The sequence below is a fragment of the Phenylobacterium sp. genome, from assembly GCF_036502675.1.
In the GTDB taxonomy this organism is placed as follows: Bacteria; Pseudomonadota; Alphaproteobacteria; order Caulobacterales; family Caulobacteraceae; genus Phenylobacterium.
In genome coordinates, this window is the sequence record NZ_DASXYF010000051.1 from 1 (window position 1) to 51,991 (window position 51,991).

At 71.4% G+C, this 51,991-nt stretch carries 61 protein-coding genes, 1 tRNA gene and 2 pseudogenes; 13 read left to right on the forward strand and 51 right to left on the reverse strand.

Annotated elements, in window-relative coordinates; genetic code table 11:
• From VGL30_RS05490 to VGL30_RS05505, 4 genes are all read left to right on the forward strand, one after another.
• Positions 1 to 2,192 (forward strand): efflux RND transporter permease subunit (locus VGL30_RS05490; protein WP_331537612.1); only part of this gene is annotated, 2,192 nt, incomplete at its 5' end.
• The gene (locus tag VGL30_RS05495; protein WP_331537615.1) at positions 2,189 to 5,479 is read left to right on the forward strand and encodes an efflux RND transporter permease subunit; all 3,291 of its coding nucleotides are present in this window, start codon (positions 2,189 to 2,191) and stop codon (positions 5,477 to 5,479) included. The genes VGL30_RS05490 and VGL30_RS05495, both read left to right, overlap by 4 nt.
• A gap of 199 nt (positions 5,480 to 5,678) precedes the next feature.
• The gene (locus VGL30_RS05500; protein WP_331537617.1) at positions 5,679 to 7,019 is read left to right on the forward strand and encodes an efflux transporter outer membrane subunit; all 1,341 of its coding nucleotides are present in this window, start codon (positions 5,679 to 5,681) and stop codon (positions 7,017 to 7,019) included.
• On the forward strand, positions 7,016 to 8,449 hold the full coding sequence (locus VGL30_RS05505; protein WP_331537619.1) for an MFS transporter: 1,434 nt from the start codon (positions 7,016 to 7,018) through the stop codon (positions 8,447 to 8,449). Before VGL30_RS05500 ends, VGL30_RS05505 begins: the two co-directional genes overlap by 4 nt.
• Before the next feature lie 69 nt (positions 8,450 to 8,518).
• On the opposite strand, the gene VGL30_RS05510 is transcribed toward VGL30_RS05505, so the two are convergent.
• Positions 8,519 to 8,956 carry a J domain-containing protein gene (locus VGL30_RS05510; protein WP_331537621.1) on the reverse strand — a complete coding sequence of 146 codons (438 nt, stop codon included), beginning with the start codon at positions 8,954 to 8,956 and terminating at the stop codon, positions 8,519 to 8,521.
• Positions 8,957 to 8,959: 3 nt separating this feature from the next.
• Positions 8,960 to 9,793: a division plane positioning ATPase MipZ gene (locus VGL30_RS05515; RefSeq protein WP_331537623.1), complete on the reverse strand. Its 834-nt coding sequence runs from the start codon at positions 9,791 to 9,793 to the stop codon at positions 8,960 to 8,962.
• 149 nt (positions 9,794 to 9,942) lie between these two features.
• Between VGL30_RS05515 and panC the strand changes: the two genes are divergently transcribed.
• Positions 9,943 to 10,788 (forward strand): pantoate--beta-alanine ligase, encoded by an 846-nt coding sequence (gene panC, locus VGL30_RS05520; RefSeq protein ID WP_331537626.1) that lies wholly within the window; start codon positions 9,943 to 9,945, stop codon positions 10,786 to 10,788.
• Between the two features lie 552 nt (positions 10,789 to 11,340).
• Here the strand turns inward: panC and VGL30_RS05525 are convergent.
• Together VGL30_RS05525 and VGL30_RS05530 are read right to left on the reverse strand one after the other, a co-directional pair.
• Positions 11,341 to 11,739, reverse strand: coding sequence for a DUF1489 domain-containing protein (locus tag VGL30_RS05525; RefSeq protein WP_331537628.1), 399 nt, complete (start codon positions 11,737 to 11,739; stop codon positions 11,341 to 11,343).
• Between the two features lie 155 nt (positions 11,740 to 11,894).
• A complete protein-coding gene (locus VGL30_RS05530) occupies positions 11,895 to 12,416 on the reverse strand; it encodes a hypothetical protein (RefSeq protein WP_331537630.1) in 522 nt (173 codons plus the stop codon).
• A gap of 248 nt (positions 12,417 to 12,664) precedes the next feature.
• Here VGL30_RS05530 and VGL30_RS05535 point away from each other — a divergent pair.
• Positions 12,665 to 12,775: pseudogene (locus VGL30_RS05535) on the forward strand (leucine zipper domain-containing protein); the annotation flags it as partial.
• Positions 12,776 to 12,835: 60 nt separating this feature from the next.
• On the opposite strand, the gene VGL30_RS05540 reads toward VGL30_RS05535, so the two are convergent.
• Entirely contained in the window at positions 12,836 to 13,678 is an 843-nt protein-coding gene (locus tag VGL30_RS05540; protein WP_331537632.1) for an enoyl-CoA hydratase-related protein, read from the reverse strand.
• An 18-nt stretch (positions 13,679 to 13,696) separates the two neighbouring features.
• Positions 13,697 to 13,813: pseudogene (locus VGL30_RS18780) on the reverse strand (hypothetical protein); the annotation flags it as partial.
• A gap of 125 nt (positions 13,814 to 13,938) precedes the next feature.
• Between VGL30_RS18780 and VGL30_RS05550 the strand changes: the two are divergent.
• Positions 13,939 to 15,702, forward strand: a complete 1,764-nt coding sequence (locus VGL30_RS05550) for a patatin-like phospholipase family protein (protein ID WP_331537634.1) — start codon at positions 13,939 to 13,941, stop codon at positions 15,700 to 15,702.
• A 256-nt stretch (positions 15,703 to 15,958) separates the two neighbouring features.
• Here VGL30_RS05550 and VGL30_RS05555 read toward each other — a convergent pair whose 3' ends face one another.
• Both VGL30_RS05555 and VGL30_RS05560 read right to left on the reverse strand, forming a co-directional pair.
• Positions 15,959 to 16,648, reverse strand: a complete 690-nt coding sequence (locus VGL30_RS05555) for a hypothetical protein (RefSeq protein WP_331537636.1) — start codon at positions 16,646 to 16,648, stop codon at positions 15,959 to 15,961.
• Entirely contained in the window at positions 16,645 to 17,175 is a 531-nt protein-coding gene (locus VGL30_RS05560) for an RNA polymerase sigma factor (protein WP_331537638.1), read from the reverse strand. The genes VGL30_RS05555 and VGL30_RS05560 overlap by 4 nt, the downstream gene beginning before the upstream one ends.
• Before the next feature lie 66 nt (positions 17,176 to 17,241).
• Here VGL30_RS05560 and VGL30_RS05565 point away from each other — a divergent pair, with 66 nt between their 5' ends.
• Together VGL30_RS05565 and VGL30_RS05570 are read left to right on the forward strand one after the other, a co-directional pair.
• Positions 17,242 to 18,627, forward strand: a complete 1,386-nt coding sequence (locus VGL30_RS05565; RefSeq protein ID WP_331537640.1) for a S8 family serine peptidase — start codon at positions 17,242 to 17,244, stop codon at positions 18,625 to 18,627.
• Between the two features lie 94 nt (positions 18,628 to 18,721).
• Positions 18,722 to 19,216, forward strand: a complete 495-nt coding sequence (locus VGL30_RS05570) for a hypothetical protein (RefSeq protein WP_331537642.1) — start codon at positions 18,722 to 18,724, stop codon at positions 19,214 to 19,216.
• A 115-nt stretch (positions 19,217 to 19,331) separates the two neighbouring features.
• Here the strand turns inward: VGL30_RS05570 and VGL30_RS05575 are convergent, their stop codons facing one another.
• The 5 genes from VGL30_RS05575 to VGL30_RS05595 all read right to left on the reverse strand — a co-directional run bounded on the left by VGL30_RS05575 (position 19,332) and on the right by VGL30_RS05595 (position 23,110).
• Positions 19,332 to 19,766, reverse strand: a complete 435-nt coding sequence (locus VGL30_RS05575) for a DUF3574 domain-containing protein (protein WP_331537644.1) — start codon at positions 19,764 to 19,766, stop codon at positions 19,332 to 19,334.
• Between the two features lie 183 nt (positions 19,767 to 19,949).
• On the reverse strand, positions 19,950 to 21,086 hold the full coding sequence (locus VGL30_RS05580; protein ID WP_331537646.1) for a lysozyme: 1,137 nt from the start codon (positions 21,084 to 21,086) through the stop codon (positions 19,950 to 19,952).
• 65 nt (positions 21,087 to 21,151) lie between these two features.
• Complete coding sequence (gene mgtE, locus VGL30_RS05585; protein ID WP_331537648.1) at positions 21,152 to 22,582, reverse strand: magnesium transporter; 1,431 nt, start codon at positions 22,580 to 22,582, stop codon at positions 21,152 to 21,154.
• 55 nt (positions 22,583 to 22,637) lie between these two features.
• Positions 22,638 to 22,722, reverse strand: a tRNA-Leu gene (locus VGL30_RS05590).
• A gap of 133 nt (positions 22,723 to 22,855) precedes the next feature.
• Positions 22,856 to 23,110, reverse strand: coding sequence for a FliM/FliN family flagellar motor switch protein (locus VGL30_RS05595; RefSeq protein WP_331537650.1), 255 nt, complete (start codon positions 23,108 to 23,110; stop codon positions 22,856 to 22,858).
• Positions 23,111 to 23,185: 75 nt separating this feature from the next.
• Between VGL30_RS05595 and lipB the strand changes: the two genes are divergently transcribed.
• Positions 23,186 to 23,896, forward strand: a complete 711-nt coding sequence (gene lipB, locus VGL30_RS05600) for a lipoyl(octanoyl) transferase LipB (protein WP_331537653.1) — start codon at positions 23,186 to 23,188, stop codon at positions 23,894 to 23,896.
• Here lipB and VGL30_RS05605 read toward each other — a convergent pair.
• Complete coding sequence (locus VGL30_RS05605; protein ID WP_331537655.1) at positions 23,893 to 24,297, reverse strand: DUF805 domain-containing protein; 405 nt, start codon at positions 24,295 to 24,297, stop codon at positions 23,893 to 23,895. The two genes, lipB and VGL30_RS05605, sit on opposite strands and share 4 nt — an antisense overlap.
• A gap of 72 nt (positions 24,298 to 24,369) precedes the next feature.
• On the opposite strand from VGL30_RS05605, the gene msrB reads away from it, so the two are divergent.
• On the forward strand, positions 24,370 to 24,861 hold the full coding sequence (gene msrB, locus VGL30_RS05610) for a peptide-methionine (R)-S-oxide reductase MsrB (RefSeq protein WP_331537657.1): 492 nt from the start codon (positions 24,370 to 24,372) through the stop codon (positions 24,859 to 24,861).
• Positions 24,862 to 24,930: 69 nt separating this feature from the next.
• Here the strand turns inward: msrB and VGL30_RS05615 are convergent, their stop codons facing one another.
• Together VGL30_RS05615 and VGL30_RS05620 are read right to left on the reverse strand one after the other, a co-directional pair.
• Entirely contained in the window at positions 24,931 to 25,917 is a 987-nt protein-coding gene (locus VGL30_RS05615; RefSeq protein ID WP_331537659.1) for a BON domain-containing protein, read from the reverse strand.
• Between the two features lie 72 nt (positions 25,918 to 25,989).
• Positions 25,990 to 26,715 (reverse strand): ATP12 family chaperone protein, encoded by a 726-nt coding sequence (locus tag VGL30_RS05620; RefSeq protein ID WP_331537661.1) that lies wholly within the window; start codon positions 26,713 to 26,715, stop codon positions 25,990 to 25,992.
• A gap of 87 nt (positions 26,716 to 26,802) precedes the next feature.
• Between VGL30_RS05620 and VGL30_RS05625 the strand changes: the two genes are divergently transcribed.
• Positions 26,803 to 28,224 (forward strand): DUF1800 domain-containing protein, encoded by a 1,422-nt coding sequence (locus tag VGL30_RS05625; protein ID WP_331537663.1) that lies wholly within the window; start codon positions 26,803 to 26,805, stop codon positions 28,222 to 28,224.
• Positions 28,221 to 29,498, forward strand: coding sequence for a DUF1501 domain-containing protein (locus tag VGL30_RS05630; RefSeq protein WP_331537665.1), 1,278 nt, complete (start codon positions 28,221 to 28,223; stop codon positions 29,496 to 29,498). The genes VGL30_RS05625 and VGL30_RS05630 overlap by 4 nt, the downstream gene beginning before the upstream one ends.
• 8 nt (positions 29,499 to 29,506) lie before the next feature.
• Here the strand turns inward: VGL30_RS05630 and VGL30_RS05635 are convergent, their stop codons facing one another.
• From VGL30_RS05635 to VGL30_RS05805, 35 genes are all read right to left on the reverse strand, one after another.
• A complete protein-coding gene (locus VGL30_RS05635; protein ID WP_331537667.1) occupies positions 29,507 to 30,490 on the reverse strand; it encodes an RluA family pseudouridine synthase in 984 nt (327 codons plus the stop codon).
• Positions 30,487 to 30,870, reverse strand: coding sequence for a fluoride efflux transporter CrcB (gene crcB, locus VGL30_RS05640; protein ID WP_331537669.1), 384 nt, complete (start codon positions 30,868 to 30,870; stop codon positions 30,487 to 30,489). The genes VGL30_RS05635 and crcB overlap by 4 nt, the downstream gene beginning before the upstream one ends.
• A 36-nt stretch (positions 30,871 to 30,906) precedes the next feature.
• Entirely contained in the window at positions 30,907 to 31,398 is a 492-nt protein-coding gene (locus tag VGL30_RS05645; protein WP_331537671.1) for a CC0125/CC1285 family lipoprotein, read from the reverse strand.
• Positions 31,399 to 31,477: 79 nt separating this feature from the next.
• Positions 31,478 to 32,209: an RluA family pseudouridine synthase gene (locus tag VGL30_RS05650; protein WP_331537673.1), complete on the reverse strand. Its 732-nt coding sequence runs from the start codon at positions 32,207 to 32,209 to the stop codon at positions 31,478 to 31,480.
• 160 nt (positions 32,210 to 32,369) lie between these two features.
• Positions 32,370 to 33,677, reverse strand: a complete 1,308-nt coding sequence (locus tag VGL30_RS05655) for a replication-associated recombination protein A (protein WP_331537675.1) — start codon at positions 33,675 to 33,677, stop codon at positions 32,370 to 32,372.
• 28 nt (positions 33,678 to 33,705) lie between these two features.
• On the reverse strand, positions 33,706 to 35,121 hold the full coding sequence (locus tag VGL30_RS05660) for a Do family serine endopeptidase (RefSeq protein ID WP_331537677.1): 1,416 nt from the start codon (positions 35,119 to 35,121) through the stop codon (positions 33,706 to 33,708).
• Between the two features lie 96 nt (positions 35,122 to 35,217).
• A complete protein-coding gene (locus tag VGL30_RS05665; protein ID WP_331537679.1) occupies positions 35,218 to 36,486 on the reverse strand; it encodes a TCR/Tet family MFS transporter in 1,269 nt (422 codons plus the stop codon).
• A gap of 170 nt (positions 36,487 to 36,656) precedes the next feature.
• On the reverse strand, positions 36,657 to 37,073 hold the full coding sequence (gene rplQ, locus VGL30_RS05670; protein ID WP_331537681.1) for a 50S ribosomal protein L17: 417 nt from the start codon (positions 37,071 to 37,073) through the stop codon (positions 36,657 to 36,659).
• A gap of 52 nt (positions 37,074 to 37,125) precedes the next feature.
• A complete protein-coding gene (locus VGL30_RS05675) occupies positions 37,126 to 38,142 on the reverse strand; it encodes a DNA-directed RNA polymerase subunit alpha (protein WP_331537683.1) in 1,017 nt (338 codons plus the stop codon).
• A gap of 73 nt (positions 38,143 to 38,215) precedes the next feature.
• On the reverse strand, positions 38,216 to 38,605 hold the full coding sequence (gene rpsK, locus VGL30_RS05680; RefSeq protein ID WP_331537685.1) for a 30S ribosomal protein S11: 390 nt from the start codon (positions 38,603 to 38,605) through the stop codon (positions 38,216 to 38,218).
• 15 nt (positions 38,606 to 38,620) lie between these two features.
• Entirely contained in the window at positions 38,621 to 38,989 is a 369-nt protein-coding gene (rpsM, locus tag VGL30_RS05685; RefSeq protein ID WP_331537687.1) for a 30S ribosomal protein S13, read from the reverse strand.
• A 180-nt stretch (positions 38,990 to 39,169) separates the two neighbouring features.
• Complete coding sequence (locus VGL30_RS05690; protein ID WP_331537689.1) at positions 39,170 to 39,742, reverse strand: adenylate kinase; 573 nt, start codon at positions 39,740 to 39,742, stop codon at positions 39,170 to 39,172.
• A gap of 46 nt (positions 39,743 to 39,788) precedes the next feature.
• Positions 39,789 to 41,138, reverse strand: a complete 1,350-nt coding sequence (secY, locus tag VGL30_RS05695) for a preprotein translocase subunit SecY (protein ID WP_331537691.1) — start codon at positions 41,136 to 41,138, stop codon at positions 39,789 to 39,791.
• Positions 41,139 to 41,211: 73 nt separating this feature from the next.
• Positions 41,212 to 41,700 carry a 50S ribosomal protein L15 gene (rplO, locus tag VGL30_RS05700; RefSeq protein WP_331537693.1) on the reverse strand — a complete coding sequence of 163 codons (489 nt, stop codon included), beginning with the start codon at positions 41,698 to 41,700 and terminating at the stop codon, positions 41,212 to 41,214.
• A gap of 93 nt (positions 41,701 to 41,793) precedes the next feature.
• Entirely contained in the window at positions 41,794 to 41,973 is a 180-nt protein-coding gene (gene rpmD, locus VGL30_RS05705) for a 50S ribosomal protein L30 (RefSeq protein ID WP_414694959.1), read from the reverse strand.
• A 5-nt stretch (positions 41,974 to 41,978) separates the two neighbouring features.
• Positions 41,979 to 42,557, reverse strand: coding sequence for a 30S ribosomal protein S5 (gene rpsE / locus VGL30_RS05710; RefSeq protein ID WP_331537695.1), 579 nt, complete (start codon positions 42,555 to 42,557; stop codon positions 41,979 to 41,981).
• Positions 42,558 to 42,567: 10 nt separating this feature from the next.
• Positions 42,568 to 42,924 carry a 50S ribosomal protein L18 gene (rplR, locus tag VGL30_RS05715; RefSeq protein WP_331537697.1) on the reverse strand — a complete coding sequence of 119 codons (357 nt, stop codon included), beginning with the start codon at positions 42,922 to 42,924 and terminating at the stop codon, positions 42,568 to 42,570.
• 3 nt (positions 42,925 to 42,927) lie between these two features.
• The gene (gene rplF / locus VGL30_RS05720) at positions 42,928 to 43,461 is read right to left on the reverse strand and encodes a 50S ribosomal protein L6 (protein WP_331537699.1); all 534 of its coding nucleotides are present in this window, start codon (positions 43,459 to 43,461) and stop codon (positions 42,928 to 42,930) included.
• Between the two features lies 1 nt (position 43,462).
• The gene (gene rpsH / locus VGL30_RS05725; RefSeq protein ID WP_331537701.1) at positions 43,463 to 43,858 is read right to left on the reverse strand and encodes a 30S ribosomal protein S8; all 396 of its coding nucleotides are present in this window, start codon (positions 43,856 to 43,858) and stop codon (positions 43,463 to 43,465) included.
• 12 nt (positions 43,859 to 43,870) lie between these two features.
• Positions 43,871 to 44,176 carry a 30S ribosomal protein S14 gene (gene rpsN / locus VGL30_RS05730; RefSeq protein WP_331537703.1) on the reverse strand — a complete coding sequence of 102 codons (306 nt, stop codon included), beginning with the start codon at positions 44,174 to 44,176 and terminating at the stop codon, positions 43,871 to 43,873.
• 21 nt (positions 44,177 to 44,197) lie between these two features.
• Positions 44,198 to 44,755: a 50S ribosomal protein L5 gene (rplE, locus tag VGL30_RS05735; protein WP_331537705.1), complete on the reverse strand. Its 558-nt coding sequence runs from the start codon at positions 44,753 to 44,755 to the stop codon at positions 44,198 to 44,200.
• A complete protein-coding gene (gene rplX, locus VGL30_RS05740; protein ID WP_331537707.1) occupies positions 44,748 to 45,062 on the reverse strand; it encodes a 50S ribosomal protein L24 in 315 nt (104 codons plus the stop codon). Before rplX ends, rplE begins: the two co-directional genes overlap by 8 nt.
• On the reverse strand, positions 45,062 to 45,430 hold the full coding sequence (gene rplN, locus VGL30_RS05745) for a 50S ribosomal protein L14 (RefSeq protein WP_331537709.1): 369 nt from the start codon (positions 45,428 to 45,430) through the stop codon (positions 45,062 to 45,064). The genes rplX and rplN overlap by 1 nt, the downstream gene beginning before the upstream one ends.
• Positions 45,431 to 45,442: 12 nt before the next feature.
• Positions 45,443 to 45,691 carry a 30S ribosomal protein S17 gene (gene rpsQ / locus VGL30_RS05750; RefSeq protein WP_331537711.1) on the reverse strand — a complete coding sequence of 83 codons (249 nt, stop codon included), beginning with the start codon at positions 45,689 to 45,691 and terminating at the stop codon, positions 45,443 to 45,445.
• An 11-nt stretch (positions 45,692 to 45,702) separates the two neighbouring features.
• Positions 45,703 to 45,897 (reverse strand): 50S ribosomal protein L29, encoded by a 195-nt coding sequence (rpmC, locus tag VGL30_RS05755; protein ID WP_331537713.1) that lies wholly within the window; start codon positions 45,895 to 45,897, stop codon positions 45,703 to 45,705.
• On the reverse strand, positions 45,897 to 46,331 hold the full coding sequence (gene rplP / locus VGL30_RS05760) for a 50S ribosomal protein L16 (protein WP_331537715.1): 435 nt from the start codon (positions 46,329 to 46,331) through the stop codon (positions 45,897 to 45,899). The genes rpmC and rplP overlap by 1 nt, the downstream gene beginning before the upstream one ends.
• 11 nt (positions 46,332 to 46,342) lie before the next feature.
• The gene (rpsC, locus tag VGL30_RS05765; protein ID WP_331537717.1) at positions 46,343 to 47,098 is read right to left on the reverse strand and encodes a 30S ribosomal protein S3; all 756 of its coding nucleotides are present in this window, start codon (positions 47,096 to 47,098) and stop codon (positions 46,343 to 46,345) included.
• Entirely contained in the window at positions 47,098 to 47,478 is a 381-nt protein-coding gene (rplV, locus tag VGL30_RS05770) for a 50S ribosomal protein L22 (protein WP_331537719.1), read from the reverse strand. The genes rpsC and rplV overlap by 1 nt, the downstream gene beginning before the upstream one ends.
• Position 47,479: 1 nt before the next feature.
• Positions 47,480 to 47,758, reverse strand: coding sequence for a 30S ribosomal protein S19 (gene rpsS, locus VGL30_RS05775; RefSeq protein ID WP_331537720.1), 279 nt, complete (start codon positions 47,756 to 47,758; stop codon positions 47,480 to 47,482).
• 3 nt (positions 47,759 to 47,761) lie between these two features.
• The gene (gene rplB, locus VGL30_RS05780) at positions 47,762 to 48,598 is read right to left on the reverse strand and encodes a 50S ribosomal protein L2 (RefSeq protein ID WP_331537722.1); all 837 of its coding nucleotides are present in this window, start codon (positions 48,596 to 48,598) and stop codon (positions 47,762 to 47,764) included.
• Positions 48,599 to 48,602: 4 nt separating this feature from the next.
• Positions 48,603 to 48,902 (reverse strand): 50S ribosomal protein L23, encoded by a 300-nt coding sequence (locus VGL30_RS05785; RefSeq protein ID WP_331537724.1) that lies wholly within the window; start codon positions 48,900 to 48,902, stop codon positions 48,603 to 48,605.
• Entirely contained in the window at positions 48,902 to 49,540 is a 639-nt protein-coding gene (rplD, locus tag VGL30_RS05790; RefSeq protein ID WP_331537726.1) for a 50S ribosomal protein L4, read from the reverse strand. Before rplD ends, VGL30_RS05785 begins: the two co-directional genes overlap by 1 nt.
• Positions 49,537 to 50,298, reverse strand: a complete 762-nt coding sequence (gene rplC, locus VGL30_RS05795; protein WP_331537728.1) for a 50S ribosomal protein L3 — start codon at positions 50,296 to 50,298, stop codon at positions 49,537 to 49,539. Before rplC ends, rplD begins: the two co-directional genes overlap by 4 nt.
• 12 nt (positions 50,299 to 50,310) lie before the next feature.
• Complete coding sequence (rpsJ, locus tag VGL30_RS05800; protein WP_012521787.1) at positions 50,311 to 50,619, reverse strand: 30S ribosomal protein S10; 309 nt, start codon at positions 50,617 to 50,619, stop codon at positions 50,311 to 50,313.
• 323 nt (positions 50,620 to 50,942) lie between these two features.
• Complete coding sequence (locus tag VGL30_RS05805; RefSeq protein ID WP_331537733.1) at positions 50,943 to 51,770, reverse strand: GIN domain-containing protein; 828 nt, start codon at positions 51,768 to 51,770, stop codon at positions 50,943 to 50,945.
• Positions 51,771 to 51,991 lie beyond the last annotated feature (221 nt).

Here is a 51,991-nt window from a genome sequence, read left to right on the forward strand (position 1 = left end):
AGGCCGGGTTGCCCTCCGGGCTGGACGTCAGCATCCTCAGCGACCGCACCGCGGGCATCCGCGCCTCGGTGGAACACGTCGAGTTCGAGCTGGTGCTGGCCGTGGTGCTGGTGACGCTCGTGATCTTCGCCTTCCTCCACAGCTGGCGCGCGACGGTCATCGCCAGCCTGTCGGTGCCGATCTCGCTGATCGGCACCTGCGGCGCGATGTACCTGCTGGGGTACAGCCTCAACAACCTGAGCCTGATGTCGCTGACCATCGCCACCGGCTTCGTCGTCGACGACGCCATCGTGATGATCGAGAACATCTCGCGCTATCTCGAGCACGGCGACAAGCCGATGCAGGCCGCGATCAAGGGCGCGTCGCAGATCGGCTTCACGATCGTGTCGCTGACCGTCTCGCTGATCGCGGTGCTGATCCCGCTGCTGTTCATGGGCGACGTGGTCGGCCGCCTGTTCCGCGAGTTCGCGGTGACGCTGGCCATCACCATCATGATCTCTGCGGTGGTGGCGCTGACCCTGGTGCCGATGATGTCCGCCCGCTGGCTGGGCCGCGGCCCGGACGCCCTGGCCGCCTCGGTCGGCCGCCGCAGCCAGGCCGTCTTCGAAAAAGTGCTGGCCCGCTACGAGCGCGGCCTCGACTGGGTGCTCGACCGCCAGCGCGGCACGCTGCTGGTGGCCATCGCCACACTGGCGCTCACCGCCCTCCTCTACGTCATCATCCCCAAGGGCCTGTTCCCCGTCCAGGACACCGGCCAGCTCCAGGCGCGCACCGAGGCCTCCGCCTCCGTTTCCTACGCCCGCATGGCCGAGCTGCAGCAGGCCGCCGCCAGGGCCCTGCTGGCCGACCCCGCCGTCCAGAGCATCTCCTCCTACGTGGGCGTCGACGCCTCCACCAACACCATGCTCCACACCGGCCAGATGCTGATCAACCTGAAGCCCCGTCACGGCGCGCAGGAGAAGCTAATCCGCCGGCTGCTGCAGCGCGTGGCGCCCCTGGAAGGCTTCACCGTCTACCTGCAGCCCACCCAGGACCTGACCATCGACGCCGAGTCCGGCCCCACCCAGTACCGCCTGTCGCTGGAGGGCGCCGACACCGCCGTGGTCGCCGACTGGGCCGGGAAGCTCGCCGAGCGCATGGGCCGCGCGTCGAAGCTGCGCAACGTGGTCTCCGACGCCCGCTCGGGCGGGCTCGCCGCCTACGTCGACGTGGACCGCGATTCGGCCGCCCGCCTCTCCATCACCGCCTCGGCCATCGACGACGCGCTCTACTCGGCCTTCGGCCAGCGGATCATTTCCACCATCTTCACCGAGACCAACCAGTACCGGGTGATCCTGGAGGCCGACCCCGCCCTGGTCCGCACGCCCGGGGAGCTCGGCCAGCTGCACATCCAGGGCGGGGGCGGCGCCGCCACCCCGCTCTCGGCCATCTCCACCATCCGCGAGCGCCCGGCCGCCCTGCAGGTCAGCCACGTGGCCCAGTTCCCCGCCGCCACCATCGGCTTCGACACCGCCCCTGGCGCCTCCCTGGGCGCGGCGGTGGCCCAGATCCGCCAGGCCGAGAAGGCCATCGGCATGCCGGCCTCGGTCTCCACCACCTTCCTGGGCGCCGCTGGCGCCTTCCAGAATTCGCTCTCCAACCAGCTCTGGCTGATCCTGGCCGCCGTGGTCTGCGTCTACATCGTGCTGGGCGTGCTCTACGAGAGCTACGTCCACCCGCTGACCATCCTCTCCACCCTGCCCTCGGCCGGCGTCGGCGCGCTGTTCGCCTTGTGGATCACCGGCAACGACCTGGGCGTAGTGGGGATCATCGGCATCATCCTGCTGATCGGCATCGTCAAGAAGAACGCCATCATGATGATCGACTTCGCCATCGACGCCGAGCGCGGCGAGGGCAAGCCGCCGCGCGAGGCGATTCGCCAGGCGGCCCTGTTGCGTTTCCGCCCCATCCTGATGACAACCCTGGCCGCCCTGTTCGCCGCCGTGCCGCTGATGCTGGGCATGGGGGAAGGCGCGGAGCTGCGCCGGCCGCTGGGCGTCGCCATCTTCGGCGGCCTGCTGGTCAGCCAGCTCCTGACCATGTTCACCACCCCGGTGATCTACCTGGCCTTCGACCGGCTGGCGACGCGACGCAAGCCTCGCGCCGATGACGAAACCCCGCGGGGCGAGCCCTCCGAGGGCCAGCCCGCATGAACCTCTCGGCCCCCTTCATCCGCCGGCCCATCGCCACTGTCCTGCTGACGGCCGGCCTGGCGATGGCGGGGATCGCGGCCTACTTCGTCCTGCCCGTGGCCCCCCTGCCGCAGGTGGACTACCCCGCCATCTCGGTCTCCGCGAACCTGGCCGGCGCCAGCCCGCAGACCATGGCCTCCAGCGTCGCCACGCCGCTGGAGCGCCGCCTGGGCACGATCGCCGGCCTGAACGAGATCACCTCCTCCAGCTCCACCGGCTCCACCCGCATCAGCCTGCAGTTCGACCTCAACCGCAACATCGACGGCGCCGCGCGCGAGGTGCAGGCCGCCCTCAACGCCGCCCGCGCCGACCTGCCTTCGACGCTCAGGTCCAACCCCACCTACCGCAAGCGCAACCCCGCCGACGCGCCGGTGATCATCCTGGCGCTGACCTCCGACACCAAGACGCCCGGCCAGATCTACGACGCCGTCTCCAACACCGTCTCCCAGCGCCTGGCGCAGGTGTCCGGGGTCGGCGAGGTGGAGATCGGCGGCGGCTCCCTGCCTGCCATCCGGGTCGAGCTGATCCCCTTCGCCCTCAACCGCTACGGCGTCAGCCTGGAGGACGTCCGGGCCGCCATCCAGTCCGCCAACGCCAACCGCCCCAAGGGCGCGCTGGAGGGCCGTGGCCTGCACTACCAAGTCTACACCAACCCTGCCGGCCGCAAGGCCGCCGACTACCGCCCCTTGGTGGTCGCCTGGCGCAACGGGGCCCCCGTACGGCTGGAAGACGTGGCCCAGGTGAACGACAGCGTGCAGGACACCCGCACCATCGGCCTGTTCAACGGCCAGCCCGCCATCATCGTGCTGATCACCCAGCAGCCGGGCGCCAACGTCATCCAGACCGTCGACAGCGTCCGCAAGGAGCTGGACATGCTGCGCGCCCAGCTTCCCGCCGACGTGAAGCTCGACGTGGCCTCGGACTCCACCACCTCGATCCGCGCCTCCCTGCACGAGATCGAGGTCACCCTGCTGATCTCCCTGATCCTGGTGGTGCTGGTGGTCAGCGCCTTCCTGCGCTCTGCGCGGGCCACCTTCATCCCCACCGCCGCCACCGTGGTCTCGCTGCTGGGGACCTTCGGGGTGATGTACCTGCTGGGCTTCTCGCTCAACAACCTCTCGCTGATGGCCATCACCGTCGCCACCGGCTTCGTGGTCGACGACGCCATCGTCGTGCTGGAGAACACCGCCCGTCACATCGAAGACGGCATGGGCCGCTTCGAGGCCGCGCTCAGGGGCGCCCGCGAGGTAGGCTTCACCGTCCTGTCGATCAGCGTCTCCCTGGTGGCGGTCTTCATCCCGCTGCTGTTCATGGGCGGCCAGGTGGGACGGCTGTTCCGGGAGTTCGCCGTCACGCTCTCGGCGGCGGTGATGATCTCGCTGGTGATCTCGCTCACCACCACGCCGATGATGTGCGCCTATCTGTTGCGCCGCACCGACCCCGACCGCCGGCAGGGCCGCCTCGCCCGCTGGGCCGAGGCCGGCTTCGACCGCGTCCACCGCACCTACGAGCAGAGCCTCGACTGGGCGCTCGCCACCAAGCCGCTGGTCATGCTGGTCCTGGCCGCCGCCATCGGCCTCAACATCTACCTGTTCATGCTGGTCCCGAAGGGCTTCTTCCCGCAGCAGGACACCGGCCGGCTGAACGGCGGCCTGCGCGCCGACCAGAGCATCTCGTCCAAGGCCATGGGCGAGAAGATGCACACGCTGGTGAACATCATCCGCCGCGACCCGGCGGTGGCCACCGTCGTGGGCTTCACCGGCGGCGGGCGGGCCGGCGGCGGCTTCCTCTCGGTGGACCTGAAGCCGCGTAGCCAGCGCAAGGACTCCGGCCAGCAGGTGATCGCCCGCCTGCGCCCCAAGCTGTCGCGCGTCACCGGCGTCAGCCTGTTCCTCAACCCGCAGCAGGACGTGCGCATGGGCGGTCGCCAAGCCAACGCCATCTATCAATACACCCTGAAGAGCGACAACATCGCCGACCTGAAGACCTGGGCGACGCGCCTTTCCGAGGCGATGAAGACCCAGCCCGCCCTCGCCCAGATCGACACCGACCAGGAGGACAACGGGGTCGAGGCCTATGTGAACATCGACCGCGGCGCCGCGGCCCGGCTGGGGATCACCCCGCGCGACGTGGACAACGCCCTCTACGACAGCTTCGGCCAGCGCCAGGTGGCCACCATCTACGAGGACATCAACCAGTACAGCGTGGTGATGGAGGCCGCGCCCGTCTACGCCCTGGGCCCGGAGGCCCTCGATGACGTCTTCGTGCCCTCCAGCATCCCCGCGCCCACGACTTCCCCTACGACCTCGACCTCGACCGCCGGTTCAGTCGCGGCCGCCGCCACGACCGGAACCACGACCGACGCCACCGCCGCGAGCAACGCGGCCGCGAACGGCACGACCGCTGCGACCTCCAACGCCGTCAACCCGGCGCTGCGCGACGCTTCCAGCGGCGCGGCGCTGAACACCTCCGCCCGCAGCATGGTCCCGCTCTCGGCCATCGCCACCTCCTCCCAGCACGCCACGCCGGCGGCGATCAACCACCAGGACGGCGAGCTTTCGACCACCATCGCCTTCGATGTGGCCGACGGCAAAAGCCTCAGCGACGCCCAGGCCGCCATCGCCCAGGCCGAGGCCGACATTGGCATGCCGGTCAACGTCCGCGGCTCCTTCCAGGGCACCGCACGGTCGTTCCAGGACAGCCTCAAGCAGCAGCCGATGCTGATCCTGGCCGCCCTGGTCGCCATCTACATCGTGCTGGGCATGCTCTACGAGAGCCTGATCCACCCGCTGACCGTGCTCTCCACCCTGCCGTCCGCGGGCCTGGGCGCCGTGCTGGCCCTGATGCTGTTCCACATGGACTTCTCGATCATCGCCCTCATCGGCCTCTTCCTGCTGATCGGCATCGTCAAGAAGAACGCCATTCTGATCATAGACTTCGCCCTGGAGGCTCAGCGCTCGCGCAACCTCAGCTCCACCGAAGCGGTGCGCGAGGCCTGCCTGCTGCGCTTCCGTCCGATCCTGATGACCACCCTGGCCGCCGCCCTCGGCGTCCTGCCGCTGGCCATCGGCTTCGGCGAAGGCTCGGAGTTGCGTCGTCCCCTGGGCGTTGCGATCATCGGCGGCCTGATCGCCAGCCAGCTTCTGACCCTGCTGACCACCCCCGTCGTCTACGTCTACCTTGACCGCCTCCGCGGCCGCCCCCGCGACGAACGCCACCTCACCCGCGACGCGCCGCAACCCGCGTGAAGGCCCCACGATGAGATCCGAACCCCGCAGATCAAAGACGTCATGGCCGGGCTTGTCCCGGCCGTCCATGCACGCCGCATCCGAGAATGATCCCCGGCCTGGGTGTTCATGGACCCCCGGCATTCCGCGCTCACGCGCTCCGGCCGAGGATGACGGCCGAAGGAAAAACCGCACCGCCGCCCCCCTCCTCCTCGCCGCCGTGCTCTCCGCCTGCGCCGTCGGCCCCGACTACCACCGTCCCACCGCCCCGCTCTCCGCCGCCTACAAGTCCGCCGAAGGCTGGTCCCCCGCCATCCCCGCCGACGCCCTCGACCGCGGCGACTGGTGGACCCTGTTCAGCGACCAGACGCTGAATGGCCTGGCCGCCCGCGTCGCCGTCTCCAACCAGACCATCGCCGCCGCCGAGGCCGCCTACCGCCAGGCCCGCGCCCTGGTGGCCGAGCAGCGCGCCGCCCTCCTGCCCGTCGTCTCCCTGGACGGCGGCGCCACCCGCTCCGGCGGCTCCGGCCAGCCCCGGTCCACCAGCTACCGCGTCAGCCTCGGCGGGACCTGGGAGCCGGACGTCTGGGGCCGCATCCGCCGCACCGTCGAGGCCGCCAGGGCGCAGGCCCAGGTCAGCGAAGCCGACCTCGCCGCGGCGCGCCTTTCCGCCCAGGGAGAGCTGGCCGCCGACTACTTCCTGCTGCGCGAGGCCGACGCCGAGATCGCCCTGGTCCAGCGAACGGTGGACGGCTATCGCCGCACCTACGAGATCACCGAGAACCGCTACAAGGCCGGGATCGTCGCCCATAGCGACGCCCTGCAGGCGGAAACCCAGCTCGCCAGCACCCAGTCCGACCTCGAAGCCCTGCTGCGCCAACGCGCCGTGTTCGAGCACGCCATCGCCGTGCTGGTCGGCGAGGCGCCCGGGAACTTCGCCCTGCCCCCCGCCGCCTGGACCCAGCGCGCGCCCGAGGTCCCCGTGGGCGTGCCCTCCGGCCTGCTCCAGCGCCGCCCCGACATCGCCGCCGCCGAGCGCCGCGTCGCCGCCGCCAACGCCCAGATCGGCGTCGCGACGGCGGCCTTCTTCCCCGACATCACCCTGTCGGGCTCCTACGGCACGGCCGCCAGCCAGATCGGCAAGCTGTTCAGCGCGTCGTCCAGCGTCTGGTCCTTCGGCGTCGCCGCCGCCGAGACGATCTTCGACGCCGGCGCCCGCCGCGCCCAGGTGCGCGGCGCCCGCGCCGCCTATGACGTGGCCGTCGCCAACTACCGCCAGACCGTGCTCACCGCCCTGCAGGACGTGGAGGACCAGCTGACCGCCGCCCAGGTGCTGGCCCGCCAGGAGGCGCTGCTGCGCCAGGCCTCCGCCGCCGCCGACCAGGCCGAGCAGATGGTGCTCAACCAGTACAAGGCCGGCCGCGTCTCCTATGTTGAGGTCGTCACCGCCCAGGCCGCCGCCCTCGGCGCGCGGCGCGCCCTCGTCCAGACCATCGTCGACCGCCAGACCACCGCCGTGGCCCTGATCCAGGCCCTGGGCGGCGGCTGGAAGGCGCCATGACCGACGCCGTCCCCAGCGACCTTGACGGTTCACGCGCGCCGCCGGAGGACGGCCTGCCGGTCCCCCGCCGCTACTGGGCGACGGCGACCATCTGGCTGGCCATCGGCATGTCGGTGCTGGACAGCTCCATCGCCAACGTCGCCCTGCCCACCATAGCCCGCGAGATGGCCGCGGGCCCGGCCGTGGCCATCTGGATCGTCAACGCCTACCAGCTGGCCATAGCCGTCTGCCTGCTGCCCTTCGCGGCCCTGGGCGACAAGCTGGGCTACCGGCGGATCTATGTCGCGGGCCTCACGGTCTTCACCCTGGGCTCCCTCGGCTGCGCGCTCGCCCCCGACCTGACGCTGCTCACCGCCGCCCGGGTGCTGCAGGGGCTGGGCGCCGCCGGGATCATGAGCATCAACAGCGCGCTGGTGCGCTTCACCAACCCGCAGCGGCTGCTGGGCCGCGCCATCGGCGTGAACGCCGTGGTGATCTCGGTGGCCGCCGCCGTCGGCCCCACCGTCGCCTCGGCGATCCTGGCCGTCGCCTCCTGGCGCTGGCTGTTCGCCCTCAACGTGCCGATCGGCGTCGTCACCGTGCTGGTCGCCCTGCGCGCCCTGCCGCGCACCGAGGGGTCGGGCCGGCCCTTCGACATCGTTTCGGCGCTGCTCAGCGCCGTAGCCTTCGGCCTGCTGATCCTGGGCGCCGAGAGCGTCGCCCGCGAAGGCCTGGCCGCCGGCCTCTCGAGGCTGGCGGTGGGGGCGGTCGCCGCCGGGCTCCTCGCCTGGCGGGAACTGCGCCACCCGGCGCCGCTGGTGCCCCTCGACCTGCTGCGCATCCCGATCTTCGGCCTCTCGATCGCCACCTCCATCGTCAGCTTCGGTGCGCAGATGCTGGCCTTCGTGGCCCTGCCCTTCGACTTCCAGGGCCCGCTCGGCCGCACCGCCGTGGAGACCGGCCTGCTGATGACCCCCTGGCCCCTGGCGGTGGGCGTCGCCGCCCCCGTCGCCGGCCGCCTGGCCGACCGCTATCCGGCCGGCCTGCTGGGCGGCGTCGGCCTGGGGATCTTCGCCTTCGGCCTCGCCATGCTGTCGATCCTGCCGCCCGACGCCTCCACCGCCGACATCGTCTGGCGGATGGCGGTCTGCGGCCTGGGCTTCGGCTGCTTCCAGTCGCCCAACAACCGGGCCATCGTCTCCTCCGCCCCGCGCGAGCGCAGCGGCGCGGCCGGCGGCATGCTGGCCACCGCTCGTGTGCTCGGCCAGACCGGCGGCGCGGTGACCATGGCGGTGCTGTTCCGCACGATACCCACAGACCCGACCCGCGCCGCCCTGGCCAGCGCCGCCGCCATCGCCTGCTTCGCCGCCCTGGTCAGCCTGCTGCGGCTGCGGGCCGGCGACCAGGCCACCCGCATCGCGCCCGGCGCCCAGCAGGCCGACCCGACCTAGAGCGTGATAGCCGGAAGTGGAGGCCGGTTCCGGCGACCATCACGCTCTATTTCAAAGACTTGCTGAGCCTCAGCCCTTCAGCAGCCGGTCGCGGGCGGCGTTGAGCTGGGCGGCCAGGCCGTCGGTGCCGCCCTTGTCCGGGTGCGCCAGCCGCATCAGCCGGGCGTAGGCCGTCTGGATTTCCGAGGCGCTGGCGTCGGCCCCGACCCCCAGGATCGAACGGGCCTGGGCCAGGCTCATCCGGCCGGCCGCCTCCGCCTGCGGCCGCTCCGGCGCCGGCCTGCCCGCCCCCGCCGTCCGCGTCGTGAAGCCGAGCCACAGCCCGGCCACGATCAGCACGACAGCCGGCTCCCAGGCCCCGCGCACCCCGGCGTAGGCCGCGCCCGTGAAGGCCGCCAGAGCCGCGGCCGCCGAGACCAGCCGCCACCCCCGGCGCTTGAAGACCGGCCTGCCGCCCGCCCAGGCCAGCAGCGCCAGGGCCGCGCAGCCGAGGGCCAGGTAGATCATGGCCTATTGCGCGGCGATGGCTTCGCCGCCCTCGGCCCCCGGCAGGCCCAAGGCCCCCATCAGGGCCCGCAGTTCCTGGCGCGCCGCCACATGCTGCAGCGACATGGCCACCGGCCGGATCCCCGGCGAGAGGTCGGCCACCGTCAGGCCGAAGGGGAACAGCTCGCGGTAGATCACCCGGTCCCTGAGGCCCGGCCCGACGCGGAAGCCCACCCGCCGCGACAGGGCCTGCACCCGCTCGTCCAGCCGGCGGCGGTTGCGCGCCTCGGTGGGCGCCAAGCGGTTGCGCAGCACCACCCAGTCGATGGACTGGCCGTCGGCCGCGGCGCGGGTCTTGCGGCTGTTCCAGACGGTCTCGGAATAGAGGCTGGGCCGTTTCAGGTCCAAGGTCACCGGGTCCACCAGGCCCAGCATGTCGAAGTCCACGAAGCTGTCGTTCATCGGCGTGACGATCAGGTCCGCCCGCCCGTGCGCCGAGCGCGAGACCGCCGTGTCGCCGCCGGGGGTGTCGATCACCAGGAAGTCCGCGCCTTCCCGCGACTTGCCGAAGCTCTCCTCGAAGCGGGCCAGCACCTCCTCGTCGGCGGCCTGGGCCAGAGTCCGCCCCTCGGAGCCCAGGCCGTGCTCCACCGGCATCGGCGCGGTCGCCCCCGCCGCCGCCAGCCAGGCCCGGCGATGGGCGAAGAAGTGGCCTACCGACTGCTGGCGCAGGTCCAGGTCCAGCAGCGAGACCCGGGCGCCGGCGTGCAGCAGGCCGGTGACCAGATGGATGGCGATGGTCGACTTGCCGGCGCCGCCCTTCTCGTTGCCGACGACGATCACATTGGCCAAAGACATGCGCGGGCTCCCGCGGCCGATGGCGGCCGACTCATATGGTGAAGGAGAAACCCTTCTGGCGGACTCGCGTCAACGGAACATGACGCCTCACCCCGTGGACGCCGCGGGGCCCCTCGGCCATAAGCCCGCATCAGCCCCAGGAGACCGACATGCCCACGCCTCCCCTGCCCGTCGCACGCACGGTGGCGGAGCTGCGCGCCCAGGTCGCCGCCTGGCGCCGCGCCGGCCAGCGGGTGGCCCTGGTCCCCACCATGGGCGCCCTGCACGCGGGGCACCTGTCGCTCGTCACCCTCGCCCTGACCCGGGCCGACCGGGTCGCAGCCAGCGTCTTCGTCAACCCGACCCAGTTCGGCCCCAACGAGGACTTCGCGGCCTATCCCCGCGACGAGGCCCGCGACGAGGCCCTGCTGGCCTCCGCCGGCTGCAGCCTGCTGTTCGCGCCGACCGCCGCCCAGATGTACCCGCGGGGCTTCGCCACCACCGTCACCGTCGCCGGCGTCACCGGGCCGATGGACGGCGCCGCCCGCCCCGGCCACTTCGCCGGGGTGGCCACCGTGGTCTCGAAGCTGCTCCTGCAGTGCGGCCCCGACGTCGCCGTGTTCGGCGAGAAGGACTACCAGCAGCTGCAGGTGATCCGCCGCCTGGTCGCCGACCTCGACATTCCGGTGGAGATCCTGGGCGCGCCCATCGCCCGCGCCCCGGACGGCCTGGCGCTGTCCTCCCGCAACGCCTACCTCTCGGCCCCCGAGCGGGAGATCGCCGGGCGGATGAACGCGATCCTGGCCGGGGCGGCGACCGCCTTGCGCGCCGGCGACGCCCTGGCCGAAGTCGAGGCCGCCGGCCTGGCCGCCCTTAAGGCCGCGGGCTTCGGGCCCATCGACTACTTCGAGGTCCGCGACGCCGCTGACCTCTCCTCTCCGCCCAAGGGCCCCGCCCGGGTCTTCGCCGCGGCCTTCGTGGGCAGGACCCGGCTGATCGACAACATGGCGGTGTAGCGCAGAGCCTCCACCCCGCGATTGGGGAGAGACGGATAGGGCTGGACCGCGGATCCCTTGAGCCCCGCATGGGCGATCCAGGCGCCGGCCCTTACGTCGGTAAACACTTTTTCCGGGTGGCGAACAACACCTGCGGGATTGAGAAAATAACTGCATAAACAACTTCTTGCCTAATCCCTGAGGTATTCTGGAGGTGTTGACCGGTGAACACCTTACAAGGCTCCGTAGCGGCGACGGCGCGGGATCGCACTCTGAACCCGACGACACGAGAGACGCCTGCGGTGTGTGCGGCGGGCGTCTCGGAGCATAGCTTGGGCGGAGCCGTGCGTCGAGAACATAACAGGAACATTTCGACCGGCCTCGCCCGCCGCCTTCGCCATCGCGCTACGGAGAGCTGGTTCTTGGGCGCCTTCCCGCCGGATCGTAGACCATGACCTTGTGCGGCAGGTCGGGTCCCCAGCGTCGCTGGCCGGACAGGTCTGGGAGACCCCTCATCCGGCCTGCTCCGCAGGCCGCCTTCTCCCGCAAGGGGAGAAGAAAAAAGGCCTCAGGTCACCACGCGCCGGCTTCGCGCAGGCGCCGCGCCAGGTCTTCGGGGATGTCGCCGTCGACGCCCGAGCCGAGGTCGGGCGGGGCGCCGGCGGCCGACAGGTAGCGCCAGCCCTGGAAAGCGCGGCGGGGGGTCGGGGCCACGCGCACCACCTCCGGGTCAAGGGTCACCTGGCAACGGGCGTGAATCCCCTCGCCCACCGTGTCCACCGCCAGGATCGCCTGCCGGCAGAGGACCACTCCCTTGAACACCCGGTAGAGTGAGCCGCCCTCGACAAGCTCCGCCGCCCGCTTCGGGGTCTGGCGGGTATGCATCGTCCAGGGCCGGCCGCGCGCCAGGTCCGGCCGATGCCAGTCGATCAGGCCTTCCACCGTGTCGACGCCGACGCAGAGCTTGATCATGTGCAATGGACCAATCGTCTGGACCGCCGATCCTGATAAAATCATCGCCGCCGCCCCACGCGGGCGCCAAGGGTTGGTTTCAATCCACTAGGTGCAGCATGAACCGGACAGCCGTGGGTTGACGCCAAGGTCCATTCCTATTTGGGTTTTGACTCTCATCGCCCGTCGGGGATCTTCGAGGGACGGACCAACTCACCCAGCCACGTCTCGGGCCCATGCATGATGTAGGCGATGACTTTCCAGCCATCATCTCCCTTAAACACGCTGTATGTGCCTGAGCCCCGGTTGAACACCTGGCCATCTGCGTCCAGGCGCTCATACATAACGGCGGCAAGGGCGACGTTAGTATCCAGCATGAAGACTTTGACAGCCTCGACGCTACTGCCGACTACGCCGACCTTGCTCATGACCTTATGGGACTCATCCCAATGTTTTACAAACGCGTCATGAGATTCCATATGGATGGTGAGTTGGGAGCCAATAAAAGTGCAGGGGATCGCGAAACACTTCTGACAGGCGTCGACATCGCCGCGCCTATAGGCCTCCGCATAGTCATAGAAAAGTTTAGCAACCTCCTTCTCGGCACTCATATCAATAGATTCAATCCCTACCGCGCCACCATTAAACGCAGATGAATAATCATTTTTCGCAACATTATGCTCAGTACTTTTATTCATAACGCAATCTCCATTGAGTCGCCAAACACGGGATCCGGATCAGCCCGAAGAGGGGTCCACATTTTTTTGTCCTAGCGTATGGCGACCTGTGACACAACGGTGGGGGAGTTTCCGCCCGCTCCCATTTAGCCTGACAGCGCTGGCAAACTTAGTGGCCGCAGGGGCGCGCCGCCTCGCGCCCAGTGGACTGATGCCGACGTAAGAGTCCTTAGTTGGGATTCCCATGGCTTTGACGTCGTGCGAGTCTGCGGGATGCGTACTGGCGCTGGCAGGAACGCTTCATGGCCGAGGGCGTGGATGGCCTGCTGCGTGACAAGACTCGGCCAGCGCGGATACCCAGGCTGGCCGACGAGGTCGCCGGGCGGTGCGGAAGATCCGCCGGGCGATCTCGCCGCGGTTGGCGACCGGCAGGCTGGCGATCATTCCACCGCCCAGCTGGGCCTGGCGTGGTCGAGGAAGGCGCGCACGCCCTCCTGCCCTTCCTCGCCCACCCGGGCGCGGGCGATGCGGCGGGAGGTCTCCTCCATCAGCCCGTGGTCGATCTGCTTGCCGTAGACCTCGTCGACCAGGAGCTTGGCCTCGGCCACCGCGCCGGGCGCGCAGTCCAGCATCTCGCGTCCGATGCGCTCGGCGGCGGCGTCGAGGGCGGCGGCGTCGGCCACCACCTCGCTCACCAGCCCCAGGGCCTGGGCCTCGGCCGCGCCGAAGACGCGCGCGGTGGCGAACAGCGCCCGGGCCGCCCGCGGGCCGATGGCGGCCACCACATAGGGGCTGACGGTCGCCGGGATCAGCCCCAGCTTCACCTCGGAGAACGAGAAGCGCGCGCCCTCCGTGGCCACGGCCATGTCGCAGGCCGCCGCCAGGCCGCCGCCGACGCCGAACGCCCCGCCCTCCACCAGGGCGACGGTCAGCGCCGGCAGGTCCCACAGGCGCTTGAGCATCCGGGCCATGGCCATGGCGTCGGCGCGGTTGTCGGCCTCGGTCAGTTCGGCGGCGTCGCGCATCCACTGCAGGTCCGCGCCGGCGCTGAAGGTCCCGCCGGCGCCGCGCAGGAACACCACCCGCACCCCCTCGGCCCCGTGCAGGGTCTCGAAGGTCTCGCTCAGGGCGGCGATCAGCTCGGCGTCGAAGGCGTTCCTCCGCTCCGGCCGGTTGAGGGTCACGACAGCCAGGCCCTCGGGCGTGGCCTCGACGGTCACGAGGCCGGTGTCGAGGTCGTCGTCGAGGCCTTCGACCAGCGGGTCGGCGATGGGGTTGGTCATCAAGATCTCCTTGCCGATTTACATCCGGAACACGCCGAAGCGCGTCTCGGGGATCGGTGCATTCAACGCCGCAGAGAGGGAAAGGCCCAACACATCGCGGGTCTGGGCCGGGTCGTCCCGGAGGCGGGCGATCGCAGAGTTAAGGGCGGCCAGGGCCCGGCTGGCCTCGAAGGCCGCGTCGCCGACCGTCAGCGCGGATTGGATCTTCGGCATGGTGAAGGCATAGCCGGGGCCCGCGCCCGGCGCTAGGCTCCGCGTCCGTGACCCGCCTGCCGGACATTCCGCAAGATTCCGCCCTGGCGCAGCTCTTCTCGGGGGAGCGCGCCCGGGGGGAGGCTGCGTGGTTCTCGCTCCCCGGCGGGGCGGTGCTCTACGAGGCGGGGGAGCCGGCCGACCAGCTCTACTTCGTCCGCGCCGGCCGCCTCGCCGTGTTCCGCAAGGACGAGCGCCACGAGCCGCAGTTCCTGGGGGTGATCCGGCCGGGCGAGCCGGTGGGGGAAATGGCGCTGATCGCCGGCGCGCCCCACTCCGCCCAGGTGGTGGCCCTGCGCGATTCGGAGATCCTGGCCCTCCCCCGCCAGGCTTTCTTCGACGCCTGCGACTCCGACACCCGGGTAATGACCGAGCTCGCCCGGCTGATGATCCTGCGCACCCGCCAGGCGGCCGCCCGCACCGGGGTCGGCGAGCCCTCGGTGTTCGGCTTCATCACCGCCGGCGAGGGCCTGGCGCTGCGGCCGCTGGTGGACCGCATCGCCCGCGACATCGGCCGGCTGGGCTATGCGGCCACCGTGGTGGGGGCCGAGGCGACCCAGGCGCCCACCGAGTGGTTCTCCGACGTGGAGCGCACCCACGACTTCGTGCTCTATGTAGCGGAGGCCGACGACCTGGGCTGGCGCCAGCTGGTGTCGCGCCAGGCGGACCGGCTGTTCCGCGTGGCGCGCGGCGGCCGGCCCCCGCCGGCGCCCCAGGCCGCCTCGTCCGCCGCGCCCCTGCAGGCGCAACGGCTGGTGGACCTGGTCCTGGTCGACCCGGCCAAGACCGCGAAGATCACCGGCTCCGAGGCCTGGATGGACGCCGTCTCGCCGGCGCGGATCTTCCACCTGCGCCGCGACGACGCGGAGGACGGCCGCCGGATCGCCCGGGTGCTCACCGGCCAGTCGGTGGGGCTGGTGTTGTCGGGCGGCGGCGCGCGGGCCTACGCCCACGTGGGGGCGGTGAAGGCGCTGCGCGAGCGCAATGTGCCCATAGACTTCGTGGGCGGCGCCTCCATGGGCGCCATCGTGGCCGCCGGCGTCGCCATGGACTGGGACGACGAGGAGATGGAGCGGCGAATCCGCGAGGCCTTCGTGGAGACCAGCCCGCTGGACGACATCGCGCTGCCGCTGCTGGCCATGACCCATGGGAACAAGGTGGCCGAGCGCCTCGCCCACCACTTCGGCGACGTCCAGATCGCCGACCTCAGGCTGCCGTTCTTCTGCGTCTCCTCCAACCTGACCACCGGCGCCTACCACCTGCACCGGCGCGGCCGGCTGCGCGACGCGCTGAGGGCCAGCATCTCGCTCCCTGGCGTGCTGCCCCCGGCCACCGAGGGGCACGACGTGCTGGTGGACGGCGCCGTGCTGAAGAACTTCCCCGCCGACGTGATGCGCGCCGTCCAGCTCGGCCCCATCGTCGGGATCGACGTGACCCGCGGCCGCAGCATCACCGCCGAGGACGTCGCCCGCCCGGAATCGGTCTGGCGCTGGATCCTGTCGGGCCAGTGGCGCAAGGGCCCGCCGATCGTCTCGCTGCTGATGCGGGCCGCCACCGTCTCCAGCGGCCGCGACCTGGCCGCGTCGCGGGAGGCCACCGACGTGCTGGTGACCCCGGAGGTGGCCGGCGTGGAAATCCGCGACTGGTCGGCCTTCGCCCCCGCGGTGAAGGCGGGCTACGAGGCGATGATCGCCGCCCTCGACAAGCTCGACCGTCCGGTCGTCGACCTGCGCCGGCGCCCGGCCCTGGCGGATGCGGACGCGGCGGAATAGCGCCTGACGCCCCTGTGATCGCCGGACGGTTGCATGATCTTGCGGAAGCCCGGGCGGCTCCCACATACTGCATTCCCGTCCATGCAACGAAAGGAGGTGATCCAGTGTCTCATTGTTTCAACCGTAGTTCGGAAACCGTGACCTGGGCCTCCGCTTACGAGGTCCGCGCCTAGCCCGAGGTTCGGCGACGTCGCGAGCCGCGCTGCGGTCCGACAATGGAAAGGCCGCCCCCGACAACGGGGCGGCCTTTCGCATGTCAGCGCCCGCCCGGCGCCGCCCAGCCCTGCGCCCGCGCGGCGCGCTCGCCGGCCCGGTCCAGGGGCGCGCCGGCGATCATCCCGTCGACGGCGGCCAGCACCGCCGGCGACGTCGCGCTGGCGGCCTGGCGATAGTCGGCGGCGGGCGGCGGGCGATAGGCGGCGGTCATCGACACGCGCCAGCGGCCGCCCTCGCGGCACGCGATCCCCGCCAGGGCGTCGTGGGGGCTTTCGAAGGTACGGCAATAGCGGCGGTCGCCGTCGCGGAAGCTCAGGCCCACCTTGATCGGCCCGACGGGATCGTCCGCCAGCCGCCGGGTCAGCGCCGCGGCCAGGGCGCCGCGGGCCGCCAGCGCCCCGTCTGGCCCCGCCGTCAGCGGACCGCGCTCGGCCAGGCCGCGTCCGACCAGCACGCCTATCGCCAGGCAGGCCGCCAGCGCCGCCCACTGCGGCAAGCGGCCGAAGCCGTGGCGCGGCGGCGGCGCCGCGGCCGCGGCCCGCAGGCGCTGCGGAACCGGTTCGTCGAGGACGCCCGCGAAGGCGTCGCCGACCGCTTCCCGTATCCGCCGGTGGCCGGCCATGCGCCCGGCCAGGGCCGGGTCGGCGGCCATGTCGGCTTCCAGCGCCAGGCGCGCGGCGGCGTCCAGCTCGCCGTCCACATAGGCGATGATCCGCGCCTCTTCAGTCATGGCCGGCGTTCCTCCAGTTGCGCCATCAGGGCCATGCGCCCGCGCACCAGACGGCTGGTCAGGGTGCCCACCGGCGTCTCCAGCACCTCGGCGGCCTCGGCGTAGGACAGGCCCTCCACCAGCACCAGCGCCACCGCCAGCCGCTGGTCGTCCGGCAGCCGCGCCATCGCCGCCTCCACCTCGCGCGCCTGCAGGCGCAGCTCCATGGCCCCGGCCCCGTCCTCGCCCGCCTGGGCCCCCGCTTCCTCGGGCGCGAACACCCGCCCCCACCGGCTGCGGCTCCTTGCTTCGTCGATCCAGGCGTTCTTCATGATGCGGAACATCCAGCTGTCCAGGCGGGCGCCGAACCGCCACTGTCCGGCGCGGACCAGGGCGCGCTCCACGGTCAGCTGGACCAGGTCGTCGGCGTCGGCCGCGTCGCGCGCCAGGGCCCTGGCGAAGCGGCGCAGGCGCGGCAACAATGCGACCATCTCCCGCTGGAAGTCGTTCAAGAGCCTGCCTTGGTCCTCATGGATGGAACGAACCATGCCGTGCGTTTCATCCCTGGAGCAGCAAAAAAGCGCGCCGCCCCTGGTGCGCGCCAGGACGCCCCGATGACCGAGCCCCGCGCCCGCCCGCCGATCCGCATGGTTTTCGCCCTGGCGCTGGCGGCGGCGCTGGCGGCCGGGCCCGCCTCGGCGCAGCTGCTGGGCGGCGGCCTGCCCACCGCCGGCCTGCCGCCGGCGTCCGACCTCGCGCGCCGGATCCCCGGGCCGGACGACCTGGCGCCGCGCCTGGGCCGCAGCGTGCAGGATGTGGCGGGGGCGACCGTCCGGACGGCGCAGGCGCCCCTGGCGGAGCTGCGCCGGATGCAGGCCCTGGACCTGCTGCGCGTCCACCCCGAGGCCGTCGAGGCCGACGCGGCGGGCGAGCCGGTGGTGCGCGGCGAAGTCCTCGCGCTCTCGCCGGACCCAGCAGCCCTGGCGCGGGCGCGCGAAGCCGGGTTCACCGTGCGCCGCCAGGAGGACGTGCAGGCGCTCGGGCTGCAGGTCAGCGTGTTGGGCGTCCCGGCGGCCATGCCCGCGGCGGAAGCCCTGCGCCGGCTGCGCGCCCTGGACCCGGAGGGGCGCTACGACCTCAACCACATCTACTTCCCCGGCGGCGCGGCCGACGCGCCGCCGGGCCGTGAGGCGGCGGCGCAGCCGGGGAGCGTCCGGGGCGGCGTCCGCATCGGCCTGGTGGACGGCGGCGTGGCCGCCCACCCCAGCCTGGCCGGCGCGCGGGTGACGCAGCGCGGCTTCGCGCCCGGCGGCGTGCGGCCCAGCGCCCACGGCACGGCGGTGGCCTCCCTGCTGGTGGGACGCCAGGGACGGTTCCGCGGGGCGGCCCCTGGCGCCGCGCTCTATGTGGCCGACGTCTACGGCTCCGGGCCCACGGGCGGCTCGGCCGGGGCCGTCGCCCGCGGCCTGGCCTGGCTGGCGCAGCTCGGCGTCCCGGTGGTCAACGTCAGCCTGGTGGGCCCGCCCGACATCATCCTCGGCGCGGCCGTGCAGGCAATGGTCGCCCGCGGCCGCCTCGTCGTGGCCGCGGTGGGCAACGACGGCCCGGCCGCGGCGCCGCTCTACCCCGCCTCCTACCCCGGCGTGGTCGCCGTCACCGCGGTGGACGCCCGCCGCCGGCTGCTGCCGGAAGCCGGCCGCGCGCTGCACCTGGACTTCGCCGCGCCGGGCGCCGACATGGCCGCCGCCACGCCGGGGGGCTACGCCGCCGTGCGCGGGACGTCGTTCGCCGCGCCCCTGGCGGCGGGGCGGCTGGCCCTGCTGCTGGGCGAAGCCGACGCCGGCGCCGCGCGGCGGGCGCTGGCGGCGCTGGCGGGCGAGGCGACCGACCTCGGCGCCCCCGGCGCGGACCCGCTCTACGGCCGCGGGCTGGTGGCCTTCGACCTGCGCACCGACCCGGCCGTGGTCGGGGCGAGGCGCGCGGCCCTGGCGGGGCGCTGAAGAAAATTTCGCCGGGCCGGGATGAATCGGCGCGGCCGGGTCGTTGGACCGGCTGGAGGCGCGAGACGGCGCCCCGTCCCTTCAGGAGACCTCGATGCGCAAGACCCCTCTGTTCCTCGCCACCGCCGCCGCCCTCGCCCTCGCCTCGGCGGCCGACGCCCAACTGCTCGGCGGGTCGCTGGGCGGAGGCGCCGGCCTGACCGGCGGCCTTGACGGAATCACCGGCGGCCTCACCGGCCATGCGGGCGCCATGGGCGGGGTCGGCGCCGACGCCGGCGGCCTGACCTCCCGGACGGGCGACGTCGCCGGCCGCGGCCGCAGCGTGGCGCGGGAGGCCGCCGCCACCGGCCGCTCCACCGCCCGCTCCGCGGCGGGCGCCGGCCGCAACGCCGCCGGGTCGGCCGGAACCGCCGCCCAGGCCGCCGGCCAGTCCGCGCTGGACACCCCCGCGCCCGGCGTCGCGTCCGGCGGCCAGGCCAGCGGCTCCGGCTCAGCCGATGCGCAAGCCTCCGGCGGCGGCCTCGGCCTCGGGGTCTCCGCCCAGGGGTCCGCCTCGGGATCGGCCTCCGGGTCCGTGTCGCGCCCCTGACCGGGCCGGAGCCGCGCGCGCCGCCGGCCTGGAGAGGCTCGCAGAGCGCCAGGCGCGCGCGGTTAAAGAAGGGCCGCCCCGACAACGGGGCGGCCCTTCGCAGGTCAGGAAGCCGTCAGAACGAGACGCAGGACCGCTGGGTGATCAGCAGCACGGAATCCTGATGGAAGCGGGTCTTGTAGGCGGTGCGCACCGCCTCCACCCGTGATTGCGGATCGCCGGTCTCGGGCAGCACCAGCAGCACCACCTTGGAGGCTTCGCGGATCAGGTTGTCGGAGGCGTCGCGCCACTGGCCGCCGCCGTCCAGCACGGTCAGGCCTTCGGGGAAGCGCGGGGTCAGCCCGGTGTCGACGAACCGGCGGAAATCGTCGTCGCTGACCGCGGGCCTGTCGCCGGTGTTGCGGCCGAAGAACAGCTGGGCGGTGCTGCGCGCCTCCTGGCCGACGGGGCACTCGACCACCAGGCGCTGCGGCGCGGTCTCGGGGACGGTCGCGCAGCCGGCGAGCGCGAGCGCCGCCGCCACGCCGGCCGAAAGACCCAGCCTGTTCATAGGGATCGCCGCCCCCGCCCGAATTCGAGGCCGAGCGTAACGGTGAAGGTTTAAGGGATGGTGGGGGCGATCCAGGGTTAGCGGCGCCCTACTCCGCAGGCAGTCGCTTCCGGCGGAAGCCGCCTATTTCGGACAGTTTACTTTCTTTACCCCGGTGGATCTGCAGCCGCCGGGCGGGGAGCGTCACCGGCCCAGCGCGTCGTCCCCGTCGCCCTGGCCCAGCCGCTCGAACAGGCGGTAGGCGGCGACACTGAAGAAGCCGATGCCGGCCACGCCGGCCAGCCAGCCCACGCCGAGCGCGCCGCCGGCGCTGACGCCCGCGTCCGGGGCGACGTGGAAGGCCCAGTAGAGGCCGCCGACGAACAGCGCCAGGCCCAGCGCCGCCAGCACGGCGAGCGGGGCGAGGTCGCGCCAGGACTGGGCGGGCGGGCGGCCCGGGATGTCCAGCCGCTCCACCGCCGGGGGGGTGTCCGCGTGTGGCGGGACGGGACGGGCGAGATCGTTGGCCGGGGCGAAGGGACCGGGCCCGGTCACCCCCGCGGCCAGCGGGAACGGGCGGGCGGCCTCGGCCGGCGGCGTCTCGGCCGGGGGGGCGGGGATGACGGCGGGCGTTTCCGCCGGGTCGAGCTCGCGGAACAGGCCCGACAGGCGCGTGGTCACCGCCTCGGCGGCGGCGCGGGCGGGATTGGGCTCCGCGGGCTCCGGCGCCTTGGGGACGACGAAGGCGGCGAGATCGCGCCTGACCCGCACCCGCTCGCCCTCCAGCGAGGTCTCGACCGCTTCGGGCGCCTGGTGCGGCACCAGGCCGGTCAGGTCGATGTCGAGCTCGGGCCTGAGGACCGCGGTCGGGGCCGGGACCCAGGCGCCGGCCGGCGTCAGGAACAGCGCCTTCTCCGCCGCGCGGCGGCGGACCAGGGCGTCGACCACGATCCGCTCGTTGCCGACTTCGGCGCGCCGCCACAGCTCCATGGCGCAGGCGGCCTGCAGGAGCGCGCCCTCGTTCAGGTGGCGCAGCACCAGGGAGTGGCGGAACGGCTCGGCGCCGATGTTGAAGACGAAGGAAGCGAGCGCGTCGAACTGGTTCTGGGTCAGCGCGGTGAAGGTCCACTCGTTGACCGCGTGGGAGACCTCGATCAGGTCGTAGATCAGCAGGGCTTCGGCGTCCTGTTCCGGGACTTCCGCACCCTTGCGGGCCGAGGCCGTATGGCCGTAGCCGATCGTCCAGCGCCCGTCGGGGAGCTGGGCGGCCTTCCGGCGATAGCCCTCGAACCGCTTGATCATGGCGATCGCGGGGCGGGAGACCTGTTGACGCGGTTTCATCGCCTCTAACCCAAAATGGCACGACGCAAGGGGCGCTCGCCCCACACGGGCAATATCCGGGCCGGCTACAACAGTATCAGGCTGGCAATGCCCAGGAGGGCGAGGAATCCGAAGAAGTCGGTCATGAAGGTGACCACGACGGACGAGGAGACCGCCGGGTCGCGCCCGAACCGGTCGAGCACGATGGGCGCCAATATCCCGCCGAGCGCGGCGACGAAGAGGTTTGCGATGATCGCCAGGAAGACCACCAGCGACAGCTTGAGGTCATGCTGCCAGACATAGAGGCCGCCGCCGAGGATCAGGCCCACCGCCGCGCCGTTCAGCAGGCCCACGCCCAGCTCGCGCGCGATGATGCGCGTGGCGTTGGCCGCGTTCAGCTCCTTGGCGGCGAGGGCGCGGACCGCGACGGTCAGGGCCTGGGTTCCGGCATTGCCGCCCAGCGATGAAACGATCGGCAGCAACATCACCAGAATGACGATCTTGGCGATCATCGGCTGGAAGGGGCCGATGACGATCACCGCGATGGCCTCGGTGACGAGGTTGATCAGCAGCCACGGCAGCCGCGAACGGACGATGCCCAGGAAGCCGGCGTCGCGGCCGGCGTCGGACACGCCGGCCAAGGCCAGGATGTCTTCCTCGGTCTCTTCCTGGATGACGCCGACGATGTCGTCGACGGTGACCTGACCCACCAGCCGGCCGCCGGGCTCGACCACCGGGGCGGAGATCAGGTGGTACTTGTTGAAGATGTAGGCGACCTCTTCCTGGTCCATGTCGACCGGGATCTCGGTCACCGGCTCCATGATCTGGGCCAGCGGCGTCGAGGGAGCGGCGCGCAGCATCTGGCTCACCGCCACCGCGCCCACCGGCCGATAGGCGGGATCGACCACATAGACGTCGAAGAACAGCTCCGGCAGGTCGTCGCTCTCGCGGCGCAGGTGGGTGATGGCCTGTCCGACGGTCCAGAACTGCGGCGCGGCCACCACCTCGCGCTGCATCAGCCGGCCGGCGGTCTCGTCCTCGTAGGCCAGCGAGGTCTCGATGGCGACCCGCTCGCTCTCCGGCATGGCGGCCAGCACCTGGGCGCGCTTGTCGGCCTCCAGGTCGTCGACGACGTCGGCGGCGTCGTCGGACTCCATCTCGCCCAGCGCCTTGGCCAGGGTCTCGGAGGGCACGTGCTCCAGCACCTCCTCGCGGATTTCGGTGTCCAGCTCGGAGAGGATCTCGGCCAGGGCCTCGGGGTTGAGGTGGGCGATCACCTCCTCGCGGTAGTCCGCGGAGAGGAAGCCCATCAGGTCGGCCACGTCGGCGGGATGCAGGGCGTCCAGCAGCTCGCGCAGCCGCTCGGCGTCGCCCCGGTCGGCGGCGTCGATCACCATGGCGACGAATTCCGGGGCCAGCGCGTAGTCCTCGCGCAGGGCCAGGTCTTCCAGGTCTTCGTCGGCTTCCGGAGGGAGTCGGTCCGTCACGTCGGTCAGGTCAGCCGATTCGCGGCTCATGCGGACCCTCCTATCTGACGCTCAAGACCTCTGGATGCTGCTGGATCCCAATCACTGGTGCGGTCGAGAAGACTCGAACTTCCACGGGTTGCCCCACAGCGACCTCAACGCTGCGCGTCTACCAATTCCGCCACGACCGCCCGTGGTGAGGCGCGGGGCGTAGCAAACCCCCGCAGGTTTGTGAAGTGCGCGCGGGCGCCGCGTGCGGCGGCGCGGCGAAAGGGCCCGGAATTCAAGAGTTCAGGCGCGGAACCGAAGCCGCGGGCGAGATCCTCAGACGCCGCCGCCGGCCATGTAGTCGTAGACGTCGGCGGCCCGGGTCACGGCGATGGAGATGCGGTCGTCGTGGATCTGGATCTCGCCGCGGGCCACGGGGTGGTTGTTGGCCAGGATCCAGACCTCCTCGTGCACATTGGCGTCGAGGGGAATCACCGCGCCGCGGCCCATGCGCAGCAGCTGCTGCATCGGCAGGGTGGAGCGCCCCAGCACCACCGCGATTTCGACGTTGACCGCCTTGACCTGACTCAACTGGACCCTCGATCCGCGACATTGCGGCAGCGCAGGATTTGCGCGCGCCCCGCCTTGCGCCCACATAGCGCCCACATGCTTGACCGCTCGTTAAGTCCTGCCGCTCCGGCTCCGCTCTTCGCCCGCCACGACGGGACCCCCGTGGGCTGGGCGGTGTCGCCGGCGCAGGTCGGCTATCCCGCCGCCGTGGCGGCCATGGAGGCCCGGGCGGCCGCCATCGCCGACGGCCGCGCCGGCGAGCTGGTCTGGCTGCTGGAGCACCCGCCGATCTACACGGCCGGCGTGTCGGCCAAGGACGCGGACCTGCTCGAGCCCGACCGGTTCCCGGTGTACCGGACCGGCCGCGGCGGCCAGCTCACCTACCACGGGCCCGGCCAGCGGGTGGCCTATGTGATGCTGGACCTGAACCGCCGGGCGCGCGACGTGCACGCCTTCGTGGCGGCCCTGGAGGCCTGGCTGATCCGGGCCCTGGCGCAGCTCGGCGTCGCCGGCGAGATCCGCCCGGGCCGCGTGGGCGTCTGGGTGGCGAGGCCCGGCCGGGAGGACAAGGTCGCCGCCATCGGGGTGAAGCTGCGGCGCTGGGTGTCCTTCCACGGGATCGCGCTCAACGTCGCGCCGGACCTCTCCCACTTCGGCGGCATCGTGCCCTGCGGCGTCACCCGGCACGGGGTCACCAGCCTGGCGGACCTGGGCGCGCAGGCGACGCTCGCCGAGGCGGATGCGGCGCTGAAGGCCTCGTTCGAGGCGCTGTTCGGCCCGGTCGAGCCGGCGCCGCCGCCGCTCTAGGCCGGGGCGGGGCGCAGCGGGCTGGGGCCGTAGCGGTTGGCGCCCGCCTCTCCCGACATGACGCCCAGCTCCACCACTGCCCAGATCAGCACCAGGGCCAACAGGAAGTCGAAGAAGCCGATCGGCCGCGGCCAGACCGCCACCATCGCCACCAGGATCAGCGCCGCCCACCAGCCGGACCGGCCGCGGTCGTGCAGCCGCTTCGAGAGCACGCAGGCGCCGCAGTATATGAGCGCGGGATAGACCATCCAGCCGGTGAGCCAGTGCAGCGTCGTGCCGACGATCGCCTCGTAGAGCGCCGCCATGACGATCAGCAGGATGGCCGCGGCCAGGAACGGGGTGCGCGAGAGCCGCCCCTCGGCGGAGAACAACAGCGCCGGCAGATCGCCTCGGCCGTTCATCCGTCCCCGCGCTCCTCAAGGTCGCCCGCCGCCCTATGGCGCGCCCGCCCCGGCGAGCTTAGATTGCAGGCCATGAGCAATCCAGCCCTCTCGCCCTCCGCCGGTTTCGACCTCACGCCCCCCAGCGCCGACGAGCGCCAGCGCCTGGAGGCGGGCCTCAGCCGCGACGAGGCCGAGGTGCTGCTGAAGCACGGGACGGAGGCGCCGTTCTGCGGCGGCCTGCTGGGCAACAAGCAGAACGGCGTCTACTGCTGCCGGCTCTGCGGCTTGCCGCTGTTCCGCGCCGAGACCAAGTTCGAGAGCGGCACCGGCTGGCCCAGCTTCTACGCCCCGATCGCGGAGGCCAACGTCAGGGCGGTGCGCGACGCCAGCTACGGCATGGTGCGCATCGAGACCCGTTGCGCCCGCTGCAATTCGCACCAGGGCCACGTGTTTCCCGACGGCCCGCCGCCGACCAAGCTGCGCTACTGCATCAATTCGGTCTCGCTGGAGTTCGCGCCCGACGGCCAGCCGCTGCGCGACCCCCTGGGCCGCGGCGACGACGCGCACCTCGGGGCGGCTTAGCGCAAGACGGCCCTTCCCCCCTCCTCTTACTCCCCGTCCTCTGCGGAATGTGGGAGGAAGAGGTCCGCGTCAGTGCGGGCCGCCGTCGTCCGGGGACTTCGGCAGTTCGCCCCTGGCCTGGGCTTCGACGATGCTGTCGCCGAAGCCGCGGCCGGCGCTGGTCAGGGGGTTGCCGGTCTCGAAGGGCTTGGCGCCGGCGACCTGGCCGATGCGCAGGTTGTTCTGCACGTGGTCGACGCCGCTGACGCGCTCCACCCGCCGCTCGGCCCGATGCTTGGCGTCGCGGTCGATGACCACGCCCGAGAGCGTCACCTCGCCGTTGAGCACGGTCACGGTCATCTCCGAGGCGTCCAGGTAGGGATCGTCGGTGAGGACGTCGTGCACGTCGTCGCTGATCCGCTGGTCGGAGCGGCGGTAGCCCTTCGGCCCCTTGCCGCGATGGCCGGCGGGGCCGGTCATCCGCGGGTCGTGCTCCGTGGCGCCGAACCAGGAGGCCACGGTGTCGGCGGCGCGGTCGAAGAAGCGGCGAGGCCCTTCGTCCCGCCGGTGCTCGCGGCGCGCCGCCTCGTCCCGGTCGCGGCGCAGGATGCGGGGCGTGTCGCCGCCCCCCAGGTCATGGCCGAAGCCGAAGCTGGCGTACTCGCCCGGCCTTGCGCCGCGCGGCTCGTAGTCGCGGTAGGGGTCCGCCGACCCGGCCTCGTACCGGTAGTCGCGGCCGGGCTCCTCGCCGTAGTCGCCCGCGGCCCCGCGATAGCCGTAGGGGTTGGCCGCCCGTGGTCCGCCGTAGGGCGGCGCGCCGCTGTAGCCCGACCAACGCCCGCCGCCGGGTCCGGCGTAGCCCTGGCTGGGATCGCGCCGCTCGGGCCCGCGCTCGGCGGCGGCGCGGCGCGGGACGTCATAGTCGTGGTCCCAGTCGGCGTCGTGCTCGTGGTCGCCGAAGCTGCGGTCTTCGGGGGCCTGGGCCCGGTAGTCGCCCCGGCTGTAGGCGTCGCGGCCGTAGCGTCGTTCGCGGCGCCAGCGCTCGAGGTCGCGCTCGTCATTCCATCGGTCAGCCATTACGGATTCTCCCTGTGTCGCAGGCCGGATTCGGCTCGCCAGGGGAACGGGAGAGGCCGGGCCTTGTTCCGCTCAGCCGAGGCTGCGGAACCAGCGTTCCAGCGTGCGGGCCTCGCCGCGCAGGCGCGCGGTGCGCTGGGCGGCCTCGGCGTCCTCGCCCCACATGTCCTCCTGCCAGGCCTCGTCCAGGCGGGAGAGATCGAAGGCCTCCTCGGCGCTCAGCCAGGCGCGGAGCGCCGCGATCGCCAGCACCGCGGAGCCATAGAGCGCCGCGCCGAACGCCAGGCCCGCGAGGCGGAAGTCGTCGAGCTCGAGGGCCAGCGCCCGGACCCGCGCCGGCGTCCGGGCCGGTTGGGCCTGGTGGACGATCCCGCGGGCGCGGACGAAGCTCAGGCCCGCCTCCCGCTCGGCCCGGGCCAGGATCGGGTCCCACCGTTCCGCCTGGCGTTCGGTCAGGGCGGCCGGGGCTTCGGCGCGGTAGCAGAGCAGGTCGCTGGCCGCGAACTGGGCCACGTCGGCGGCGGTGGGCTCCCGTGCGGCGGGGATCGCATCGATGGCGGTGTTGGCGAGCCGGGTGGCGTGCATGGCGGCCATCTCCAGGCGCTCGCCCTGGGCGGCCCATTCGTCCGCGATCAACCGGGCAAGAGCTTCGGTCGGCAGGACCAGCCGCGCGCCGCCCGGGGTGCGCACCGCCCGCTCGTCCAGCTTGACCAGGAAACCGCCCGGCTCCGGGGCGACGCTCACCGCCTTGTAGAACCGCCGCGGCTTGTCGCCCGGCTCCTTGAATCCCCGCTGCACGCGACGCCTCCAACCCCGCCCGCGACGGAAGCGGCGAGCGACCTGCGTGGAATGGGGGCGTTGGGAGCCCAGCGCAAGGAGGCCTGGATGATCGACAGGGACATGAAGGCGGCGATCGCCGTCACCCGGTTCGGCCTGGGCGGCCGCACGGGCGAGATCGACCAGGCCAGGTCCGACCCCGAAGGCTTCCTCCGCGCCCAGATCCGGCCGCAGGGGGCCGACCTGCCGGCGGGCGAGGGCGAGACCTCCGCCCAGCGGATCGCCGAGTTGCGCGCCTTCCGCCAGACCCGCCGCGACGCGCGCCCGGACGGGGCGGGGCGGAACGCCGGGACGCCGGACACCCAGGACCGCGACCCGGTGAAAATGGCGCGCCGCCTGCTGCGCGACGACACCGGCGCCGACTTCCTGGCCCGCGCCCGGCTGGCCGCCGGCGCCGAGGCGGGCTTCCGCGAGCGCTGGGCGCTGTTCTGGGCCAACCACTTCACGGTCTCGGCCACCAAGCTGGCCACCGCGACGGTGGTGGGCCCCTTCGAGACCGAGGCCATCCGGCCGCACGTGTTCGGCCGCTTCGAAGACCTGCTGGTCGCGGCCGAGACCCACCCGGCCATGCTGCTCTACCTGGACCAGGCCCAGTCGGTGGGGCCGGACAGCCGCGCCGCCCAGTTCCTGCGCCGCCGCCAGGCCCAGAACGGCCGCCAGCCGGGGCTGAACGAGAACCTGGCCCGCGAGATCCTGGAGTTGCACACCGTGGGCGTCGACGGCGGCTACGCCCAGGCCGACGTCACCGAGTTCGCCCGCGCGCTGACGGGGATCAGCATCGGCGGCCTGCGGACCGACGCCGAAGCCGCCGGGACGGCGATGTTCCGCGAGGCGGCGCACGAGCCCGGCGCACGGACCGTGATGGGCGTGCGCTATCCCGACGGCGGACGCGAGCAGGCCACGGCGATCCTGGCGGACCTCGCCGGCAAGCCGCAGACCGCCCGCTTCGTCTGCACGAAGATCGCCCGCCACTTCACCGCCGACCAGCCGGACCCGGCCCTGGTCGCCCGCCTGGAACGGAGCTGGACGGCCGGCGGCGGGCGGCTGGACAGGGTGGCCGAGACGCTGATCTCCGCCCCGGAGGCCTGGGATCCCCAACCGGCCAAGTTCAAGACGCCCTACGAATTCCTGGTGTCGAGCTGGCGGGCGGCCGGCGGCGGTCCGCGCGACATCGGCGCCCTGGCCGGGGTGCTGAACGGCATGGGCCAGAAGGCCTTCTCCGCCCCCTCCCCCAAAGGCTGGCCGGACGAGGCGCAGAACTGGGCGGCGCCCGACGCCATCGTCAAGCGGATGACCTGGGCGCAGGCCTTCGCCGCCGCGGCCGCCAGCGACCGGGACCCGCGCCGGCTGGCCGACCAGGCGCTGGGGGCGCGGCTGCGGCCGGCCACCGCCACGGCGATCGCCAGGGCCGAGTCGCGGCCCGAGGCCTTCGCCCTGCTGCTGATGAGCCCGGAGTTCCAACGCCGATGACCCCGCCCGCCCCCACCCGCCGCCAGGCGCTGGCCGCCGCCGCCGGCTTCGGCCTCTCCCTGCAGTTCCTCGCCCGCCAGGCCTTCGCCGCCACGGAGGGCGGGTTCGCCCGGCGCAAGCTGATCGTGGTGATCTGCCGCGGCGGCATGGACGGGCTGTCGGTCTCCCCGCCGGTGGGCGATCCGGACTATGCGGGCCTGCGCGGATCGATCGCGCTGGGCTCCGAGGCCCTGAAGCTCGACGGGACCTTCGCCCTGCATCCCGCGCTGCCCGGCATCCACGCCCTGGCCTTGGCCGGCCAGGCGCGCATCGCGCCGGCGGCGGCCACGCCGGATCGGGCGCGCTCGCACTTCGAGGCGCAGGACGTGCTGGAATCCGGCGCCACCGCCGCCTACGGGGCGTCCTCGGGCTGGCTGAACCGGGCGGTGGCGAGCCTGTCGGCCCAGCGGAAGGTGCAGGCGCTGTCGGTCGGTCCCACCGCGCCGCTGATCCTGCGGGGCAAGGCGCCCGCGGGCTCCTGGTCGCCGGGCAAGGTGGTGGACGGCTCGGCCCGACTGCCGACCCTGCTGCAGGACCTCTACAAGGACGATCCGCTGCTGGGCCCGGCGCTGGCCCAGGGCCTAGCCACCGAGGCCATGGCCCAGGCGGCGATGAGCAACCTGCCCGTTGCGCCCGACCCCGCCCCGGCCGCGGACAGCCAGATGGCGATGGCGGCGCCTGGCGGGCCGGCCGCTCCCGCGGCCGCCTATCTGCGGCAGGGCCAGGCGGCGGCCCGCAAGCTGGGCGCGACCCTCGCCGGCTTCATGGTCGAGGCCGGCGGGCCGCAGGTGGCCGCCCTGTCGCTGGACGGCTTCGACACCCACGCCAACCAGGGCGCGGCGCAAGGCGCCCTGGCGGTGCGGCTGGCCTACCTCGACGCGGTGCTGGACGGGATCCACACCGGCCTGGGACCCGCCTGGTCGGACACGGTGGTGCTGGTCGCCACCGAGTTCGGCCGCACGGCGCGGGTCAACGGCACGGGCGGCACCGACCACGGGACGGCCTCGACGGCCCTGGTGCTGGGCGGCGCCCTGAAGCGCGGCGGCGTGGTGGGCGACTGGCCGACGCTGCGGCGCCAGGCGCTGTTCGAGGACCGCGACGTGGCCCCCGCGCTCGACATGCGCGGCCTGTTCAAGGGCGTGCTGGCCGAGCACATGGGCGTTGGGCGGGCGGCGCTGGACACGGCGGTGTTCCCGGGCAGCGCCGACGTGCGACCGGCGGCCGGGCTGGTCTGACCAGCGCCTCAGCGGCGCCCGGGCCCCTGGAACGGGTCGTGCGCCGCCTCGTGCTCGTCGAAGCCGAAGCGGGCGAAGCCTTCGCGCATCTCGGGACTGAGCGGAGCCTCCAGCACCAGCGTGCCCTTGGTCGGGTGCGGCAGGACCAGGCGGCGCGCGTGGAGCTGCAGCTTGAGGTCGCCGGAGAGTTCGCGGGAGGCCTCGTCGCCGTACTTGGGATCGCCGAGGATCGGGTGGCCCATGGCCTTCATGTGGGCGCGGAGCTGGTGGGTGCGGCCGGTGAGCGGGCGCAGCGCCATCCAGGCCGCGCGAGGGCCGGCGCGGGCGATGGTGACGAACTCGGTCTGGGCGGCCTCGGCGCGGGGCTCCTTGGGCTCGGCCGGGACCATCAGCTCGCGGTCGCCGACCCCGCGCTTGACCAGCGGCAGGTCGAGCACGCCCTCCCCGGGCTTGGGGAACCCCATGACGATGGCCCAGTAGGTCTTCTGCGCCCGGCGCCGGGCGAAGGCGCCGGACAGGCGGGCGGCGGCCTGGGGCGACTTGCCCAGCACCAGCACGCCGGAGGTGTCGCGGTCGAGGCGGTGCACCAGCCGCGGGCGGGTCAGCCCCTCGCCCCAGGCGCCCAGCAGGCCATCGACGTGGCGGCTGGTCTTGGTGCCGCCCTGCACGGCGAGGCCGGCGGGCTTGTTGAGCACCAGCACCTCGTCGTCCTCATAGAGCGTCAGGGACCTGGCGAAGGCGGCGTCGCGGGAGCTGAGCGGGCGGTCGCGCTCGCTGGGCGGGGCGTCGGGCAGCGGCGGCACGCGGACCAGGGCGCCGGCCTCCAGCCTGGCGTCGGCCTTGGCGCGGGCGCCGTCCACCCGCACCTGGCCGGAGCGGATCAGCTTCTGCAGCTGGCCCTGGCCGAGGTGCGGCCAGCGGCGGCGGAACCAGCGGTCGAGGCGCACGCCGGCCTCGTCGGCCGCCACCGCGATGGTGCGGACCTCGTTCATGCGAACAGCCGCCGGGAGAGCAGCAGGCCGACGAACAGGGCGGCGACCGAGACCAGGACGGAGGCCGTGGCGTAGAGGGCCGCCGGCCCGTAGGCGCGGGTCTCGACCATGCGGGAAAGCTCCAGGGAGTAGGCCGAGAAGGTGGTGAAGCCGCCCAGCACGCCGACCGCCAGCAGCAGACGCAGCCGCTCCTGGTCCGCCGCGCCGCGATGGGCCAGGAAGCCCACCAGCACGCCCATCAGGAAGCCGCCGAGCACATTGGCCATGAAGGTGCCATAGGGCCAGTCGGGGCCGAAGCTGCGCAGGGCCCAGCCGCCCAGGAGATAGCGGGCCACGGCGCCCGCGCCGCCGCCGACGGCCACCAGCAGGAGGTTTCGCATCGCCTCCTTATGCGCGGTTGGGCCGCGTCGGCAAAGCTAGATCCGGGCGCCGGCCGACTTGCGGACTTCGCGGGCGTCGTAGACGTCGGCCCCGCGGGGCGCGGCGCCCTTGCCCAGCAGGATCTCCAGGGTCTGGGCGAGCGGCGGGCCGCCCCCGCCCAGGTTGAAGCTGGTCCCGATGCCGACGCCCACCGCGCTGTGGCGGCCGAAGTCGGCGCCGCCCGTACCGATGGACATCCGCGGCCGGCTGTCGGGACCGGCCTGGCGCAGGTCGCGCTCGACGACCCGGAACCAGTCGTAGCCCCGGTCGAGGGTCAGGTCGGCGGCGCGCAGCAGGGCGTAGTCGGCCACCTGTTCCGGCGGCGCGCCGGGGCCGCCGCGGAAGGTGACGCGGTAGCGGTCGGCCTCGATGCGGTACTCGGAGAAACCCACGCCCTGCGGCCCCGCGGCGGGCTGGTAGACGGTGGGGACGGCGGCGCAACCGGCCAGCACGGCGGCGGCGAGCAGAGCAAGGGCCAAGCGCTTCATCTTACGTTCGCTCCAGGCGGAAAACCGTTTTGGTTCCGGTGTTTGGAGCAGAAACGGACGAGGCCGGCGGCCGTTCCTGTCACCCCAGGCCGAGTCCGGTGGTCAGGTCGTCCATGTCGGGCGGGACCGGCGCCTCCAGCCGCGCCTCGCCGCCCGCGGGATGCGGAAAGCGCAAGGCCGATGCGTGCAGCATCAGCCGGGGCGCGGGACGGCCGCCGACGATGAGCGCGCCCCCGTAACGGGCGTCGCCGACGATGGGCCGGCCCAGGCTGGCCAGGTGGACGCGGAGCTGGTGCATGCGTCCGGTGTGCGGCTCCAGCTCCAGGAGCGCGGCGGCGGCGCCCCTACCCAGTGTGCGGTAGCGGGTGCGGGCGCTCTCGGCGTCCGGGTGGTCGGGAGCGCAGACGCGCATATAGGCTTCGCGCCCCAGCTCCTCGCGCCGCAGCGGCGTCTCGATCAGCCCCTGCGGCGGCTCGGGCGGACCCGGGGCGACGATGGCGCGGTAGGTCTTGAACACGCGGCGGCCCATGATCGCCTTGCCGAGGAAGCCGGCGGCGGGCTTGGTCTTGGCGGTGAGGATCACGCCGGAGGTGTCGCGGTCCAGCCGGTGCACCAGCCGCGGGCGCGCCTTGCCCGGCCGGGCGAAGGCCCAGAGCAGCTCGTCGAGGGTCTTGCCCGGGGTGCGGCCGGCCTGGCTGGAGAGCCCGGCCGGCTTGTTGAACGCCAGGATCTCGGCGTCCTCGAAGATCACCAGGCTGCGGACGAAGGCGTCCTCGTCGGGGGTCAGGCGCAGGGGGGTGGGCTGCTTCAAGCGCGGGGCTCCGACACTTGAAGATGCTCCCCCCCAGGGGGAGCTGTCAGCGAAGCTGACTGAGGGGGTTTCATCCCCGGCGCCGCGGCTGGAACCCACTCCACCGCTTCGCGGTCCCCCTCCCCCTGTGGGGGAGGATCTGGGGGGGCGATCGCAACCGTCATCCCTGGCTCCGCCTGGCGCGCTCGGCGGCCCAGGCCTCCAGGCGCTTCTTGATCCTGGCCTCGGCGCCCTTGCCCTTGGGGGCATAGAAGATCCGCCGTTCCATGCCGTCGGGGAAGTAGTTCTGGCCGGAGAAGCCCTGCTCCTGGTCGTGGTCGTAGGCGTAGCCCTTGCCGTACCCCAGGTCCTTCATCAGCCGGGTGGGCGCGTTGAGGATGTGCGAAGGCGGCATCAGCGAGCCGGTCTCGCGGGCCGCGGCCTGGGCCTGCTTGAAGGCGGCGTAGACGGCGTTGGACTTGGGGGCGGTCGCCAGGTGCACCACCAGCTGGGCCAGCGCGATTTCCCCCTCCGGCGAGCCCAGGAAGTCGTACGTATCCTTCGCCGCGTTGGCGAGGACGAGGGACATCGGGTCGGCCTCGCCGATGTCCTCGGCCGCGGCGCGGACCAGGCGCCGCGCGACGTAGAGCGGGTCCTCGCCGCCCGCCAGCATGCGGGCCAGCCAGTAGAGCGCCGCGTCGGGGTCGGAGCCGCGGATCGACTTATGCAGGGCCGAGACCAGGTTGTAGTGCTCCTCCCGGTCCTTGTCGTAGGCGGGGCTGCGCTTCTGCAGCACCTCGCCCAGTTCCTTTGTGGAGAGTGGGCTGGCCGAACCGATGTTGTAGAGGGTCTCGGCCAGGCTCAGCAGGTAGCGGCCGTCGCCGTCGGCCAGCGCGACCATCGCCTGGCGCGCCTCGGGCTGCAGCGGCAGCGGCCGGCGCTCGTGGGCCTCGGCCTTTTCCAGCAGGGTCTCCAGGGCCGCGTCGTCCAGGCGCTTCAGCACGAACACCTGGCAGCGGGACAGGAGCGCGCCGTTCAGCTCGAAGGACGGGTTCTCGGTGGTGGCGCCCACCAGGGTGACCACGCCGGATTCCACGAAGGGCAGGAAGCCGTCCTGCTGGGCGCGGTTGAAGCGGTGGATCTCGTCGACGAACAGCAGGGTCGACTGGCCCGCCGTGCGGCGGACGCGGGCGGCCTCGAAGGCCTTCTTCAGGTCGGCGACGCCGGAGAACACCGCCGACAGCTGGGCGAACTCGTAGCCGGCCTCGCGGGCCAGCAGGCGGGCGATGGTGGTCTTGCCGGTCCCGGGCGGACCCCAGAGGATCATCGACGACAGCCGCCGGGCCTGGGCCATGCGGCGGATCGGTCCCTGCGGCCCCAGCAGGTGGTCCTGGCCGACCACCTCGTCGAGGCTCTGCGGCCGCAGCCGGTCCGCCAGCGGCGCGGGCGCCTGGGGGGTCAGCCCGGCGGCTTCGAAGAGATCGGCCATGGGTCAGGATAGCATCGGCGGGGGCGGCTTAGGGAGTCAGCACCGCGTCGATCTGCTGGCCGCCGCGGACGATGGTGATGCGCCATTGCCGGGCGGAGGCGGCGGTGGCGGCGGCGAGGTCGGCGGTGGTGGCGATCTTGCGGCCGTTGACGTCGAGGATCAGGTCGCCCGGCTGGAAGCCGGCGTTCATGGCGAAGCCGCGGCCGACGCCGGTGATCAGCACGCCCTTGGCGGCGAAGGGATCGACGCCCAGCTCGTCGGCCACCGCCGGCGAGAGGTTGACCACCGTGGCGCCGTCGAAGGGGCTGCGGCCGGCGAGGGTGCGCTGGTCCTTGGGCGGGCTGGCGGGCGCCGGCTCGGCGCGGACGCTGAGCGCCTGCTCCGCCCCGCCGCCGCGTCGGACGCCCAGGCGGATGGTGTCGCCCGGCCGGTGGGTGGAGATCAGGTAGGTCAGGCTGGAGCCGTCGGCGAGCGGGCGGCCGTCCACCGAGACGATGACGTCGCCCTGCCGCAGGCCGGCGCGGGCCGCGGCGCTGTCCGGCCAGACGTCGGTCACCAGGGCGCCGATGGGGGCGGTCATGCCGAGCGAGCGGGCGATCTCGGCGGTGACCGGCTGGGCCCGCGCGCCCAGCCAGGGGCGCACCACCGCATGGCCGCCGCCGACCGCGGCCTCCACCACCCGCTTGACCATGGTGGCGGGCACGGCGAAGCCCACGCCGCTGGAGGTGCCCGAGCGGGAGAGGATGAAGCTGTTCACCCCGATCAGGTCGCCGTCCATGTCAACCAGGGCGCCGCCGGAGTTGCCCGGATTGATCGCCGCGTCGGTCTGGATGTAGCTGGAGGCGGCGTCGCCGGTGGGGTCGGCGGTGCGGTTGAGCGCCGAGACGATGCCGTTGGTGACGGTCTGGCCGACGCCGAAGGGGTCGCCGATGGCCAGCACCAGGTCGCCCACCTGGGCGTCGCCGCTGTCGTCGATGGGCAACACCGGCAGGCGGTCGGCGCCCACCTCGATCTTCAACACCGCCAGGTCGGTGCGCGGGTCGGCCAGCAGGATCTTGGCCGGGAACTCCCGGCGGTCGGCCAGCGCCACGGTGATCTCCTGGCCGCCCTCCACCACGTGGGCGTTGGTGACGATCACCCCGTCGGCGCGGACGATGACGCCGGAGCCCAGCGAGCCCTCGACGCGGTCGCGCGGCGCGCCCATGCCGAACATCTGCCAGAACGGATCGGCCTGCTGGCGCACCAGCCGCTTGGAGGAGATGTTGACCACCGCCGGCGCGGCCCGCTTCACCACGGGCGCGAAGGACTGCTTCATGGACAGCGCGCTGGAGGGCGCGGCGCGGCTGGGCTGGGCCAGGGCGACCTGCGCCTGGCTGCGGCTGGACGGGTCGGAGCAGGCGGTGAGCAGGACCAGGGCGGGAAGCAGGAGGCGATGCGGGCGCATTGAGGCTCCGGGTGTCGGCAGGGAACGTGCGGATCAGGCTGAAGTTTCGGGCGCAAAGATGGCGTCGGGCCCAGGCTTTCGCCAGCCCCTCCCCCGTCACCCCCCCGCGGGCTCGGCCTCGGGGACATCCCTGGGGCGCACGCCGAGCGAGATCGCCATGGCGGCCACCATCAGGGCGCAGGCGACGTAGAAGGGCGCGCCCAGCGGGGCCCAATGGCGCCAGGGGCCGATGGCGTGGGCGAAGACCTCGGTGAACAGGATCGGGCCGATGAGGCTGGCGATGGCCATCAGCCCCATGTTGGCGCCTTGCAGCCGGCCCTGTTCGGAGGGCGAGACCATGCGGCTCATCAGGCCCTGGAAGCCCGGGCTGACCAGGCCCATGAAGGCGAAGATCGGGATGCTGGAGAGGAAGAGGCCGGTGGTGGGCGCCGCGCCGTAGATCGCAAAGCCGACGGCGCCGGAGAACAGGCCGGCGAACAGGGCGCCGCGCTCGCCGAACTTCGCCACGAAGGGCCGCACGACCCCGCCCTGCACGACGATGGAGCCCACGCCCACCAGGGCCAGGCAGACGCCCACCATCCTGGCGCTCCAGCCGTAGCGGTAGTCGACGTAGGGCACCACGGTGCTCTGCAGCACCTGGTGGGCCAGGTAGAACAGGAAGACCACGGCGCCCAGGCCCAGCATGCCGGGGCTGGAGCGGTAGAGGGCGAAGGAGCCCACGGGGTTGGCGAGCTTGAAGCTGAACTTGCGGCGCCGCGCCTTCGGCAGGGATTCCGGCAGGACGAACAGGCCGTAGAGCCAGTTGGCGAAGGTCAGGCCCGCGGCGGCCCAGAACGGCAGGCGCGGGTCGATGTCGCCCAGCAGGCCGCCGAGCGCCGGGCCGAAGATGAAGCCGATCCCGAAGGCCACGCTGAGCACGCCGAAGCGGGCGGCGCGCTCCTTCGGCGGGGTGATGTCGGCGATGTAGGCGTTGGCGGTGGCGAAGGTGGCCGCGGTGACGCCGGAGACCAGGCGGCCGAGGAACAGCCAGAAGAGGTTGGGCGCCAGGGCCATGACCACGTAGTCGAGGCCCAGGCCGAACATGGAGATCAGCATCACCGGCCGGCGTCCGAAGCGGTCGGAGAGCGCGCCCAGCACCGGCGAGGCGAAGAACTGCATCAGGGCCCAGCAGGCGGCGAACCAGCCGATGTAGCGGGCCGCCGCAGCCGCTTCGCCATGGGTGAAGGCCTGGATCAGCCGCGGCAGCACCGGGATCACCACCCCCATGGCGATCATGTCCAGCATGACGGCGAAGAACACGAAGCCCAGGGCGGCGCGGCGGCGGCCGGCGGCGGGCTCCGGCGCGCCCTCGGAGGTGTCGGTCATCACGCGGTTCCCGGAGCAGGGTGCAGCTGGGCCGGACGGTATACAGGGCCGGGCGGCAGTGTCACGGCGGGAGTCCCCCGGCGGGCGACGAAGCGGACACGGCCCGGGCGAAAAAAGCCCCGGAACCAGGGGCTCCGGGGCTTTTCGAAATAGGAATTGGCTGGAAAGCCTCAGGCTTCGCCGAAGGCGTCCTGCTGGACCGGGCCGGAGTCCTTGCCCTTTTCGGCCGGGTCGCGGTCGACGAACTCGATCACCGCCAGGGGGGCGTTGTCGCCGTAGCGGAAGCCGGCCTTCAGCACGCGGATGTAGCCGCCGCGGCGCTCCGCATAGCGCGGGCCCAGCACGGCGAACAGCTTGGAGACCTGGTCCTTGTCGCGCACCTGGGCGATCGCCTGGCGGCGCGCGTGCAGATCGCCGCGCTTGGCCAGGGTCACCAGCTTTTCGACCACCGGCCGCAGCTCCTTGGCCTTGGGCAGGGTGGTGACGATCTGCTCGTGCTTGATCAGGCTTGCCGCCATGTTGGCGAAGAGGGCGGTGCGGTGGGCGCTGGTGCGGCCCAGTTTGCGTCGCGCGTAACCGTGGCGCATGGCGGTCTCACTTTCTCAGGGCGGGGCGTCTCTCGACGCGCCGCGTGACAAATCACATCTGGTCTTCGAACTTCTTGGCCAGCTCTTCGATGTTTTCCGGCGGCCAGTTGGGCACGTCCATGCCCAGGTGCAGGCCCATGCCGGCCAAGACTTCCTTGATCTCGTTCAGCGACTTGCGCCCGAAGTTGGGCGTGCGCAGCATCTCCGCCTCGGTCTTCTGGATCAGGTCGCCGATGTAGACGATGTTGTCGTTCTTCAGGCAGTTGGCCGAGCGGACGGAGAGCTCCAGCTCGTCGACCTTCTTGAGCAGAGCCGGGTTGAACGGCAGCTCGGGCTTGGCCTCGCCCTCGACCTTCTTCTTCGGCTCTTCGAAGGTGATGAAGATCTGCAGTTGGTCCTGCAGGATGCGGGCGGCGTAGGCCACGGCGTCCACCGGCGAGACGGCGCCGTTGGTCTCCACTTCCATGATCAGCTTGTCGTAGTCGAGGCTCTGGCCCTGGCGGGTGGGCTCGACGCGGTAGGCGACGCGCTTGACCGGCGAATAGAGCGCGTCCACGGCGATCAGGCCGATGGGGGCGTCTTCCGGGCGGTTGATCTCGGCGGGAACGTAGCCCTTGCCGGTCTGGACGGTGAACTCCATGCGCACCTGGGCGCCGTCGTCCAGGGTGCAGAGCACATGGTCGCCGTTGAGGATCTCGATGTCGGCGGGCGCCTCGATCTGGCTGGCGGTGACCGCGCCGGGACCGGTGGCGCGCAGGGTCATGCGCTTGGGGCCTTCGACGTGCATGCGCACGGCGAGTTGCTTGATGTTCAGCACGATGTCGACGACATCCTCGCGGACGCCCTCGAGGGAGGAGAATTCATGCACGACGCCGTCGATCTGGACGGCGGTGACCGCTGCGCCCTGCAGCGAGGAGAGCAGCACCCGGCGCAGGCTGTTGCCGAGGGTGACGCCGAAGCCGCGCTCGAGGGGCTCGGCCACCAGGCGCGCCTTGCGGTTGGCGTCGGAGCCGGTTTCGATCAGCGGCTTTTCGGGACGAATGAGCTCGTTCCAGTTTCTTTCGATCACGGGGTGTCCCTTGAAACGCAGGATCGCCGGCCGCGGGCGCGGTCCGGCGCAGGGAATAGCAGCAGATAGGTACTCAGACGCGCCGGCGCTTGGGCGGCCGGCAGCCATTGTGCGGAATGGGGGTGACGTCGCGGATGGTGGTGATGGTCATGCCGACCGCCTGCAGCGCGCGGAGCGCCGATTCCCGTCCGGAGCCAGGGCCGGAGACGCTGACTTCCAGCGTGCGCACGCCGTGCTCGGCGGCCTTGCGGCCCGCGTCTTCAGCCGCCATCTGCGCGGCGTAGGGCGTCGACTTGCGCGAGCCCTTGAAGCCCATCGCGCCGGCGCTGGACCAGGAGATGGTGTTCCCCTGGGCGTCGGTGATGGTGATCATGGTGTTGTTGAACGAGGCGTTCACGTGCGCCACGCCCGAAGTGATGTTCTTGCGCTCGCGGCGTTTGACGCGAGCCGGTTCCTTGGCCATCGGACTTGCCGCTCTCTACTTCTTCTTGCCGGCGATCGGCTTGGCCGGACCCTTGCGGGTGCGGGCGTTCGTATGGGTGCGCTGGCCGCGGACCGGCAGGCCCTTGCGGTGACGCAGGCCGCGGTAGCACGCCAGGTCCATCAGCCGCTTGATGTTGACGGCGGTCTCGCGGCGCAGGTCGCCTTCCACCGTGTAGTCGCGGTCGATGGCTTCGCGGATCTGCAGCACCTCGGCGTCGGTGAGCTGATTCACGCGCCGGCCCTCGTCGAGGCCGACCTTGTGTACGATCTCGGCGGCCTTCGCCTGGCCGATGCCGTGGATGTACTGCAACGCGATGACGACGCGCTTGTTCGTGGGGATGTTGACGCCTGCGATGCGGGCCACTGAAGATCTCTCCTGGTCACGCAGAGAAGCACGAACGGCGCCCCGGCTTTCGGCCGGCACGTCCCTCGCGCCCTTTCGCGGAAGCGCCTCGTTATAGGGATCGCTGCGTTTCCGTCAATGCGTTAAGCGCTGATTTCTAACTGTCCGATCACGTCCCGATCCGGGCGCGGAACCGGGTGTTCACCATCGGGGGGCGTCGAGGGCCTCGTCGATGGCGCAAGCCACTTCGTCCACCGTTCCCATCCCGTCGACCTCCACCAGCTTGTTGTGGTTCTGGTAGTAGGGCAGCAAGGGCGCGGTCTGGTCGTTGTAGGCGGCCAGGCGGACCTTGAAACTCTCCGGATTGTCGTCGGGCCGGCCGGATTCGGCGAAGCGGCCGGCGATCCGTTGCAGCAGGGCAGCGTCGTCCACCTTCAGCCGGATGACCAGGTCGATGCGCGCGCCGCGGCCCTCCAGCATCGTGTCCAGCGCCTGGGCCTGGGCCAGGGTGCGCGGGAAGCCGTCGAAGATCGCGCCGCCGGCGGCGTCGGCCTCGGGCAGGCGCTCCTCGATCAGCGAGACCACGATGTCGTCGGAGACCAGGCCGCCCTCGCGCATGATGCCCTCCACACGCTTGCCCAGCGGCGAGCCGGAGGCCACGGCGGCGCGCAGCATGTCGCCGGTGGAGAGCTGGACCATCCTGCGGGAGTGCACCAGGCGCTTGGCCTGGGTCCCCTTCCCCGCCGCGGGCGGACCGAACAAAATCAGATTCATAAATTACGTTCCCCCTCGCGGGCGCCAATCTCGCCCGGAAGCCTGCTCAGCGGGTGCGGCCGCCGCGCAGCTTGGATTTCTTGATCAGGCCCTCGTACTGGTGGGCCAAAAGGTGCGACTGGATCTGCGTCACCGTGTCCATGGTGACGCTGACCACGATGAGGATCGAGGTGCCGCCCAGGTAGAAGGGGGCGTTGTAGAAGCCGATCAGCGCCTCGGGCAGCAGGCAGACCACGGCGATATAGGCGGCGCCGATCACGGTCAGGCGGCTCAGCACGTAGTCGAGATATTCCGCGGTGCGCTTGCCGGGGCGGATGCCGGGCAGGAAGCCGCCGTACTTGCGCAGGTTCTCCGCCGTGTCCTCCGGATTGAACACCACCGAGGTGTAGAAGAAGCAGAAGAACACGATCAGGGCGCCGTAGAGCAGCATGAACAGCGGCCGGCCATGCTGCAGCTGGCCCACCGCGCCCGGCAGCCACTGGGCCCAGGCCGGCAAGTCGGCGGTGGCGGCGAAGCCCATCACCGTGGCCGGCAGCAGCAGCAGGCTGGAGGCGAAGATCGGCGGGATCACGCCCGAGGTGTTGATCTTCAAGGGCAGGAAGGAGGTGTCGCCGCCGAACATGCGGTTGCCCTGCTGGCGCTTGGGGTACTGCACCAGCAGCCGGCGCTGCGAGCGTTCCATGAATACGATGGCGAACACCACCGCGATGGCCAGCCCCACGATCAGCAGCACCGCCATGCCCGACAGGGCGCCGGTCTGGGTCATGGCGAACATCTGCGCCACGCCCTGCGGCAGCACCGCCACGATGCCGGCGAAGATGATCAGCGAGACGCCGTTGCCCACCCCGCGGCTGGTGATCTGCTCGCCCAGCCACATCAGGAACATGGTGCCGCCGGTGAGCGTCACCACCGTCGAAAGCAGGAAGAACGGCCCGGGATTGAGCACCAGGCCCTGGTTCGCCTGCAGGGTGGCGGCGATCCCGAAGCCCTGGAACACGGCGAGGACGACGGTCAGGTAGCGGGTGTACTGGTTGAGCTGCTTGCGCCCCGCCTCCCCGCCTTCCTTCCGGAGCTTTTCCCACGGCGGATAGATGGTGCCCAGCAGCTGCACGATGATCGACGCCGAGATGTAGGGCATCACGTTCAGCGAGAAGATCGCCATGCGCTGCACGGCGCCGCCCGAGAACATGTTGAACATGCCCAGGATGCCCTTGGCCTGGCCGGAGAAGGCCTGGGCGAAGGCGACGGAATCGATGCCCGGGATCGGGATGTGGGTGCCGAGGCGATAGACCACCAGCGCCGCCAGGGTGAACCAGATGCGCTTGTGCAGCTCGGTCGCCTTCTGGAAGGCGCCGACGTTCAGGTTGGCGGCAAGCTGTTCGGCGGCCGAGGCCATCTACATCCCCACGATCACGGTCGGGTCGTACATAGGAGGTTCGACGCCCCCTGTCATCGGCCCGACACGGGCGTCAGACCTCGGCGGCGGCCGGCGTATCCTTGCGGGTGGTGGTGAGCTTGCCGCCGGCCTTCTCCACCGCTTCGCGGGCGGAGGCCGAGGCGTGGTGCACCGTGATGTCCAGCTTGGACTTCAGCGCGCCCTTGCCCAGCAGCTTCACGCCGTCCTTGACGCGGCGCAGCACGCCCGAGGCCACCAGGACCTCGCCGTCGATCGGCTTGCCGGCGTCGAGCTTGCCGGCGGCGATCGCCTGCTCCAGGCGCCACAGGTTGACCTCGGCGAAGTCCTTGCGGTCCAGGCTGTTGAAGCCGCGCTTGGGCATGCGCATGTGCAGCGGCATCTGGCCGCCCTCGAAGCCGGCGATGGCCACGCCCGAACGGGACTTCTGGCCCTTCACGCCGCGGCCGGCGGTCTTGCCCTTGCCCGAGCCCGGGCCGCGGCCAACGCGCATGCGGCCTTTGACGGAGCCCTCGCGGGGGGCCAGTTCGTTCAGCTTCACCATGTCGCCTCTCCTTGGAGATCTGTCGCCGGGCGGAGCCCGACTCGGCTTTGATAAAAACAGCGCTCGTCCCGGCGAAAGCCGGAACGGGCGGATCTAGTCGGCGACCACCTCGAGCAGGTGCTGCACCTTGGCGATCATGCCGCGCACGGAGGGGGTGTCCTCCAGGGTCGACACGCGGCCGATCTTGTTCAGGCCGAGGCCGGCGAGCGTGGCCCGCTGGTCCTTGGTCCGGCGGATCGGGCTGCCGGTCTGACGAACCTTGATCTGAGCCATCTCGCTTATCCTTCGGCGTCGGCGGGCGCAGCCGAGGCGCCGTCGGCGCGGCGGCCGATCACGTCGGCGACCTTCTTGCCGCGCTTGGAGGCCACCTGGCGGGGCGACGACTGCACCTTCAGCGCCTCGAACGTGGCGCGCACCATGTTGTAGGGGTTGGACGAGCCGACCGACTTGCCGACCACGTCCTGCACGCCGAGGGTTTCCAGCACCGCGCGCATCGGACCGCCGGCGATGACGCCGGTGCCGGGAGGCGCGGCGCGGACCATCACCTTGCCCGCGCCCCAGCGGCCACTGCCGTCGTGGTGCAGGGTGCGGCTTTCGCGCAGCGGCACGCGGATCATCGACTTCTTGGCTTCCTCGGTCGCCTTGCGGATGGCTTCCGGCACTTCACGCGCCTTGCCGTGACCGAAACCCACGCGGCCCTTCTGGTCGCCGACCACCATCAGGGCGGCGAAGGAGAAGCGGCGGCCGCCTTTGACGGTGGCGGCGACGCGGTTGATGTGGACGAGCTTCTCGACGATGTCGCTGTCGGCTTCATCCCGATTCCGGCGGTCGCCGCGCTCTTCGTTCCTGCGAGCCATCGACTGTTCCTTAGAAGTTCAAGCCGGCTTCGCGCGCGGCGTCGGCCAGGGCTTTCACCCGGCCATGGAAAAGATAACCGCCGCGGTCGAACACCACGTCCTTGACGCCCTTTTCGATGGCGCGCTGCGCCACCAGGGCGCCCACGCGGGCTGCGGCGTCCCGGTCGGCGCCCTTGGAGCCCTTATCGGCCTCCAGGGTGGAAGCGGCCGCCAGGGTGACGCCGCGCTCGTCGTCGATCACCTGGGCGTAGATGTTCTTGGACGAGCGGAAGACCGACAGCCGCGGGCGGCCGTTCGCCACCGTGCGGAGCCGGATGCGGACGCGCCGGGCGCGCTTCTTGGTCGTATCGCGGGGAGAGAGCGCCATGGCCTACTTCTTCTTGCCTTCCTTGCGGCGAACCTGTTCGCCGGCATAGCGCACGCCCTTGCCCTTGTAGGGCTCCGGTGGACGCAGGCGGCGGATGCGGGCGGCGGTTTCGCCGACGAGCTGCTTGTCGATGCCGCTGATCTTGATCTCGGTCTGCTTCGGCACGGCGAAGGCCACGCCGGCCGGGGCCGGAACGTCCACGTCGTGGCTGAAGCCGAGCTGCAGCGAGAGCGCCTGGCCCTTGAGGGCCGCGCGATAGCCCACGCCGACCAGCTCAAGCGTGCGCTCGTAGCCTTCGGTGACGCCGACCACCATGTTGTTCACCAGGGTGCGCGACAGGCCCCACATGGCGTGGGCGCGCTGGGTGTCCTGGCGCATGGCCAGGTTCAGCTGGCCGCCGTCCTGGCCGACCACGATGTCGTCGGGCACGGTCCAGGAGAGCTGGCCCTTGGGCCCCTTCACCGTGACCGTCTGGCCTTGGAGGTCGACCGACACCCCGTTGGGCACGGCGACAGCCTTCTTTCCGATACGGGACATGTCAGTACACCCGGCAGAGCACTTCGCCGCCGACGTTGGCGTCGCGTGCGGCGTTGTCGGACATCACGCCCTTCGGCGTGGAGAGGATCGAGATCCCGAGGCCGTTCTTGATCGGCTTCAGGTCGCCGATCGAAGTGTAGACCCGACGGCCGGGCTTGGAGACGCGGGCGATCTCGGCGATCACCGGCAGGCCGTCGAAGTACTTGAGCTCGATCTCGAACTCGGGGAAGGCCCCGGGCTTCTCCACCAGGGCGTAGCCGCGGATGTAGCCTTCGTCGGCCAGCACGTCGAGCACGCGGGCGCGCATCTTCGAGGCCGGCGTGCTCACCTTGGAGCGGCCGCGCATCCCGGCGTTCTTGATCCGGGCGATCAGATCGCCGATCGGGTCGTTGACCATCGTGATCCTCCCTTACCAGCTCGACTTGACGAGGCCGGGGATGTGCCCCGCGGCCCCGAGGTCGCGCAGAGCGATCCGGCTCATGCGCAGCTTGCGATAGTAGCCCCGCGGACGGCCGCTGATCTCGCAGCGGTTGCGGATCCGCACCGCCGAAGAGTTGCGCGGCAGCTCGGCCAGCTTCAGACGCGCGTCGAAGCGGTCCTCCAGCGGCAGGCTGTCGTCGTTGGCGATCTTCTTCAGCGCCTTGCGCTTGTCGGCGAACTGCACGACCAGGCGCTTGACGCGGTTGTTGCGGTTGACGGCGCTTTTCTTAGCCATTTGCTCTTTCCTCTCCCGTCCTTAAGCGTTGAACGGGAACTGGAATTCCCTGAGAAGCTCGCGCGCTTCGTCGTCGGAGTTCGCAGTCGTGCAGACGATGATGTCCATGCCCCAGACCTGGTCGATCTGGTCGTAGTTGATCTCCGGGAACACCAGGTGCTCCTTCAGGCCCATGGCGTAGTTGCCGCGGCCGTCGAAGGAGGTGGGCTTCAGGCCCCGGAAGTCCTTCACCCGCGGCAGGGCCACGGTGACCAGGCGGTCGAGGAACTCGTACATCCGGTCCTTGCGCAACGTCACCTTGGCGCCGATGACCATGCCCTCGCGCAGCTTGAACGCCGCGACCGAGAGGCGCGCGCGGGTCGGCGCGGGCTTCTGGCCGGCGATCAGCGCCAGGTCATGCATGGCCGCGTTGGCCTTCTTGGAGTCCGACACCGCCTCGCCGATCCCCATGTTCAGGACGATCTTGTCCAGCTTGGGGATCTGCATCTCGTTGGTGTAGCCGAACTTCTCCTTCAGCGCCGGGCGGATCTTCTCCCGGTACACGGACTTCAGCCGCGGTTCGTAAGCTTGCTCAGCCATTGATCACCTCGCCGGTCGTCTTGGCGAACCGCACCTTCTTGCCGGACTCTTCGCGGAAGCCGACGCGTGTCGGCTTGCCCTTGGAGTCGACGATGGCCACGTTCGACACGTGCAGCGGCGCTTCCTTGTTCTTGATCCCCCCCTGGGGATCGGCCTGCGAGGGGCGGGTATGGCGCTGAACCATGTTCAGCCCCTCCACCACCACGCGCTGTTCTTTCGGGTTCACCCGCAGGACGGAGCCCTGACGGCCCTTGTCCTTGCCGGCGAGCAGGACGACCCGGTCGCCCTTCTTGATCTTCGCAGCCATCACAGCACCTCGGGCGCGAGCGAAATGATCTTCATGTGGTTCTTCGCGCGCAGCTCGCGCGGAACCGGGCCGAAGATCCGCGTGCCGATCGGCTCGCTTTGCTTGTTGACGATCACCGCCGCGTTCTTGTCGAAGCGGATCACCGAGCCGTCCTTGCGCTTGATGGCCGAGGACGTGCGCACGACGATCGCCTGCAGCACGTCGCCCTTCTTCACGCGGCCGCGCGGGATCGCCTCCTTGACGGAGACGACGATCTTGTCACCCACGCCCGCGTAGCGGCGCTTGGCCCCGCCCAGCACCTTGATGCACATGACGCGGCGGGCGCCGGAGTTGTCGGCGACCTCGAGGTTGGTCTGCATCTGGATCATCGGTCGGACCTTTTACGCCTGAGCCGCGCCGCCCTTAGGCAGCACTTCCCAGGTCTTGAGCTTGGACTTCGGCGCGCACTCGATGATCCGCGCCGATTCGCCAGCCTTGTAGGCGTTGGCCTCGTCGTGGGCGTGATAGCGCTTGGACCGGCGGACGGTCTTCTTCAGCAGCGGGTGCAGGAAGGTGCGCTCCACGCGCACGATCACCGTCTTGTCGCCCTTGTCGGAGACGACCACGCCTTCGAGAATTCGCTTCGGCATATCGGGGTCTCCTAGGCCTTGGCCTGCTTGGTCCGCAGGGTCGTCTTGATGCGCGCGATATCCTTGCGCACCTCGTCGACCCGGTGGGTCTTCTCGAGCTGGCCGGTGGCCCTCTGGAAGCGCAGGTTGAACTGCTCCTTCTTCAGGTTCAGCAGGCTCTCGGCCAGTTGGTCGGGCGTCATGCCCCGGATTTCATCGATCTTCATCACGCGTGCTCCGCGACGGCGGCGGCTTCGATGCGGGTGACCACGCGGGTCTTCACCGGCAGCTTGGCGGCGCCCAGGCGCAGGGCCTCGCGGGCCACGTCGTCCGGCACCCCGTCGATCTCGAACATGATGCGGCCGGGCGCCACGCGGGCGGCCCAGTACTCCACCGCGCCCTTGCCCTTGCCCATCCGCACTTCCGCCGGCTTGTCGGTGACCGGCACGTCCGGGAAGATGCGGATCCACACCCGGCCCTGACGCTTCATCTGGCGGGTGATCGCGCGGCGGGCCGCCTCGATCTGCCGGGCGGTGATCCGCTCGGGCTCGATCGACTTCAGCCCGTAGGAGCCGAAGTTCAGCGTGGCCCCGCCCTTGGTCATCCCGTGGATGCGGCCCTTGAACTGCTTGCGGTACTTGGTCTTTTTCGGAGACAGCATGATCTAAGCCCCTACGCCGCCTGTTCGCGGCGATCGCGACGGCCGCGGTCGGGACGATCGCCCGAGCGGTCGCGTCCGCCGCCCTCGCCGGCCGGGCCGGATTCGCTGGCCAGGCGCTTGTCCAGCGCCATCGGGTCGTGGTCGAGGACCTCGCCCTTGAACACCCAGACCTTCACCCCGATGATGCCGTAGGTGGTCTTGGCCTCGGCGAAACCGTAGTCGACGTCGGCGCGCAGGGTGTGCAGCGGCACGCGGCCTTCGCGGTACCATTCCATGCGGGCGATTTCCGCGCCGCCGAGGCGGCCGGAGACGTTGATCCGCACGCCCTTGGCGCCCAGGCGCATGGCGCTCTGCATCGACCGCTTCATGGCCCGGCGGAACGCCACCCGGCGCTCGAGCTGCTGGGCGATGTTCTCGGCGACCAGCTGGGCGTCGGTCTCCGGCTTGCGGATCTCGACGATGTTCAGGTGCACCTCGCCCTCGGTGAGCGCCGAGAGGTCCTTGCGGAGCTTCTCGATGTCGGCGCCTTTCTTGCCGATGATCACGCCCGGACGGGCGGCGTAGATGGTGACGCGGCACTTCTTGTGCGGCCGCTCGATGATGATGCGCGAGACGCCGGCCTGATAGAGGCGCTTCTTCAGTTCGCGGCGGACCTTGATGTCCTCGTGCAGCAGGCGGCCGTAGTCGGAGCCGTCGGCGAACCAGCGCGAGTCCCAGGTGCGGTTGATGCCGAGGCGCAGCCCGACCGGATTGACTTTCTGACCCATCAGACGGCCTCGCCCAATTCACGCACGATGATGGTGAGCTCCGAGAACGGCTTCTCGATGCGCGAGGCGCGGCCGCGTGCACGGGCGGCGAAGCGCTTCATGACCAGGTTCTTGCCCACGAAGGCCTCGGCCACGACCAGCGAGTCGATGTCCAGGCTGTGGTTGTTCTCCGCGTTGGAGACCGCCGAATAGAGCGCCTTGCGCACGTCCTGCGCGATGCGCTTGGGGCTGAACTCCAGCTCGTTCAGCGCCCGCTGCACCTTCAGGCCGCGGATCGAGGCGGCCACCAGGTTCAGCTTGCGGGCGCTGGTGCGCAGGGTGCGGACCTTGGCCACGGCCTCGGTAGGGGCGAGCCGGCGGGCTTTCGCTTGCTTGCTCATGCTACTTTCTCTTGGCCTTCTTGTCGGCCGCGTGGCCCGGGAAGTACCGGGTGGGGGCGAACTCGCCGAGCTTCATGCCGACCATGTCTTCCGACACCGACACCGGCACGTGCTTTTGGCCGTTGTGCACGCCGAAGATCAGGCCGACGAACTGCGGCATGATGGTCGAGCGGCGCGACCAGGTCTTGATCACGTCCTTGCGGCCGGAGTTCTGCGCAGTCTCCGCCTTCTTCAGCAGATAGCCGTCGACGAACGGACCTTTCCAGACAGAGCGGGTCATGCCTTACCGAGCCTTCCTGGCGTGACGCGAGCGGATGATGAACTTGTCCGTCGCCTTGTTCTTGCGGGTCTTGGAGCCCTTGGTCGGCTTGCCCGTGGGGCTCACCGGGTGGCGGCCGCCGGAGGTGCGGCCTTCGCCGCCCCCGTGCGGGTGGTCGACCGGGTTCATGGCCACGCCGCGCACGTGCGGGCGGAAGCCCTTGTGGCGGCGGCGGCCGGCCTTGCCCAGCACCTCGTTCATGTGGTCGGGGTTGGAGACCGCGCCCACCGTGGCCATGCAGCCGTCCTGCACCATCCGCAGCTCGCCGGAATTCAGGCGGATCTGCGCGTAGCCGGCGTCACGGCCGACCAGCTGGGCGTAGGCCCCGGCCGAGCGGGCGATCTGGCCGCCCTTGAGCGGCTTCAGCTCGACGTTGTGGATGATGGTGCCGATCGGCATGCCGCGTAGCGGCATGGCGTTGCCGGGCTTCACGTCGGCGCGCTCGGCGGCGAGGACCTCGTCGCCGGCCTTCAGCCGTTGCGGAGCCAGGATGTAGGCCAGCTCGCCGTCGGCGTACTTCACCAGCGCGATGAAGGCCGTGCGGTTGGGGTCGTACTCCAGGCGCTGGACGACGCCCGCGACGTCGAACTTGCGGCGCTTGAAGTCCACCTTGCGGTACAGGCGCTTGGCGCCGCCGCCGCGGAACCGCACCGCGATGCGGCCGCCGCCGCCACGGCCGCCCGACTTGGTCAGGCCTTCGACCAGCGACTTCTCGGGCCGGCCCTTGTGGAGCTCGGACCGGTCGACCAGCACCAGCCCGCGGCGCGAGGGGGAGGTCGGATTGAACTGCTTCAAGGCCATCGGATCAGAGCCCCGTCGTAATGTCGATCGACTGGCCTTCGGCCAGCGTCACGATGGCTTTCTTGACGTCGGAACGCCGGCCCATGATCCCGCGGAAGCGCTTGGTCTTGCCCTTGACGTTCAAGGTGTTGACCTTGGTCACGCTGACCTTGAACAGCGCCTCGACGGCGGCGGCGATCTCGTCCTTGGTGGAATCGCCCGCGACCCGGAAGACCACCTTGTTCTGCTCCGAGAGCAGGGTGGCCTTTTCGGTGATCACCGGCGCCAGGATGGTGTCGTAGTGGCGAGGGGTGGGATCGGCCATCACGCAGCCTCCTGCTCGGCGTAGCGCGCTTCGATCGCGCTGACCGCGTCCCGGGTGAGGACGAGGGTGCGGCGACGCAGCACGTCGTAGACGTTGAGGCCGGCGTTCGGCAGCACGTCCACATTGGGGATGTTGCGCGCGGCGCGGGCGAAGTTGGCGTCGACCTCGGCGCCGGCGATCACCAGCACATTGGTCAGGCCCATGCCGGTGAGCTTGGCGCGCAAGGCGGCGGTCTTGGCCTCGCCGACCGTCACGTTGTCCAGCACCACCAGGGCGCCGGACTTCGCCTTGGAGGAGAGCGCGTGGCGCAGCGCCAGCGCGCGGACCTTCTTGGGCAGGTCGAAGGCGTGGCTGCGGACCACGGGGCCGTGGGCCCGGGCGCCGCCGACGAACTGGGCCGCCCGGCGCGAGCCGTGACGGGCGCCGCCGGTGCCCTTCTGCTTGTACATCTTCTTGCCGGTGCGCGAGACCTCGTTGCGGACCTGCACCTTGTGGGTGCCGGCGCGGCGCTTGGCGAGCTGCCAGGTCACCATGCGCTGCAGGATGTCGCCGCGAATCTCTTCGATGCCGAAGATGGCGTCCGACAGCTCGATGGAGCCGCCCTTGCCGCCGTCGAGGGTGATGACGTCGAGCTTCATTGCGCGTCCTCCGGGCCGGCTTCGGCCGCGGGGGCCTCTTCGGCCGGAGTTTCGGCGGGTTCAGCCGCAGCGGCCGCGGCGGCCGACTTGCGCAGGCCCGCCGGCTTCGGCGCGTCGGGGTGCAGCGCCGACTTCACGGCGTCGCGGATCTTGACGAACGAGCCTTCCGTGCCCGGGACCGCGCCCTTGACCAGGATCAGGCCGCGCTCGGCGTCGGTGCGCCAGATGGTGAGGTTCAGCGTGGTGACCGTCTCGTTGCCGAGCTGGCCGGCCATTTTCTTGCCCTTGAAGGTCTTGCCCGGGTCCTGCCGCTGGCCGGTCGAGCCGAGGCTGCGGTGCGAGACCGACACCCCGTGGGTGGCCCGCAGGCCCCCGAAGTTCCAGCGCTTCATGCCGCCGGCGAAGCCCTTGCCGACGGTGGAGCCGGTGATGTCCACCTTCTGGCCGGGTACGAAATGGTCGGCGGAGAGTTCCGCGCCCACCTCGACGAGGTTGTCCTCGGACACCCGGAACTCGGCCAGCTTGCGCTTGGGCTCGACCTCGGCCTTGGCGAAGTGGCCGCGCATGGCCTTGGAGGTGTTCTTCGGCTTCTTGGCGCCGGCCCCGAGCTGGATGGCGACGTAGCCGTCCTTGTCCTTGGTGCGGTGGCCGGTGACCTGGCAGCCTTCGAGGCTGAGCACGGTCACGGGCACATGGACGCCGGCTTCGTCGAAGAAGCGCGCCATGCCCAGTTTCTTGGCGATCACGCCGGTACGCATCGACCGATCCCCCTAAAGCTTGATCTCGACGTCCACGCCGGCGGACAGGTCGAGCTTCATGAGGGCGTCAACGGTCTGCGGGGTGGGGTCGACGATGTCGAGCACGCGCTTGTGCGTGCGGATTTCGAACTGCTCGCGCGACTTCTTGTCGATATGCGGCGAGCGGTTGACGGTGAATTTCTCAATGCGGGTCGGCAGGGGGATGGGCCCCCGCACGGTCGCGCCGGTGCGCTTGGCCGTATTGACGATCTCGCGGGTGGAATGATCCAGCACGCGGTGATCGAAGGCCTTGAGCCGGATGCGGATGTTCTGACGATCCATATCGCTCTTCAATTTCCCCTACAGACGGCGGGCCGCCCGCGTGCATTGACCATTTCAAAGACCAACTCGGTCCCCCTTACGGAGGCCCGGACGCGAAAGTCCGCAAAAACGACAGAGGCCCGCGCCGAAAGCGAGGGCCCTTCCCCGAAACGCTGTAAAAAACATTGCCTCAGGTCGCTCTGCGCACCGCGTCTAGACCCCAAATCACGCCGGGGGCTACAGCCGGTCCAACAGGAGGCGGGTCATTACGCGCTCGCAGACGGCGGGTCAAGCGCCAGATCGCTTGCGCCGCTAGGGTTTTCGAGGCGCGACGCCCCCTCCCCTCAGCCGACGGTGACCGCGCCGGAGCCCAGGACGTGCTTCTCCACCGGCCCGGTCACCCGGCGGGCGTGAATGTCGCCGGAGCCCGCCACCCGCGCCTTCAGGGCGCCGGCCACGCCCAGGAACTCCACGTCGCCGGAGCCGGCGATGCTGACGGTCATCAGGCTGGCGCGGCCGGAGCCCACCTTCACGTCGCCGGAGCCCGCCACCCGGACGTTCAGCGGGCCGGAGATCGCCATCACCGAGACGTCGCCGGAGCCGGCCACGTCCACCTCCAGCGGCCCGCGCACCCGGGCCGCGGTGATGTCGCCGGAGCCCGCGACCCGCAGGCGCGCCTGGCCGGCCGCGCCGGCGCGGGCGTCGCCGGAACCCGCCTGGCTGAGCTTGAGGAGGCCGTCGACGTTGCCGATGGTCCAGTCGCCGCAGCCGGCGCTGGACAGGTCGACGTTGGCCGAGCGGCCAATGACGCCGAACACCGCCCCCCCGGAGGCCAGCTCCACGTTGCGCGGCGTGCGGATGACGATCTGCGGCATCTCGGCCAGGGGCACGTCGCCCAGCCCGGCCACGGTGACCACCACCCCGCCCGCCACGGTGCGGCAGCCGCGGATCTTGCGGTCGAGGTTGCCGTCGATGATCAGCTTGTCGCCGGCCGTCCGCAGCTTGATCGGCAGGCGCGGGTTCTCGCGGACGAACTCCACCTTCACGTCGTTGCGGGCCTCGGGGATCACCGTCACCCGGGCGACCGCGTCGCGCAGTTCCACGGAAGCGGCCTGGGCGCCGCCGGCCGCCATGGCGAAGGCCGCCGCAGTCCAGGCGCAGAATTGGCGCATCCTGTTTCGTCCCCGTGTCGTTGCGGCGCGACGGTAGCCCTCAAGGCGCGCGCCGGCAGCTTAATTCGGGGTCATGAGGTCGCCGGCGCCGGCGGGGGTGCCAATGAAAAGGCCGCCGGGGTTTCCCGCCGGCGGCCTGATCATGGGCGTCCCTGCAGGGCTGGGACTATTCGATGATCTTGGAGACCACGCCGGCGCCCACCGTGCGGCCACCCTCGCGG

What these genes read in the sequence shown, in the direction of transcription:
- VGL30_RS05495 (WP_331537615.1), top strand. Translation starts at nt 2,189, where the DNA reads ATGAACCTCTCGGCCCCCTTCATCCGCCGGCCCATCGCCACTGTCCTG.
- VGL30_RS05505 (WP_331537619.1), top strand. Translation starts at nt 7,016, where the DNA reads ATGACCGACGCCGTCCCCAGCGACCTTGACGGTTCACGCGCGCCGCCG.
- VGL30_RS05510 (WP_331537621.1), bottom strand. Translation starts at nt 8,956, where the DNA reads ATGATCTACCTGGCCCTCGGCTGCGCGGCCCTGGCGCTGCTGGCCTGG.
- VGL30_RS05515 (WP_331537623.1), bottom strand. Translation starts at nt 9,793, where the DNA reads ATGTCTTTGGCCAATGTGATCGTCGTCGGCAACGAGAAGGGCGGCGCC.
- panC (WP_331537626.1), top strand. Translation starts at nt 9,943, where the DNA reads ATGCCCACGCCTCCCCTGCCCGTCGCACGCACGGTGGCGGAGCTGCGC.
- VGL30_RS05525 (WP_331537628.1), bottom strand. Translation starts at nt 11,739, where the DNA reads ATGATCAAGCTCTGCGTCGGCGTCGACACGGTGGAAGGCCTGATCGAC.
- VGL30_RS05530 (WP_331537630.1), bottom strand. Translation starts at nt 12,416, where the DNA reads ATGAATAAAAGTACTGAGCATAATGTTGCGAAAAATGATTATTCATCT.
- VGL30_RS05540 (WP_331537632.1), bottom strand. Translation starts at nt 13,678, where the DNA reads ATGACCAACCCCATCGCCGACCCGCTGGTCGAAGGCCTCGACGACGAC.
- VGL30_RS05555 (WP_331537636.1), bottom strand. Translation starts at nt 16,648, where the DNA reads ATGACTGAAGAGGCGCGGATCATCGCCTATGTGGACGGCGAGCTGGAC.
- VGL30_RS05560 (WP_331537638.1), bottom strand. Translation starts at nt 17,175, where the DNA reads ATGGTTCGTTCCATCCATGAGGACCAAGGCAGGCTCTTGAACGACTTC.
- VGL30_RS05565 (WP_331537640.1), top strand. Translation starts at nt 17,242, where the DNA reads ATGACCGAGCCCCGCGCCCGCCCGCCGATCCGCATGGTTTTCGCCCTG.
- VGL30_RS05570 (WP_331537642.1), top strand. Translation starts at nt 18,722, where the DNA reads ATGCGCAAGACCCCTCTGTTCCTCGCCACCGCCGCCGCCCTCGCCCTC.
- VGL30_RS05575 (WP_331537644.1), bottom strand. Translation starts at nt 19,766, where the DNA reads ATGAACAGGCTGGGTCTTTCGGCCGGCGTGGCGGCGGCGCTCGCGCTC.
- VGL30_RS05580 (WP_331537646.1), bottom strand. Translation starts at nt 21,086, where the DNA reads ATGAAACCGCGTCAACAGGTCTCCCGCCCCGCGATCGCCATGATCAAG.
- mgtE (WP_331537648.1), bottom strand. Translation starts at nt 22,582, where the DNA reads ATGAGCCGCGAATCGGCTGACCTGACCGACGTGACGGACCGACTCCCT.
- lipB (WP_331537653.1), top strand. Translation starts at nt 23,186, where the DNA reads ATGCTTGACCGCTCGTTAAGTCCTGCCGCTCCGGCTCCGCTCTTCGCC.
- VGL30_RS05605 (WP_331537655.1), bottom strand. Translation starts at nt 24,297, where the DNA reads ATGAACGGCCGAGGCGATCTGCCGGCGCTGTTGTTCTCCGCCGAGGGG.
- msrB (WP_331537657.1), top strand. Translation starts at nt 24,370, where the DNA reads ATGAGCAATCCAGCCCTCTCGCCCTCCGCCGGTTTCGACCTCACGCCC.
- VGL30_RS05615 (WP_331537659.1), bottom strand. Translation starts at nt 25,917, where the DNA reads ATGGCTGACCGATGGAATGACGAGCGCGACCTCGAGCGCTGGCGCCGC.
- VGL30_RS05625 (WP_331537663.1), top strand. Translation starts at nt 26,803, where the DNA reads ATGATCGACAGGGACATGAAGGCGGCGATCGCCGTCACCCGGTTCGGC.
- VGL30_RS05630 (WP_331537665.1), top strand. Translation starts at nt 28,221, where the DNA reads ATGACCCCGCCCGCCCCCACCCGCCGCCAGGCGCTGGCCGCCGCCGCC.
- VGL30_RS05635 (WP_331537667.1), bottom strand. Translation starts at nt 30,490, where the DNA reads ATGAACGAGGTCCGCACCATCGCGGTGGCGGCCGACGAGGCCGGCGTG.
- crcB (WP_331537669.1), bottom strand. Translation starts at nt 30,870, where the DNA reads ATGCGAAACCTCCTGCTGGTGGCCGTCGGCGGCGGCGCGGGCGCCGTG.
- VGL30_RS05645 (WP_331537671.1), bottom strand. Translation starts at nt 31,398, where the DNA reads ATGAAGCGCTTGGCCCTTGCTCTGCTCGCCGCCGCCGTGCTGGCCGGT.
- VGL30_RS05655 (WP_331537675.1), bottom strand. Translation starts at nt 33,677, where the DNA reads ATGGCCGATCTCTTCGAAGCCGCCGGGCTGACCCCCCAGGCGCCCGCG.
- VGL30_RS05660 (WP_331537677.1), bottom strand. Translation starts at nt 35,121, where the DNA reads ATGCGCCCGCATCGCCTCCTGCTTCCCGCCCTGGTCCTGCTCACCGCC.
- VGL30_RS05665 (WP_331537679.1), bottom strand. Translation starts at nt 36,486, where the DNA reads ATGACCGACACCTCCGAGGGCGCGCCGGAGCCCGCCGCCGGCCGCCGC.
- rplQ (WP_331537681.1), bottom strand. Translation starts at nt 37,073, where the DNA reads ATGCGCCACGGTTACGCGCGACGCAAACTGGGCCGCACCAGCGCCCAC.
- rpsK (WP_331537685.1), bottom strand. Translation starts at nt 38,605, where the DNA reads ATGGCCAAGGAACCGGCTCGCGTCAAACGCCGCGAGCGCAAGAACATC.
- VGL30_RS05690 (WP_331537689.1), bottom strand. Translation starts at nt 39,742, where the DNA reads ATGAATCTGATTTTGTTCGGTCCGCCCGCGGCGGGGAAGGGGACCCAG.
- secY (WP_331537691.1), bottom strand. Translation starts at nt 41,138, where the DNA reads ATGGCCTCGGCCGCCGAACAGCTTGCCGCCAACCTGAACGTCGGCGCC.
- rplO (WP_331537693.1), bottom strand. Translation starts at nt 41,700, where the DNA reads ATGGTGAAGCTGAACGAACTGGCCCCCCGCGAGGGCTCCGTCAAAGGC.
- rpmD (WP_414694959.1), bottom strand. Translation starts at nt 41,973, where the DNA reads ATGGCTCAGATCAAGGTTCGTCAGACCGGCAGCCCGATCCGCCGGACC.
- rpsE (WP_331537695.1), bottom strand. Translation starts at nt 42,557, where the DNA reads ATGGCTCGCAGGAACGAAGAGCGCGGCGACCGCCGGAATCGGGATGAA.
- rplR (WP_331537697.1), bottom strand. Translation starts at nt 42,924, where the DNA reads ATGGCGCTCTCTCCCCGCGATACGACCAAGAAGCGCGCCCGGCGCGTC.
- rplF (WP_331537699.1), bottom strand. Translation starts at nt 43,461, where the DNA reads ATGTCCCGTATCGGAAAGAAGGCTGTCGCCGTGCCCAACGGGGTGTCG.
- rpsH (WP_331537701.1), bottom strand. Translation starts at nt 43,858, where the DNA reads ATGGTCAACGACCCGATCGGCGATCTGATCGCCCGGATCAAGAACGCC.
- rpsN (WP_331537703.1), bottom strand. Translation starts at nt 44,176, where the DNA reads ATGGCTAAGAAAAGCGCCGTCAACCGCAACAACCGCGTCAAGCGCCTG.
- rplE (WP_331537705.1), bottom strand. Translation starts at nt 44,755, where the DNA reads ATGGCTGAGCAAGCTTACGAACCGCGGCTGAAGTCCGTGTACCGGGAG.
- rplX (WP_331537707.1), bottom strand. Translation starts at nt 45,062, where the DNA reads ATGGCTGCGAAGATCAAGAAGGGCGACCGGGTCGTCCTGCTCGCCGGC.
- rplN (WP_331537709.1), bottom strand. Translation starts at nt 45,430, where the DNA reads ATGATCCAGATGCAGACCAACCTCGAGGTCGCCGACAACTCCGGCGCC.
- rpsQ (WP_331537711.1), bottom strand. Translation starts at nt 45,691, where the DNA reads ATGCCGAAGCGAATTCTCGAAGGCGTGGTCGTCTCCGACAAGGGCGAC.
- rpmC (WP_331537713.1), bottom strand. Translation starts at nt 45,897, where the DNA reads ATGAAGATCGATGAAATCCGGGGCATGACGCCCGACCAACTGGCCGAG.
- rplP (WP_331537715.1), bottom strand. Translation starts at nt 46,331, where the DNA reads ATGCTGTCTCCGAAAAAGACCAAGTACCGCAAGCAGTTCAAGGGCCGC.
- rpsC (WP_331537717.1), bottom strand. Translation starts at nt 47,098, where the DNA reads ATGGGTCAGAAAGTCAATCCGGTCGGGCTGCGCCTCGGCATCAACCGC.
- rplV (WP_331537719.1), bottom strand. Translation starts at nt 47,478, where the DNA reads ATGAGCAAGCAAGCGAAAGCCCGCCGGCTCGCCCCTACCGAGGCCGTG.
- rpsS (WP_331537720.1), bottom strand. Translation starts at nt 47,758, where the DNA reads ATGACCCGCTCTGTCTGGAAAGGTCCGTTCGTCGACGGCTATCTGCTG.
- rplB (WP_331537722.1), bottom strand. Translation starts at nt 48,598, where the DNA reads ATGGCCTTGAAGCAGTTCAATCCGACCTCCCCCTCGCGCCGCGGGCTG.
- VGL30_RS05785 (WP_331537724.1), bottom strand. Translation starts at nt 48,902, where the DNA reads ATGGCCGATCCCACCCCTCGCCACTACGACACCATCCTGGCGCCGGTG.
- rplD (WP_331537726.1), bottom strand. Translation starts at nt 49,540, where the DNA reads ATGAAGCTCGACGTCATCACCCTCGACGGCGGCAAGGGCGGCTCCATC.
- rplC (WP_331537728.1), bottom strand. Translation starts at nt 50,298, where the DNA reads ATGCGTACCGGCGTGATCGCCAAGAAACTGGGCATGGCGCGCTTCTTC.
- rpsJ (WP_012521787.1), bottom strand. Translation starts at nt 50,619, where the DNA reads ATGGATCGTCAGAACATCCGCATCCGGCTCAAGGCCTTCGATCACCGC.
- VGL30_RS05805 (WP_331537733.1), bottom strand. Translation starts at nt 51,770, where the DNA reads ATGCGCCAATTCTGCGCCTGGACTGCGGCGGCCTTCGCCATGGCGGCC.